General features: G+C 51.4%; 52 protein-coding genes and 1 tRNA gene (1 of these 53 running past the window's edge). 26 read left to right on the top strand and 27 right to left on the bottom strand.

Features of this window, described 5'->3' with window-relative positions:
* Both KU854_RS21295 and KU854_RS21290 read left to right on the top strand, forming a co-directional pair.
* On the top strand, positions 1 to 280 hold the 3' portion of the coding sequence (locus tag KU854_RS21295; protein WP_218360338.1) for a DUF2061 domain-containing protein. 125 nt of this gene lie to the left of the window's left edge; the window shows 280 of its 405 coding nt (coding positions 126–405); its start codon lies off the left edge, out of view; it ends in the stop codon at positions 278 to 280.
* A gap of 149 nt (positions 281 to 429) precedes the next feature.
* On the top strand, positions 430 to 1,338 hold the full coding sequence (locus tag KU854_RS21290; RefSeq protein ID WP_218360337.1) for a bifunctional helix-turn-helix transcriptional regulator/GNAT family N-acetyltransferase: 909 nt from the start codon (positions 430 to 432) through the stop codon (positions 1,336 to 1,338).
* Between the two features lie 86 nt (positions 1,339 to 1,424).
* Here the strand turns inward: KU854_RS21290 and rraB are convergent, their stop codons facing one another.
* Positions 1,425 to 1,823 (bottom strand): ribonuclease E inhibitor RraB, encoded by a 399-nt coding sequence (gene rraB / locus KU854_RS21285; RefSeq protein ID WP_218360336.1) that lies wholly within the window; start codon positions 1,821 to 1,823, stop codon positions 1,425 to 1,427.
* Positions 1,824 to 2,331: 508 nt separating this feature from the next.
* On the opposite strand from rraB, the gene arcA reads away from it, so the two are divergent.
* The 5 genes from arcA to KU854_RS21260 all read left to right on the top strand — a co-directional run bounded on the left by arcA (position 2,332) and on the right by KU854_RS21260 (position 7,019).
* Positions 2,332 to 3,552, top strand: coding sequence for an arginine deiminase (arcA, locus tag KU854_RS21280; protein WP_218360335.1), 1,221 nt, complete (start codon positions 2,332 to 2,334; stop codon positions 3,550 to 3,552).
* Positions 3,553 to 3,757: 205 nt separating this feature from the next.
* Positions 3,758 to 4,762, top strand: coding sequence for an ornithine carbamoyltransferase (gene argF / locus KU854_RS21275; protein WP_218360334.1), 1,005 nt, complete (start codon positions 3,758 to 3,760; stop codon positions 4,760 to 4,762).
* Between the two features lie 275 nt (positions 4,763 to 5,037).
* Positions 5,038 to 5,967: an aspartate carbamoyltransferase gene (gene pyrB / locus KU854_RS21270; protein WP_218360333.1), complete on the top strand. Its 930-nt coding sequence runs from the start codon at positions 5,038 to 5,040 to the stop codon at positions 5,965 to 5,967.
* Between the two features lie 15 nt (positions 5,968 to 5,982).
* A complete protein-coding gene (gene pyrI, locus KU854_RS21265) occupies positions 5,983 to 6,450 on the top strand; it encodes an aspartate carbamoyltransferase regulatory subunit (RefSeq protein ID WP_054780227.1) in 468 nt (155 codons plus the stop codon).
* A gap of 179 nt (positions 6,451 to 6,629) precedes the next feature.
* Positions 6,630 to 7,019: a RidA family protein gene (locus tag KU854_RS21260; protein ID WP_218360332.1), complete on the top strand. Its 390-nt coding sequence runs from the start codon at positions 6,630 to 6,632 to the stop codon at positions 7,017 to 7,019.
* A 63-nt stretch (positions 7,020 to 7,082) separates the two neighbouring features.
* Here the strand turns inward: KU854_RS21260 and idi are convergent, their stop codons facing one another.
* From idi to nudF, 8 genes are all read right to left on the bottom strand, one after another.
* Positions 7,083 to 7,619: an isopentenyl-diphosphate Delta-isomerase gene (gene idi / locus KU854_RS21255; protein ID WP_218360331.1), complete on the bottom strand. Its 537-nt coding sequence runs from the start codon at positions 7,617 to 7,619 to the stop codon at positions 7,083 to 7,085.
* Between the two features lie 94 nt (positions 7,620 to 7,713).
* Complete coding sequence (locus KU854_RS21250; protein WP_218360330.1) at positions 7,714 to 8,439, bottom strand: 1-acylglycerol-3-phosphate O-acyltransferase; 726 nt, start codon at positions 8,437 to 8,439, stop codon at positions 7,714 to 7,716.
* 195 nt (positions 8,440 to 8,634) lie between these two features.
* Positions 8,635 to 10,920, bottom strand: coding sequence for a DNA topoisomerase IV subunit A (gene parC, locus KU854_RS21245; RefSeq protein WP_218360329.1), 2,286 nt, complete (start codon positions 10,918 to 10,920; stop codon positions 8,635 to 8,637).
* A gap of 28 nt (positions 10,921 to 10,948) precedes the next feature.
* Positions 10,949 to 12,841, bottom strand: coding sequence for a DNA topoisomerase IV subunit B (parE, locus tag KU854_RS21240; RefSeq protein ID WP_218360328.1), 1,893 nt, complete (start codon positions 12,839 to 12,841; stop codon positions 10,949 to 10,951).
* A 97-nt stretch (positions 12,842 to 12,938) separates the two neighbouring features.
* Positions 12,939 to 13,517, bottom strand: coding sequence for an esterase YqiA (gene yqiA / locus KU854_RS21235; protein ID WP_218360327.1), 579 nt, complete (start codon positions 13,515 to 13,517; stop codon positions 12,939 to 12,941).
* 2 nt (positions 13,518 to 13,519) lie between these two features.
* Entirely contained in the window at positions 13,520 to 14,344 is an 825-nt protein-coding gene (cpdA, locus tag KU854_RS21230; RefSeq protein ID WP_218360326.1) for a 3',5'-cyclic-AMP phosphodiesterase, read from the bottom strand.
* A 45-nt stretch (positions 14,345 to 14,389) separates the two neighbouring features.
* Positions 14,390 to 14,818, bottom strand: a complete 429-nt coding sequence (locus KU854_RS21225; RefSeq protein WP_218360325.1) for a DUF1249 family protein — start codon at positions 14,816 to 14,818, stop codon at positions 14,390 to 14,392.
* Between the two features lie 17 nt (positions 14,819 to 14,835).
* Positions 14,836 to 15,456, bottom strand: a complete 621-nt coding sequence (nudF, locus tag KU854_RS21220) for an ADP-ribose diphosphatase (RefSeq protein ID WP_218360324.1) — start codon at positions 15,454 to 15,456, stop codon at positions 14,836 to 14,838.
* 266 nt (positions 15,457 to 15,722) lie between these two features.
* Between nudF and tolC the strand changes: the two genes are divergently transcribed.
* Positions 15,723 to 17,042, top strand: coding sequence for an outer membrane channel protein TolC (gene tolC / locus KU854_RS21215; RefSeq protein ID WP_054780219.1), 1,320 nt, complete (start codon positions 15,723 to 15,725; stop codon positions 17,040 to 17,042).
* 62 nt (positions 17,043 to 17,104) lie between these two features.
* Here the strand turns inward: tolC and hldE are convergent, their stop codons facing one another.
* Entirely contained in the window at positions 17,105 to 18,538 is a 1,434-nt protein-coding gene (hldE, locus tag KU854_RS21210; protein WP_218360323.1) for a bifunctional D-glycero-beta-D-manno-heptose-7-phosphate kinase/D-glycero-beta-D-manno-heptose 1-phosphate adenylyltransferase HldE, read from the bottom strand.
* Between the two features lie 201 nt (positions 18,539 to 18,739).
* Between hldE and lpxL the strand changes: the two genes are divergently transcribed.
* Entirely contained in the window at positions 18,740 to 19,669 is a 930-nt protein-coding gene (gene lpxL / locus KU854_RS21205) for an LpxL/LpxP family Kdo(2)-lipid IV(A) lauroyl/palmitoleoyl acyltransferase (protein WP_218360322.1), read from the top strand.
* Between the two features lie 181 nt (positions 19,670 to 19,850).
* Here the strand turns inward: lpxL and glnE are convergent, their stop codons facing one another.
* Positions 19,851 to 22,706 carry a bifunctional [glutamate--ammonia ligase]-adenylyl-L-tyrosine phosphorylase/[glutamate--ammonia-ligase] adenylyltransferase gene (glnE, locus tag KU854_RS21200; protein WP_218360321.1) on the bottom strand — a complete coding sequence of 952 codons (2,856 nt, stop codon included), beginning with the start codon at positions 22,704 to 22,706 and terminating at the stop codon, positions 19,851 to 19,853.
* A 93-nt stretch (positions 22,707 to 22,799) separates the two neighbouring features.
* Positions 22,800 to 24,398, bottom strand: a complete 1,599-nt coding sequence (locus KU854_RS21195; protein WP_218360320.1) for a methyl-accepting chemotaxis protein — start codon at positions 24,396 to 24,398, stop codon at positions 22,800 to 22,802.
* Positions 24,399 to 24,500: 102 nt separating this feature from the next.
* On the opposite strand from KU854_RS21195, the gene KU854_RS21190 reads away from it, so the two are divergent.
* Positions 24,501 to 24,749: a hypothetical protein gene (locus KU854_RS21190; RefSeq protein ID WP_218360319.1), complete on the top strand. Its 249-nt coding sequence runs from the start codon at positions 24,501 to 24,503 to the stop codon at positions 24,747 to 24,749.
* A gap of 20 nt (positions 24,750 to 24,769) precedes the next feature.
* On the opposite strand, the gene KU854_RS21185 is transcribed toward KU854_RS21190, so the two are convergent.
* Positions 24,770 to 26,296 (bottom strand): CYTH and CHAD domain-containing protein, encoded by a 1,527-nt coding sequence (locus KU854_RS21185; protein ID WP_218360318.1) that lies wholly within the window; start codon positions 26,294 to 26,296, stop codon positions 24,770 to 24,772.
* A gap of 210 nt (positions 26,297 to 26,506) precedes the next feature.
* On the opposite strand from KU854_RS21185, the gene KU854_RS21180 reads away from it, so the two are divergent.
* From KU854_RS21180 to KU854_RS21170, 3 genes are all read left to right on the top strand, one after another.
* A complete protein-coding gene (locus KU854_RS21180) occupies positions 26,507 to 27,187 on the top strand; it encodes a TIGR00153 family protein (protein ID WP_218360317.1) in 681 nt (226 codons plus the stop codon).
* Positions 27,188 to 27,222: 35 nt separating this feature from the next.
* The gene (locus tag KU854_RS21175) at positions 27,223 to 28,488 is read left to right on the top strand and encodes an inorganic phosphate transporter (protein ID WP_218360316.1); all 1,266 of its coding nucleotides are present in this window, start codon (positions 27,223 to 27,225) and stop codon (positions 28,486 to 28,488) included.
* A gap of 165 nt (positions 28,489 to 28,653) precedes the next feature.
* The gene (locus KU854_RS21170; RefSeq protein ID WP_218360315.1) at positions 28,654 to 29,268 is read left to right on the top strand and encodes a TIGR04211 family SH3 domain-containing protein; all 615 of its coding nucleotides are present in this window, start codon (positions 28,654 to 28,656) and stop codon (positions 29,266 to 29,268) included.
* Between the two features lie 157 nt (positions 29,269 to 29,425).
* On the opposite strand, the gene KU854_RS21165 is transcribed toward KU854_RS21170, so the two are convergent.
* The gene (locus KU854_RS21165) at positions 29,426 to 31,663 is read right to left on the bottom strand and encodes an AAA family ATPase (RefSeq protein ID WP_218360314.1); all 2,238 of its coding nucleotides are present in this window, start codon (positions 31,661 to 31,663) and stop codon (positions 29,426 to 29,428) included.
* Between the two features lie 216 nt (positions 31,664 to 31,879).
* On the opposite strand from KU854_RS21165, the gene KU854_RS21160 reads away from it, so the two are divergent.
* Positions 31,880 to 33,106, top strand: a complete 1,227-nt coding sequence (locus KU854_RS21160) for a multifunctional CCA addition/repair protein (RefSeq protein ID WP_218360313.1) — start codon at positions 31,880 to 31,882, stop codon at positions 33,104 to 33,106.
* 185 nt (positions 33,107 to 33,291) lie between these two features.
* On the opposite strand, the gene KU854_RS21155 is transcribed toward KU854_RS21160, so the two are convergent.
* From KU854_RS21155 to folB, 3 genes are read right to left on the bottom strand one after another with little or no spacing between them, the layout of a single operon-like run.
* Entirely contained in the window at positions 33,292 to 34,095 is an 804-nt protein-coding gene (locus tag KU854_RS21155) for an undecaprenyl-diphosphate phosphatase (protein ID WP_218360312.1), read from the bottom strand.
* Between the two features lie 22 nt (positions 34,096 to 34,117).
* Positions 34,118 to 34,603, bottom strand: coding sequence for a 2-amino-4-hydroxy-6-hydroxymethyldihydropteridine diphosphokinase (gene folK, locus KU854_RS21150; protein WP_218360311.1), 486 nt, complete (start codon positions 34,601 to 34,603; stop codon positions 34,118 to 34,120).
* Entirely contained in the window at positions 34,600 to 34,959 is a 360-nt protein-coding gene (gene folB, locus KU854_RS21145; RefSeq protein WP_218360310.1) for a bifunctional dihydroneopterin aldolase/7,8-dihydroneopterin epimerase, read from the bottom strand. Before folB ends, folK begins: the two co-directional genes overlap by 4 nt.
* Before the next feature lie 207 nt (positions 34,960 to 35,166).
* Between folB and plsY the strand changes: the two genes are divergently transcribed.
* Positions 35,167 to 35,808, top strand: a complete 642-nt coding sequence (plsY, locus tag KU854_RS21140) for a glycerol-3-phosphate 1-O-acyltransferase PlsY (protein ID WP_218360309.1) — start codon at positions 35,167 to 35,169, stop codon at positions 35,806 to 35,808.
* Positions 35,809 to 35,889: 81 nt separating this feature from the next.
* On the opposite strand, the gene tsaD is transcribed toward plsY, so the two are convergent.
* Positions 35,890 to 36,909: a tRNA (adenosine(37)-N6)-threonylcarbamoyltransferase complex transferase subunit TsaD gene (tsaD, locus tag KU854_RS21135; RefSeq protein ID WP_218360308.1), complete on the bottom strand. Its 1,020-nt coding sequence runs from the start codon at positions 36,907 to 36,909 to the stop codon at positions 35,890 to 35,892.
* A gap of 208 nt (positions 36,910 to 37,117) precedes the next feature.
* Between tsaD and rpsU the strand changes: the two genes are divergently transcribed.
* The 6 genes from rpsU (at position 37,118) to KU854_RS21105 (ending at position 42,858) form a co-directional block, all read left to right on the top strand.
* Positions 37,118 to 37,333 carry a 30S ribosomal protein S21 gene (gene rpsU, locus KU854_RS21130; protein WP_002537656.1) on the top strand — a complete coding sequence of 72 codons (216 nt, stop codon included), beginning with the start codon at positions 37,118 to 37,120 and terminating at the stop codon, positions 37,331 to 37,333.
* Between the two features lie 24 nt (positions 37,334 to 37,357).
* Positions 37,358 to 37,801 (top strand): GatB/YqeY domain-containing protein, encoded by a 444-nt coding sequence (locus tag KU854_RS21125; protein ID WP_054780214.1) that lies wholly within the window; start codon positions 37,358 to 37,360, stop codon positions 37,799 to 37,801.
* Positions 37,802 to 37,923: 122 nt separating this feature from the next.
* On the top strand, positions 37,924 to 39,675 hold the full coding sequence (gene dnaG / locus KU854_RS21120; RefSeq protein ID WP_218360307.1) for a DNA primase: 1,752 nt from the start codon (positions 37,924 to 37,926) through the stop codon (positions 39,673 to 39,675).
* A gap of 93 nt (positions 39,676 to 39,768) precedes the next feature.
* Positions 39,769 to 41,613: an RNA polymerase sigma factor RpoD gene (gene rpoD, locus KU854_RS21115; RefSeq protein ID WP_218360306.1), complete on the top strand. Its 1,845-nt coding sequence runs from the start codon at positions 39,769 to 39,771 to the stop codon at positions 41,611 to 41,613.
* A 152-nt stretch (positions 41,614 to 41,765) separates the two neighbouring features.
* Positions 41,766 to 41,841, top strand: a tRNA-Ile gene (locus tag KU854_RS21110).
* Positions 41,842 to 42,075: 234 nt separating this feature from the next.
* Positions 42,076 to 42,858 (top strand): restriction endonuclease, encoded by a 783-nt coding sequence (locus tag KU854_RS21105; RefSeq protein ID WP_218360305.1) that lies wholly within the window; start codon positions 42,076 to 42,078, stop codon positions 42,856 to 42,858.
* 57 nt (positions 42,859 to 42,915) lie between these two features.
* Here the strand turns inward: KU854_RS21105 and KU854_RS21100 are convergent, their stop codons facing one another.
* The gene (locus KU854_RS21100; protein ID WP_218360304.1) at positions 42,916 to 43,842 is read right to left on the bottom strand and encodes a sce7725 family protein; all 927 of its coding nucleotides are present in this window, start codon (positions 43,840 to 43,842) and stop codon (positions 42,916 to 42,918) included.
* Positions 43,808 to 44,695 carry a sce7726 family protein gene (locus KU854_RS21095; protein WP_218360303.1) on the bottom strand — a complete coding sequence of 296 codons (888 nt, stop codon included), beginning with the start codon at positions 44,693 to 44,695 and terminating at the stop codon, positions 43,808 to 43,810. The genes KU854_RS21100 and KU854_RS21095 overlap by 35 nt, the downstream gene beginning before the upstream one ends.
* A gap of 490 nt (positions 44,696 to 45,185) precedes the next feature.
* Between KU854_RS21095 and KU854_RS21090 the strand changes: the two genes are divergently transcribed.
* Both KU854_RS21090 and KU854_RS21085 read left to right on the top strand, forming a co-directional pair.
* Positions 45,186 to 46,811: a methyl-accepting chemotaxis protein gene (locus tag KU854_RS21090; protein WP_218360302.1), complete on the top strand. Its 1,626-nt coding sequence runs from the start codon at positions 45,186 to 45,188 to the stop codon at positions 46,809 to 46,811.
* A gap of 251 nt (positions 46,812 to 47,062) precedes the next feature.
* The gene (locus KU854_RS21085) at positions 47,063 to 47,410 is read left to right on the top strand and encodes a hypothetical protein (RefSeq protein ID WP_218360301.1); all 348 of its coding nucleotides are present in this window, start codon (positions 47,063 to 47,065) and stop codon (positions 47,408 to 47,410) included.
* Positions 47,411 to 47,478: 68 nt separating this feature from the next.
* Here the strand turns inward: KU854_RS21085 and KU854_RS21080 are convergent, their stop codons facing one another.
* The 3 genes from KU854_RS21080 to cspE form a co-directional block, all read right to left on the bottom strand.
* Positions 47,479 to 49,023, bottom strand: a complete 1,545-nt coding sequence (locus KU854_RS21080) for a glycosyl hydrolase family 18 protein (protein ID WP_218360342.1) — start codon at positions 49,021 to 49,023, stop codon at positions 47,479 to 47,481.
* Positions 49,024 to 49,501: 478 nt separating this feature from the next.
* A complete protein-coding gene (locus KU854_RS21075) occupies positions 49,502 to 49,708 on the bottom strand; it encodes a hypothetical protein (protein WP_255555671.1) in 207 nt (68 codons plus the stop codon).
* Between the two features lie 265 nt (positions 49,709 to 49,973).
* A complete protein-coding gene (gene cspE, locus KU854_RS21070; protein ID WP_054780207.1) occupies positions 49,974 to 50,186 on the bottom strand; it encodes a transcription antiterminator/RNA stability regulator CspE in 213 nt (70 codons plus the stop codon).
* A gap of 284 nt (positions 50,187 to 50,470) precedes the next feature.
* Between cspE and KU854_RS21065 the strand changes: the two genes are divergently transcribed.
* On the top strand, positions 50,471 to 51,091 hold the full coding sequence (locus tag KU854_RS21065; protein ID WP_218360300.1) for a 3'-5' exonuclease: 621 nt from the start codon (positions 50,471 to 50,473) through the stop codon (positions 51,089 to 51,091).
* A 33-nt stretch (positions 51,092 to 51,124) separates the two neighbouring features.
* Here KU854_RS21065 and KU854_RS21060 read toward each other — a convergent pair whose 3' ends face one another.
* From KU854_RS21060 to KU854_RS21045, 4 genes are all read right to left on the bottom strand, one after another.
* A complete protein-coding gene (locus tag KU854_RS21060; RefSeq protein WP_218360299.1) occupies positions 51,125 to 52,699 on the bottom strand; it encodes a GMC family oxidoreductase in 1,575 nt (524 codons plus the stop codon).
* Positions 52,696 to 53,238 carry a hypothetical protein gene (locus tag KU854_RS21055; protein WP_218360298.1) on the bottom strand — a complete coding sequence of 181 codons (543 nt, stop codon included), beginning with the start codon at positions 53,236 to 53,238 and terminating at the stop codon, positions 52,696 to 52,698. Before KU854_RS21055 ends, KU854_RS21060 begins: the two co-directional genes overlap by 4 nt.
* A 47-nt stretch (positions 53,239 to 53,285) precedes the next feature.
* Positions 53,286 to 53,681, bottom strand: coding sequence for a VOC family protein (locus KU854_RS21050; RefSeq protein WP_218360297.1), 396 nt, complete (start codon positions 53,679 to 53,681; stop codon positions 53,286 to 53,288).
* 110 nt (positions 53,682 to 53,791) lie between these two features.
* On the bottom strand, positions 53,792 to 54,121 hold the full coding sequence (locus tag KU854_RS21045; RefSeq protein WP_054779565.1) for a ribbon-helix-helix domain-containing protein: 330 nt from the start codon (positions 54,119 to 54,121) through the stop codon (positions 53,792 to 53,794).
* 299 nt (positions 54,122 to 54,420) lie between these two features.
* On the opposite strand from KU854_RS21045, the gene KU854_RS21040 reads away from it, so the two are divergent.
* Both KU854_RS21040 and pykF read left to right on the top strand, forming a co-directional pair.
* Positions 54,421 to 55,314 carry a sensor domain-containing diguanylate cyclase gene (locus KU854_RS21040; protein WP_218360296.1) on the top strand — a complete coding sequence of 298 codons (894 nt, stop codon included), beginning with the start codon at positions 54,421 to 54,423 and terminating at the stop codon, positions 55,312 to 55,314.
* 783 nt (positions 55,315 to 56,097) lie between these two features.
* On the top strand, positions 56,098 to 57,510 hold the full coding sequence (gene pykF / locus KU854_RS21035; protein WP_218360295.1) for a pyruvate kinase PykF: 1,413 nt from the start codon (positions 56,098 to 56,100) through the stop codon (positions 57,508 to 57,510).
* Positions 57,511 to 57,671 lie beyond the last annotated feature (161 nt).

Below are 57,671 nucleotides of genomic sequence, written 5' to 3'. Positions count from 1 at the left end.
GGCTTTCTACTTCCATGAAAAAGCTTGGCAAACACCATTACTGAAACGTTTGGGAATGAATCACCCGGGCCGTAAAACCGCCAGCTTTGCCACCGTGCACTTCTCAGTTGCCTTTGGTGTGGCTTACCTGCTGACCGGCGATATTCTGGTGGGTAGCGTAATGGCGATGATTGAACCAAGCATCAATACCATGGCGTATTACTTCCATGAACGCGTATGGCAGAACAAAGAGCGTTTCCAGTTAATGCAGTGCCACCATCATCATGCTGCAAAGGCATAAATCATCCGGCTTATTCAGCCGGGCATTCACCAGTGCCCGGCTTTAGTTTTCCCTCTTTACTTTCAATCTCCCTCAACTCCCCTTATATTTCCTTGAAAATCGACCTGATTTTTAGCGCCAGCAATTCTTTCCAAGCAAGGATGTAAACCATGAAGACGGGACCTGTAGAGATCCGGCAATTAGTCAGACAACTCCTCCGCCACCGCGGCCTGCTCGACAATATCTACGGCAATGCCGGGCTAACCACCGTGCAGTGCCATGTCCTGATTGAGCTGGAGCAGCAAACCATGGGCGCTGAAGAGCTGGCCAGAAAACTCAATATTGATGTCACCAATGCTAACCGGACCCTTGCTATCCTGATCAACAATGACAGCGTGATGTCGCAAATCGACCCGGCGACCAACCAACCTCGTTATGCCCTGTCAGAGGCAGGAAAAGCGCGCTTGAACGAACACCACTGCGGGATAAACCAACAGATCGCCCTGTATCTGGAACAGCTCGACACGGATGAAATTGAGCTACTAGCGACCTCCTTGCACCGTTATAACCGCGCTATGGAACAGAGCGACAAGCAAGAAGGCTTTACCCTGCGCAGGTTGGAACCGGCAGATAACGCCGCCATTGCCGCGGTGATTCGCAAAGTCTCTGCCGAATATGGCCTGACCGCAGACAAAGGGTTCAGTGTTGCAGACCCTACCCTCGATACCCTCAGCGAAAATTACAAAGCCAGCAATGCTGCGTACTGGGTAATAGAGCAGCATGGGAAAATTCTGGGCGGCGGCGGTGTTGCGCCTTTAGCGGGTGAAGAAGGTGTGTGTGAGCTTCAGAAAATGTATTTCCGCCCGGAACTGCGTGGCCGGGGATTTGCACGGAGGCTGGCAGCAAAGGCAATGAAGTTTGCCCGTGAGCAAGGATTTACCGCATGTTATCTCGAAACCACCGCCTGTTTGAAAGAGGCAATCCGGCTGTATGAATCCATCGGATTTGAACATATGGATAAACCACTTGGTGATACCGGCCACACGGATTGTGAAGTAGCCATGCTGAAAAGGCTCTGATTGTAAGCGACCCTGCGGCTTATCCAGATCCCGGGGTACAAAAAAGCCGGAGCATGCTCCGGCTTTCTCAATTCTGTAGACAACGATTAATCGTCTTCTTCCAGCTCACCTTCTTCTTCGGCGTCTTCTTCATCCGATTCAAAGTAGGTGCCCCAGCCGTCGTAATCGATCTTGTGCTTTTCAGCCAACGCGACCAGTTTTTCCACCTGCTCGTCGATGCGATCCGCATCCAGCGCAGATTCCATCACTGCATCAAAACAGATCACTGTGCCGCCATTTTCCAGCTCCAGCTCTTCTGCTTCCAGCACTTCAAAGCCCATTTTGAACGCATCAACCGCTGCGCCTTCCAGCTCCGCAAAGCTGTCCGCTGACAGGTGGTGTTCAATGGTGTAAAGCGCATCAGGATCGCTGCCGTCTTCCAGCAACGCAGCAATGATTTCACGGGTTTCCGCTTTTTGTTCTTCAATAATGTCGGCGTAAGACATCTGTAAGCTCCAGACTCGAATTAACGGGGGCACTATGGCACGGATTGCAGCGGTTTGCCATGCTAAATTCACCGCCACAGCACATGTTAATCAAAAGTAAAATTGACCTAAACGAACAAGGTTGTCATTATTTGAGAACAGGGATGTAACAACACATGATGCTGGATATAGTTTAAATCACCCAATCTTGCGCCATAAAAACCCTGAATTATGGAATAGTGTGCATTTATTTCGCATAGATACGCACTTATGGATGTGAGGACATACCGAAACAGCCGCTGTATACCTGCAGACAAGGCTTAGGTGTCCAAACAGGATAAATGGATTTACGACGGGTTTTCAGGCGTCTTTGCTATCAGGCGCCACAGTCACAGAATTCTGTCGCTTTATCTCCATTTCCCCCACCGTTTCTGCTGTGAACATGCATTAAGACATTGCATCTTTGTGCGTCCGCGCAGAGAGCAACAAACCGGTTGGGGATTAATAAAAATTCAAGAGAGAAACGATCATGAGTCAGTTATATGTGGGATCTGAAGTCGGCCAACTAAAACGGGTGATGCTGCATCGCCCTGAGCGTGCATTGAACCACCTTACGCCATCAAACTATAAGGATCTGTTGTTTGATGACGTGCTGGCCGTAGAGCGTGCCGGTGAAGAGCACGACCAATTCGTACAAACCCTGCGAGATCAGGATGTAGAAGTTCTGCTGCTGCACGATCTGCTGGCTGAAACGCTGGCCGTGCCCGAAGCCAAACAGTGGCTGCTCAATACCCAGGTTGGCGATTACCGCCTCGGCCACCAGTTTGCAGAAGATGTGCGGCATTATCTGAGCACCCTCAGTGATGATGAGTTAGCGCATATCCTGTTGGGAGGCCTGAGCTACATTGACTTCCCGCACCACTCAGCCTCAATGATGCAGGCAATGCATGAGCGCACAGACTTTATCATTGACCCCCTGCCCAACCACCTATTCACCCGCGATACCTCCTGCTGGGTCTACGGTGGCGTATCGCTAAACCCAATGGCGATGCCTGCACGTCAGCGCGAAACCAATCATCTGCGTGCAATTTACCGCTGGCACCCGCTGTTCGCAGGACAGGACTTCATTACCTATCTCGGCGCCGAGCAACGTGACTACGACAATGCCATGGTCGAAGGCGGTGATGTGCTGGTGATTGGCAATGGAGCAGTGTTGGTCGGAATGTCTGAACGCACCACCCCACAGGGCGTGGAAGCGCTGGCTCGCAGCCTGTTCGCCCACGGTCAGGCCAAAGAGGTGATAGCGATTAACCTGCCAAAACACCGCTCCTGCATGCATCTGGATACTGTCATGACCCACATGGATATCGACACCTTCTCAGTCTATCCGCAGGTGATGCGCAAAGATCTGCAAAGCTGGCGTCTGATCAATAAGGGCAATGGTGACGTTGAAGTCAAAGAAGCCGACTACTTCCTGAACGCCATTGAGAAGGCACTGGAACTGCCACAGCTCAATATCATCACGACCGGCGGTGACAGCTTTGAAGCTGAGCGTGAGCAGTGGAATGATGCCAATAACGTGCTTACCGTCCGTCCGGGTGTGGTCATTGGCTACGAAGGCAACGTTTACACCAATGAGAAATACGACAAAGCCGGCATTACCGTGCTCCCTATCCCCGGCGATCAGCTGGGCCGGGGACGCGGCGGTGCACGCTGCATGAGCTGTCCGATCGAGCGGGAAGGCCTCTAGGTTAACCCTCCTATACAACTACCATAGCAATAAGGCCACCGCTTCGGCGGTGGCCTTTTTATTGTGACGGACAAATCGCCAATAATAATTATTTATTCACAAGGGTTGCATTAATAGTCAAATATAGGTCAATATCGTGATTACTATCAAAGTGGTAGCCACATACCATAAAGAGATACATCAAGATGTTGAAAGGGACCTCACCATGGCATTTAATCTGCGTAACCGGAACTTTCTGAAACTGCTCGATTTCACCCCACAGGAAATTCAGCACCTGCTTGAGCTTTCTGCCGACCTGAAAAAAGCCAAGTACGGCGGCTATGAGCAGCAACGCCTGAAAGGGAAAAACATTGCACTGATCTTTGAGAAAGCCTCAACCCGTACCCGCTGCGCCTTTGAAGTGGCGGCATTTGATCAGGGTGCGCAGGTTTCTTACATCGGCCCTTCCGGTTCACAGATCGGTCATAAAGAGTCGATGAAAGACACTGCCCGTGTACTCGGCCGCATGTATGACGGTATCCAATACCGCGGTTTCGGCCAGTCCATCGTGGAAGAGCTGGGTCAGTATGCGGGGGTACCGGTCTGGAATGGCCTGACAGACGAGTTCCACCCTACCCAAATCCTGGCGGATTTCCTCACTATGCAGGAGCATGGCGGTGGCAAGGCGCTCAGTGACATCTCATTTGCATTCCTGGGGGATGCGCGCAACAACATGGGCAATTCCCTGATGGTCGGCGCAGCCAAAATGGGTATGGATATCCGCTTGGTCGCGCCAAAGCAGTTCTGGCCAGAAGAGTCACTGGTTGAGCAATGCCAAGCCATTGCCGCCCAAACCGGTGCACAAATCACCCTGACCGAGAATGTTCAGGAAGGCGTCCAAGGCTGTGATTTCCTGTATACCGACGTGTGGGTTTCCATGGGTGAAGCCAAAGATGCATGGGATGAGCGTGTTGCCATGATGAAGCCTTATCAGGTCAACATGGATGTGGTGAAAGCCACCGGCAACCCAAAGGTCAAATTCATGCATTGTCTACCGGCCTTCCACAATGATGAAACCACCATCGGTGCGGAAGTGGCAGAAAAATACGGCATGAAAGGTCTGGAAGTGACCGAAGAAGTGTTTGAGTCTGATTTTTCCATCGTTTTTGATGAAGCAGAAAACCGCATGCACACCATTAAAGCGGTGATGGTGGCAACGCTAGGCAACTGAGCGCACAAATTGCCGGGTTGCACCCCTGAAAAATGGGCGTATAATCCTTCGCAATTTGTCAAAAAAACGAACCGGAATGCCACATTTAGCGCCACAATCTGCTGCTAAAACCTGCCGAATCGCGGCATTGGCACCATTTTTCGTTTTTAAAGGAATTAGAAGAAAAGCCTCCTGATCGGGAGGCTTTTTTTTGGCCGAAATTCACCATTCACCACTGTCGCAACGTGGGCGAGCTACCACGACTGCACAGGGAATCTGTTAAGGGAAGAGAAGACATGGCGACCTCGCTGTACAACAAACACATTATCTCCATCCCGGAGTTGTCCCGCGAAGAACTGGAACTGATTGTCGACACCGCCGGCAAGCTGAAAGCCGAACCCAACCCCACTATCCTGAAAAACAAAGTGGTTGCGAGCTGCTTTTTTGAAGCATCTACCCGCACCCGACTATCGTTTGAAACCGCAGTGCAGCGTCTTGGCGGCACAGTGATCGGCTTCCCGGATGGCGGTAACACCTCTTCAGGTAAAAAGGGCGAAACCTTGTCTGACTCGGTGCAGGTGATCTCTTCCTACGTCGATGCCTTTGTGATGCGCCACCCGAAAGAAGGTGCTGCGCGTCTGGCATCTGAATTCTCTAAGGGCGTGCCTGTGATTAACGGCGGTGATGGTGCTAACCAACACCCATCCCAGACCTTGCTCGACCTGTTCAGCATCTTCGAAACCCAGGGCCGTCTGGACAACCTGAATATTGCCATGGTCGGCGACCTGAAATATGGCCGTACTGTACACTCCCTGACCCAGGCGCTGTCAAAATTCAACAACAACCGCTTCTACTTTATCGCGCCGGATGCACTGGCAATGCCGGACTACATCCTCGAAGAGCTGGAGCAACAGGGCATCAACTACAGTCTGCACAGCAGCATTGAAGAAGTGATCCCTGAGCTGGATATTCTTTACATGACCCGCGTACAGAAAGAGCGTCTGGACGAGTCAGAATACCAGCACATCAAATCAGCGTTCATCCTGGATACCCCGCAACTGGCGGAAGCACGCGACAACCTGAAAGTGCTGCACCCGCTGCCACGTGTGGATGAAATCACCGTTGCCGTCGATAAAACCCCGTACGCCTACTACTTCCAGCAGGCAGAAAACGGCGTCTATGCGCGTCAGGCACTACTGGCACTGGTTATCAACGGCAGCATTTAAGGCAGGAGCATTATCATGGTTAAAGAACACAAACTTCAGGTTGAAGCGATCAAAAACGGTACCGTTATCGACCACATCCCTGCCAATGTCGGTTTCAAGGTCATGAAGCTGTTCAAGCTGCATAAAACCAACGAGCGTGTGACAGTCGGCCTAAACCTGCCTTCTTCTGCGCTGGGCGCCAAGGATCTGATCAAAATCGAAAACATCTTCGTGACTGAAGAGCAGGCGCAACAACTGGCACTTTACGCGCCCAAAGCAACCGTCAACCAAATTGAAAACTACCAGGTTGTTGCCAAACTGCCGCTGACGCTGCCAAAAAGCATTCAGGGCGTATTCCGTTGCCCCAACACCAACTGCATCACCCACGATGAGAAAGCGGTAGAGAGCAGCTTCAACGTGATTGAAAAGGCAGACGATGTGCACCTCAAGTGCAAATACTGCGAGAAAGTCTTCTCTCGAGAGATCATGACTGAAAGTCACTGATAAACACTTTCGACGTGTTTCAAAGAGCCGGCTGAGATGCCGGCTTTTTCTTGCCCATGAAGCGCGGAAAGTACCAAAAGACGAGTAAAATGTGACGTCTTGGGTTTACGCTGGCGCCGACGCAGTGCAGACTAAGCGCCATCCCTTTTGTCGCTACTGTTTAGATTAAGGAAAGGTAAATGACTAAAGTGCTTCACACAGAACATGCTCCAGCAGCTATCGGCCCATACATTCAGGGCGTTGATCTGGGCAACATGGTACTGACTTCGGGCCAGATCCCAGTGAACCCGGTAACGGGCGAAGTGTCTGCTGATATCGCCGTGCAAGCGCGCCAGTCTCTGGAAAACGTAAAAGCGGTGGTTGAAGCTTCAGGCCTGACTGTCAGCGATATCGTGAAAATGACCGTATTCGTAAAAGATCTGAACGATTTCGGTACCGTAAACGAAGTTTATGGCAAGTTCTTCGACGAGCACAATGTAGAGCACTATCCAGCGCGCTCTTGTGTGGAAGTTGCCCGCCTGCCAAAAGATGTTGGCATCGAGATTGAAGCCATTGCTGTTCGCAAGTAATTGCTACAAAACGAAAAAAGCGACCTGATGGTCGCTTTTTTTATACCTGCGCATCACACTTTTTTATGCCGCAAGCTGGCGCTCAATACGGTTGACCACCATCCCAAACCAGGCCGTAAACAACTCCGGCGATTGCGCCATGGTTGATGACATTTCCTGCTCAGGCCACCAACGCCAGCCCATGACCTCTTCCGGGTTCGGTGTCATGGCAACGTCATCCACCTTACACACGATGATCTGATCCAGCTCATGCTCGGTCAGGTTATTGTCCAGCTCGGCACGGTAGCAAAATGTTTCGCCCATTTCGAACTGGAGTGGCGCAGCAATACCCAGCTCTTCATTCAGGCGGCGCGCCGCTGCAGTTTCAAAAGATTCTCCCTGCATGGGGTGCGAGCAGCAGGTATTGGTCCAGAGCCCGCCGCTGTGGTACTTACCCAACGCACGTTGCTGGAGCAGGTATTCACGCCCCTTTTCAGTTTCACGGTAGATCATCACAGAAAATGCCAGATGCAGCAGACCTTGTTGGTGCGCTGCCATCTTTTCAGCCAGACCGGTGGGCTCACCCTTCTCCGTGACCAGAACAACCTGATCTCTCAGCATACTTGTCTTACTTCTTTTACAAAAACAGGATTCCAGAAAACACAAAAGGATACGCTACAGCGTATCCTTCCGATTTCATTATGACTCTAGTTTATTATTTTTTGTTCAGTTCGACCACTTCAGCGTCAAGCTCAGCGAGTTTCGCCGCCATCACATCGTGGCAACGCTGCGCCAGCTCCCGTACCTGATCTTTACCCAGCCCTTCGGTGGAGATCGGATCCATCACTTCTACGATGATATGGCCATTGTCACCACGGGATGCACTCAAGTGACGGGTAGAACTACAAACGATAGGCACAATCGGTACACCGGCGCCAATTGCGGCGTGGAATGCCCCGGTTTTGAACGGCAGCAGACCGCGACCACGTGAACGGGTACCTTCAGGGAACAACCAGACAGAGACATTGCGCTCTTTGATTTTATCAATCACCTGACCAATGGTGCCCATGGCTTTACTGCGGTTGTTACGGTCAATCAGGATATTACCGGTCAGCCAGTACAAGGTGCCAAAAATCGGGATGTAGGCCAGGCTCTTTTTACCCACAGTCACTGCCCTCGGACGGATAGCATTGGAGACGGTGACCAAGTCCCAGTTGCTCTGGTGGTTGGCGATATAAACGCAGGTACCGACATCTTTGGATGCTTCAGACTGGCGCAGGTCGACTTTGATACCGAACAGGCGGGACAATTTGCCAAACAGGCGGCCGAATGTATAAACGTGCTTTGGGTTTCTCGGGCTGAACAGGCAGTAACCACAACCGAAAACGAGCATGACAATCGCAAACAGCGCGACAGCCAACAGTCGCAGTATAAAGTACATTCAAAATCTCCTAAAACCGGCAAACCGCTGCGAAATAATGGGCTATCTGCCTGGAGCGGTTGGGTAAATTTTACAGCGTACACATGTGCGCTAAAATCAGTTGCGACTAGTATACGCAAGCGTTACTAAAAATCATCAACCTTCTTTACACATTCTTGAGCTGACAGAAAAAAGCCCTCCGGAGAGGGCTGGATATCATTCTTCTACCGGGGTATCCGGTGAATCTGTTGCGCTGTCAGGCGTCGCAATCTCAAACGCAGTCACGCGCTGTAAGCCTCGCGGCAGCATGGAGCCACGGCGGCCACGTTCACCACGGAAATTGTCGATATCCGTTGGCTTCAGGGACAGCTTGCGCTTGCCGGCATGCAGGGTGAGCGTTGCCCCCTGTGGCACCACCAGCAATTGCGCCAGCAGCTCTTCACGGGCTTTAGCACGGGCTGACGGGATATTGATAATCTTATTACCCTTACCTTTACCCAGTTGCGGCAGCTCTTTGACCGGGAAGACCAGCATACGGCCTTCGTTAGTGATCGCCACGATGTCATCGCTTTCGATGTCGAATACGCGCTGTGGCGGCATAACCTCGGCAGCCTGAGGCAGGCTCAGCAAGGCTTTACCACTGCGGTTTTTCGACAGCAAATCGTCTTGCTTACACACGAAACCGTAACCGGCATCCGATGCCATCAGCACCAGATTTTCATTCTCTCCCATCATCACATGGCGTACAGAAGTGCCTGCTGTGATATTCAGGCGGCCGGTGATAGGCTCACCCTGGCTGCGTGCAGATGGCAATGAGTGGGATTCCAGCGCATAGCTGCGGCCATCGGTACCGATAAACACCGCAGGCTGGCTGCTCTTACCGCGGGCGGCGGCAAGGTAACCATCGCCAGATTTGTAACTCAGGGTCGTTGGATCCACATCATGGCCTTTGGCATGGCGAATCCAGCCTTTTTCAGACAGCACGACGGTGATCGGTTCACTTGGGATCAGATCACGCTCAGTCATGGCTTTCGCTTCCGCGCGCTCAACCAGTGGTGAACGGCGATCGTCGCCATACTTCTCGGCATCAGCTAGGATCTCTTTTTTCAGCAGGGTGTTCATGCGGCGCTCAGAGCCCAGCAGTTTTTCCAGCTGATCACGCTCTTTGCTCAACTCATCCTGCTCACCGCGGATCTTGATCTCTTCCAGCTTCGCCAACTGGCGCAGTTTGATTTCAAGGATCGCTTCAGCCTGTTTCTCGCTGAGGCCAAAACGGCTCATCAGCTCTTTTTTCGGCTCGTCTTCGGTGCGGATGATCTCAATCACTTCATCAATGTTGAGATACGCGGCCAACAAACCTTCCAGAATGTGCAGGCGGGCCAGAACTTTATCCAGGCGGTATTGCAGACGGCGGCGCACGGTCTCGCGGCGGAACTCCAGCCACTCAGACAGAATCTGTACCAGACCTTTCACCTGAGGACGGCCATCAAGGCCAATCATGTTCAGGTTAACGCGGTAGCTCTTTTCCAGATCCGTTGATGCAAACAGGTGGTTCATCAGCTGATCGCAATCCACGCGGTTGGAGCGCGGCACGATCACGATACGGGTCGGGTTCTCGTGATCCGATTCATCACGCAGATCGTCCACCATCGGCAACTTCTTCGCACGCATCTGGTTGGCAATCTGCTCCAGCAGTTTCGCACCAGACACCTGATGCGGCAGCGCAGTAATAACGATATCACCGTTGTCTTTGTGCCAGACAGCACGCATCTTGACCGAGCCACGGCCTTCACGGTACAGCTTTTTCAGCTCTACCTGCGGGGTAATGATTTCCGCTTCAGTCGGATAATCCGGACCTTTCACGTGCCCAAGCACGCCATCCAGATCCATCTTCGGCTCATCGATGAGTGCCACCAGCGCATTGGCCATTTCACGGGCGTTGTGCGGTGGAATGTCTGTCGCCATACCCACTGCGATACCGGTGACGCCGTTCAGCAGGATGTGTGGCAATCGTGCAGGCAGCGCTTTGGGCTCCTTCATGGTGCCGTCAAAGTTTGGCTGCCAGTCAACGGTGCCTTGTCCCAATTCTGCCAGCAGCACTTCCGAGAAGCGCGACAGGCGCGATTCGGTATAACGCATCGCCGCGAAGGATTTCGGATCGTCCGGCGCACCCCAGTTACCTTGACCGTCCACAAGCGGGTAGCGGTAAGAGAAAGGCTGCGCCATCAAGACCATGGCTTCGTAACACGCAGAGTCGCCGTGCGGGTGGTATTTACCCAGCACGTCACCCACGGTACGGGCTGATTTTTTGTATTTGGCTGTCGCCGACAGGCCCAGCTCCGACATTGCGTACACAATGCGGCGTTGTACCGGTTTCAGGCCGTCGCCGATAAATGGCAGCGCACGGTCCATGATGACGTACATCGAGTAGTTGAGGTATGCATCCTCGGTAAACTTCCTCAGCGGAAGCTGCTCGACACCGTCATAAGTGATATCAGTCATTGAAAACGTCCGATCTTAAAATTCTTGCTTAAACTTCGGTCAGCTCGGCCATGTCGCCTTTTTCCTGCAACCAGTGGCGGCGGTCTTCAGCACGTTTCTTGCCAAGGAGCATATCCATCATGCGATCGGTTTCTTCGTGATCATCGATGGTGAGCTGTACCAGACGGCGGGTGTTCGGATCCATGGTGGTTTCACGCAGCTGTAGCGGGTTCATCTCACCCAGACCTTTAAAGCGCTGCACGTCGATTTTCGCGCGTTTCTGGCTCAGGCGCTCTAGGACACCTTTCTTCTCTTCGTCATCCAGGGCGTAGAACACTTCCTTGCCACAGTCGATACGGTAGAGAGGAGGCATCGCTACATAGACGTGACCAGCTTTCACCAGCGCACGGAAATGTTTCACAAACAGGGCGCACAGCAGAGTTGCGATGTGCAGACCGTCCGAGTCCGCATCGGCGAGGATACATACCTTGCCGTAACGCAGGCCGCTGAGATCGTCGCTGTCCGGGTCGATACCGAGGGCAACAGAAATATCGTGCACTTCCTGCGATGCCAGCACCTGATCGGCTGAGACTTCCCAAGTATTCAGGATTTTACCACGCAGCGGCATGATAGCCTGGAATTCACGGTCACGCGCCTGCTTGGCAGAACCGCCCGCCGAGTCACCTTCCACCAGGAAGAGTTCAGTGCGCGCCAAATCCTGCATAGAACAGTCAGTCAGCTTGCCCGGCAGTGCTGGACCCGAAGCCACTTTCTTACGCACTACTTTTTTGGCCGCGCGCATACGGCGGTGAGCGTTGGCAATACAGACTTCTGCCAGTTGCTCCGCCAGTTGCGGACGTTCATTCAGCCAAAGGCTGAACGCATCTTTGACCACGCCGGAAACAAAAGCCGCACATTGGCGCGACGACAGACGCTCTTTGGTCTGTCCGGCAAATTGTGGATCCTGCATTTTCACCGAAAGCACGTAGGCGCAGCGATCCCAAATATCATCAGCGGTCAGCTTCACGCCACGCGGAAGGAGATTGCGGAATTCACAAAACTCACGCATCGCATCCAAAAGCCCCTGACGCAGACCGTTGACGTGGGTACCGCCCTGCGCGGTCGGGATCAAGTTAACGTAGCTTTCTGCAACCAGTTCACCGCCTTCTGGCAGCCAGATCACCGCCCAGTCTGCCGCTTCTTGTGGCGCTTTAAATTCGCCGACAAACGGCTCTTCCGGCAGCAACTCGTAACCTTTTACACCTTCAACCAGATAATCTTTCAGGCCGCTTTCGTAACACCAGGTGATGGTTTCGTTGTTGATTTTGTCGGTAAAGACAATCTCAAGCCCTGGGCACAGTACCGCTTTGGCCTTGAGGATATTCTTCAGACGGGAGACAGAGAATTTTGGCGAATCAAAGTATTTGGCATCAGGCCAGAAGTGCACACGTGTGCCTTTGGCGCGTCGGCCACAGGTACCGGTAACGGTCAACTCCTGTACTTTTTCACCGTGTTCAAAGGCAATTTCATACACCTGTCCATCACGTTTTACCGAGACTTCAACACGGTTAGAGAGGGCATTTACGACCGAAATACCCACACCGTGCAAACCACCACTGAACTGGTAGTTTTTATTGGAGAATTTACCACCGGCGTGAAGTTTGCACAGGATCAGCTCGACCCCCGAAACCCCCTCTTCCGGGTGGATATCCACCGGCATACCGCGGCCGTCATCAATAACTTCCAGCGACTGATCCGCGTGAAGGATGACTTCCACTTTGCGTGCATGACCCGCCAATGCCTCGTCGACACTGTTGTCGATAACTTCCTGACCGAGGTGATTTGGACGGGTGGTGTCTGTATACATGCCCGGGCGACGACGCACCGGCTCAAGACCATTGAGTACTTCAATGGATCCCGCGTTATAAACTTGCTCTGTCATAGATGAATGGCTTTCTAAAATTTGTCACATGGTCTGTGATGCCCCGTTGGCTTGTCAAATAATGTCACAGCAAACGAGGTTATTCTGTGAGTTGTGGTCACAGTCCCAGGAATTGAATAATTTCAGCGGGGTATCTGTCGAATCCGACAAAAGCATGATCGCCGCATGCTTCAACTGTTTGTTTGCATCCCAGATACTTAGCCACCGCCTGTCGGTAATCCAGCACTTCATCCCCTTCCTGCTGCAAAAGCCAAAGGGTATCGGGCTTTGAAATGGTACCAACATCCAGCGCCTTGAGCTCCGCCATATGATGTGGCTCTAACAGGTACTTTTCGCCTGTGTACGGGTTTTGCTGCGGGCCAAGATAATCCACTAATAGATCATAGGGCCTGACCGCGGGATTGACCAACACAGCGCGAAAGCCATACCGGGCATTGAGCCAGGTTGAAAAGTAGCCCCCGAGTGAGCTGCCCACCAGTCCAATACGATAGTCACGTCGGTATTTTTCAACCAGCGTCTCAAGCTGGACTGCGGCTTGGGCAGGGTAACAGGCGAGGCCGGGAACTTCCACTTTAATGTCAGGCCGGTGAGTTTCACACCAATCCCGCATCTGCTGCGCTTTTACCGATAATGGGGAGCTGTTAAAACCATGGATGTAGAGCAACATGGTTGGCATGTTCAATAGCCTTTTGAGTGCATATCCGGCTGAAATTCCGTGCCTTGGAGTCGTCCTACTTTTGTGGAAATGGTGCCGTCCTGGTGCAGGGAAAATTCGCGCCAGCCCGGGGTTGTGGTATCCAATGCGAAATCGTCGGAATCCGGTTTGAACTGGATGCAGGTTGACGGCGCTGCCATCACGCGGCATCCATTGTGCTCAGTATCCAGCGCCTGATGAATATGGCCACACACCACGGCTTTCACATTGGTATGTTTATCCAGCACCGCCCAGAACGCGTCGCGGTTATGCAATTGATGTTGATCCAGCCAAGCACTGCCCGCAGGCAGTGGGTGGTGGTGCAGTAACACCAAGGTATGTCTGCCAGCTTGCTTGGAAAGTGCCGCATCCAACACCGCAAGTTGCTCATCAGACAAGCGGCCATGTGGGACACCTTTTACCTGGCTGTCGAGCATCACCAGTTGCCAGTGTTCGCCAACCAAGACCACTTCACAGCGCTCAAGGGTGCTTTTCACCAGTACGCTTTGCATTTCAGGCTGGTAGTCATGATTGCCGGGCAGCCAATAACAAGTCTGCGGCCATTCAGCAATGCCGTCGACGAAACGCTGGTAAGACTCTGGGGTATGATCCTGAGAGATATCGCCAGTGGCGATGATGGCGTCAAACTTCACATCCTGCGACTGGATTTCACTGACAACGGCGCGAAAGCTATCGACCGTGTTGACACCCAGTAAACAACCATTGGGATCAGCAAAGAGGTGTGTATCTGTAATTTGCAACAACCGAACTGTCTGGCTGTTGTGACTTGATAGATGACTAATCCGCAACGTTTTGAAAATCCCGATTAAAAGTACACGTAACCACGCGCCAATTTAATAAATTATATTCTGTTTTGTAATGCCATTTCTAAGGCAATGCGCTAACCAGTCCGCGAGAAATGCGTTGACCTGATGTTTTTCATTACGCTGGTGCATGCGCGGATTCGGGTAATCATAACGCGGCCGAATCTGAGAAATCTGCTGTGTGGTACACACTTCAGCCACCCGTGCATCATGGTACATACGAACCGTGAGCCGTGGCCGCAAATATTGAGGCACATCGCCACGCTGCCAGATATCGAGCAAAGTGGTGTAACGGGTAGATTCTACAATCTCTACCTGGAATTCATGCCCCTGAATTTCATAGACGCAGGATTCCCCCACGTTGTCATCACGCGGCATCAGTCTGAGCAATTTGGCATAGTTGGTCTCATACATACGCATCAGCGCATTGAGATCCACTTTATACTCTTGCTTCAACATCCCCGTTCCACTTTCGCTTACGATTTATGCCAGCGGTGCTTATTCAGCGCCAACCATTGCAGCGCAATGATAGAGGCCGCGTTTTCGATTTTACCATCGGTGACCCACTGCATGGCCTGGTCAAATGACACCACGTGCACCAATATGTCTTCACCTTCATCGGCCAAGCCGTGAATGCCTTCAGCTTGCGCGGCGTCAACAATACCTAAATAAAGGTGAATACGCTCGGAACAACCGCCAGAGCTTGAAAGATAACTGGTCATCGGCGCCAGTTCATGCACCGTCAGACCCGCTTCTTCTTCCGCTTCGCGCACCGCCACCTTCTCGGGCGTTTCATCTTTGTCGATGATCCCGGCAACGATCTCAAGCTGCCAGGGAGAGTCACTGTCTACCATGGCACCGACACGGATTTGCTCGACCAGCACAACCTTGTCAGACACCGGATCATAAGGCAGCATCGCCACCGCATGACCGCGTTCAAACAGTTCACGATCAATCACTTCACTCCATCCACCTGCGAAAAGGCGGTGGCGGAAACGATATTTTATCATCTTGAAATAACCATTATAGACAACGTCTGTTGCCTCAATCTGGATGTCATCGCGACCGAATTGTGTGGGTTGTTTGTTATGTGGCACGCAATATCCCTTTTTGTCTGGGAGCGGGTGGCAAATGATAATTCCTCGCAAAGGCGGGCTGCAATGATAAACCTTTACTTTTTTGGTATGGATTGCAGAATTATTTGAATATCTTTACCGGCCAGTTGGTTTTACAATCAATTTTTCTCAATAAACCATCACATAGTCAGTTCCATGTAAGCAACCATGGTTTACACTAGGGCTAGCCCCTAAGGTCGGACACCTTTGGCACTGACATATAACGATACGTTCAGGGATTACCTACTATGAAAAAATTGCTCCCCCTTTTCATCGGGGTTGCGCTGGGCACTGCAGCTCCCCTGGCAACTGCTGATGATTTGATTCAGGTATACGAGCAGGCGAAACAAAGTGACCCGCAACTTCTGCAAGCAGCTGCAACACGTGATGCGGCATTCGCATCAGTGGGCACTACCCGCGGTACGCTGCTACCTCAAATTAACCTTTCTGCCGGTTACAACCTTTCCCGTAACAGCAATGAGCAGGCTATCGCTGACACAAATACGCTGACAGCAGGTGTGGCACTGAGCCAAGAACTGTTCAACCGTAACAGCTGGGTAAATCTCGACATCGCAGAAATCACAGCCCGCCAAGCAGACGCCGTGTATGCAACACAGCAACAGGGCCTGATCCTGCGTGTTGCCCAGGCATATTTCAATGTGCTGCGTGCTACCGATGACCTTATTTTTGTCCGCGCAGAGAAAGCCGCGGTTGGTCGTCAGTTGGAGCAAACCAAGCAGCGTTTTGAAGTGGGTCTGTCGGCCATTACCGACGTGTATGATGCACAAGCGCAGTATGACTCTGTACTGGCTCAGGAAATCCTGTCAGAAAACAACGTATCTAACAGCTACGAAGCACTGCGCGAAATCACAGGTCAAACCCATGATGACCTGTATGTGCTGAACACCAAATCATTTTCTGCCAGCCGCCCAGAACAAGCGGTTGATGCGCTGGTAAAACAAGCGGAAGAAAACAACCTGAGCCTGCTGGCCCAGCGTATTTCCCGTGATGCATCCAAAGAGCGTATCTCTCTGGCGGAATCAAACCACCTGCCTTCTCTGACGCTGAATGCAGGTTATGGTTACACTGACCAGAACAACAAAACCAACTCTGCCCGTGACTTTGACAACAACCAGCTTACAGGTGGTATCAACTTCGCGATGCCATTGTATTCTGGTGGTAGCATCAATGCCGGTGTGAAAGAAGCACAATACAACTATGTTGCTGCTTCTGAGCAGTTGGAAGGCACTTACCGCAGCACAGTGAAAGACGTCCGCGCTTTCTACAACAACATCAACGCCAGCATCGGCTCCTTGCGTGCTTATGAGCAAACCGTGGTTTCACAACGCTCAGCACTGGAAGCAACGGAAGCCGGTTTTGAAGTCGGTACCCGTACTATCGTTGACGTACTGGATGCGACCCGTCAGTTGTACGATGCAAACCGTAACCTGTCTGATGCCCGTTACGATTACATCCTGAACGTACTGCAACTGCGCCAGGCGGTGGGTTCGCTGAACGAACAGGATCTTGTGGATATCAACAACAGCCTGCTGCCACCGAAAAAATAAGGTGTGACAACAGAAACAAAAAAGGCACCGTGTCGGTGCCTTTTCTTTTCCTGCCAGAACAGTTACTTGTTGTGGCCACTCAGGATTGAATTGATAATTTCAGTGGTTGAGCAACCGTCTTCGAAGTTCAGTACCAGCACTTCACCGCCCGCTTCAACAACTTCCTTACCACCGGCAATCTCCTCCGGTTTGTAATCACCACCCTTCACCAGAAGATTTGGCAACACTTCGCTGATAAGACGCTGAGGGGTTTCTTCACCGAAAGGTACAACCCAGTCAACCGCGCCCAGACCCGCCAACACCGCCATGCGGCGATCAGTTGGGTTCACAGGACGGCCAGGGCCTTTCAGGCCGCGTACAGACTCGTCAGTGTTTACCGCCACAATCAGGCGATCGCCCAGCTTAGCCGCTTCATTCAAGTAAGCCACGTGACCGGCATGCAGGATGTCGAAACAACCGTTAGTCATCACCACTTTCTCACCGCGCGCCTGCGCCATCTGTACAGCAGCTTTCAGCTGCTCTTCAGTGACAACGCCATAACCTGACTGGTGACTGCCATGCACCGCTTCAGTCAGCTCAATGGTAGACAGGGTTGATGTACCCAGCTTGCCGACCACAACACCGGCGGCAGCATTTGCCAGCGCACACGCATCTTCAATCGGTTTGCCTGCAGCCAGAGAAGCCGCCAGCACGGAAATCACGGTATCACCGGCACCGGTCACATCGTAAACCTCTTTCGCCAGTGTTGGCAGGTTCAGAGGTTCATGATCCGGGCGCAGCAATGTCATGCCGTTTTCGCTGCGGGTTACCAGCAACGCATCGAATTCAAACTTGGCAATCAGTGCCAGACCACGTTCAACAATGTCTTCTTCAGAGTGACACGCACCCACAACCGCTTCAAATTCGGTCATGTTCGGGGTCAGCAGGGTTGCACCGCGGTAGCGCTCAAAGTCCGTACCTTTAGGGTCAACCAGGGTTGCGACACCGGCCTGACGTGCCAACTGGATCATTGGCTGCACGTTTTCCAGCGCACCCTTCGCGTAATCAGACAGGATCATCGCTTTGGTGTTTGGCAGTGCCGCTTCGATACGAGCAAGGATTGGCTGAGGATCCACATTGTGGAAGCCTTCTTCGAAGTCCAGACGGATCAGCTGCTGGTTACGGCTCATCACGCGCAGTTTGGTGATGGTCGGGTAATCCGCCAGGCCAACAAAATCGCAGTCCACTCGCAGTGAGCTCAGTTTGCTGTTCAGCACTGCCGCCTGCTCATCCTGACCTACCAAGCCGACCAGACGCGCCTTGCCGCCCAAAGCCGCAATGTTCATTGCCACGTTAGCCGCACCGCCAGGACGTTCTTCAGTCTGGTTGATTTGCACGACCGGCACCGGCGCTTCCGGTGAGATACGTCCGGTAGGGCCGTACCAGTAGCGGTCTAACATCACGTCACCAACAACCAGAACATCGGCTTGCTGATAGTCAGGCAAAGTCAGTTTCATTGTTTTCTCCACGGAAAAAGGAACGCGGCGATATTATCATAAACACCTGAGCACAACAGCCAAACACGCCACATCTCCCAAAGCCCTGCGCCGGATTTGACATTCATTGACAAACCACTCAAGCCAAATCTGACTATTTGCCCTGTTTTGGTTATACTCTGCCCTCATTTTGTCGCTTGATTCAGGAATCACAGATTAGCCATGAGCAGCAATTTCGACGCGCCGACTTTCCAATGGTCTTTCCTTCATCCCCGTTACTGGCATACCTGGATTGGCGTCGGAGTGATGTTTCTGATCAGTTGGCTGCCCTACCGCGTCCAGCGCTTCATTGGCAAAAAGCTTGGCCTGCTGATCATGCGGTTTTTCAAAAGCCGCCGCAAAATCGCTGAACGCAACCTTGAGCTTTGCTTTCCGGAAATGACCCGTGGTGAGCGCGATCGCCTGCTAAAAGAAAACTTTGAGCATATGGGTCTTGCGCTGATTGAAACCTGCATGGCCTGGTTTTGGCCACAATGGCGGGTGAAAAAGCACGTCAAATACGTCGGCTTTGAACAGATTGAAGAGTTTAAAGCCCGTAAAAAAGGCGTCCTGATCGTTGCCGTTCACTCCTTTAACCTTGAGTTCGGCGCACGTGCTTTTGGTTTACACACCACAGGTTATGGCGTTTACCGCCCCAATACCAACCCGGTTTATGACTGGTTCCAATACCGCGGCCGTAGCCGCGAGAACAAGCTGATTGACCGTCTGGACGTCAAGCAGATGATCAAACGCCTGCGCAAAGGCGAACTGGTCTGGTATGCACCGGATCATGACTATGGTCGTCACCGCTACGCATGGGCACCACTGTTTGCCGTGGATAAAGCCTGTACCACGACAGGTACCCATCTTCTGGCAGCTGCGAGCAAGTGTGATATAGCAACATTCACCATTACCCGTGACCGCGAAGGCACTGGCTACACCCTGACGCTTGACCCGCCTATGGACGCTTTCCCGTACGATGATGAAGTCGCCGCAGCGGCCTATACCAACAAGTTTATCGAGCGCTCCATCCTGCGTGCACCTGAGCAGTACATGTGGCTGCACCGCCGTTTCAAGAGCCGCCCGGAAGGTGAGCCGTCGTTGTACGATTGAGACGAGAGACGAGAGACGAGAGACGAGAGACGAGAGACGAGAGACGAGAGACGAGAGACGAGAGACGAGAGGAGTTTTGTCGTTTCTCTGAAGCAAGTCAAACCCTTGCAGCTCTTCTCGCTTTTTCTTTTCTCTGCTCTTTCTCGTGTCTCAATTCTCCAGTCTCAAGCCTCTGGTATGGCTAGGTAGCTGGCTCCATCCACTCCCCCCAAGCCGCTTTCACTACTTCGCGCTCCGCGGTAAACGCGCTGTCGTCCACCTCCACTGACGCATCAAGCAGGTTAAGGCGGTGGATTTCATCACGCATACTCACATAAGCATCGCGCAAGGAAAGCGCCTGAGGTGTCGAAAGGATCCCTGCCTGAGCCATGTCTTCAAGGATGCGGACATTGTCGCTCCAGCGGGTCAGCGCCGGTTCATCGTGGGCGTTGGCCAGCACGAAATACTGGGTCATAAACTCGATATCCGTGATCCCGCCCGGATCCTGTTTGATGTGGAATTTGCCCTTTTCCTTGCTGCCAAGGTGATCGCGCATTTTATGGCGCATATCCACCACCTCTTGGCGCAGCACTTCTTTGTCGCGCGCCTTGGTCAGCACCCGCTTACGCACATCGGCAAAACCTTTGCCCAACTGGCTGTCACCGTAGATCATACGGGTACGCACCAATGCCTGATGCTCCCAGGTCCAGGCCTCTTCGTTCTGGTACTCCTCAAAGGAATCCAGCGTTGTGACCAGCATGCCGGATGCACCGGAAGGACGCAGGCGGGTATCAATTTCATACAGCACGCCGGACGCGGTGCGGGTAGAAAACAGATGCACAATACGTTGGGCGAGGCGCAGGTAAAACTGGCGGCTGTCTATCTCTTTCGCACCGTCAGTGTAGGTATTGTCCGGACAGTCATGGACGAAGACCACATCCAGATCTGAGCCATAACCCAGCTCGATGCCACCGACTTTGCCGTAACCAATCACCGCAAAGCCCCGGCCATCACGTCCTGCTAGATGCGAAGGCTGGCCATATTTTTCGGTCATCTGGTACCAGGCCTGGTTCACTACCGCTTCCACAATAGCTTCTGCCAGATAGGTCAGGTGATCGCTGACTTTCATCACCGGCAGCACACCGGCTATGTCGGCAGCGGCAATGCGCAGGAGCTGACTTTGCTTGAACTGGCGGATGTTTTCCATCTGCTGCTCCATATCCTCTTCCGGAATACGGGCGAGGAAATCAAACAGCGCGTTGCGGTACTGGTCGATTGGCGTCGGATTGTAAAGGTGCTGCAGATCTAGCAGTTCATCCAACAGGATGGGATAACTGGCCAGTTGCTCTGCCACCATCGGGCTGGCGCTGCACAGGCGGATAAGCTGGGTAATGGCACCGTGGTGCTCGTCCAACAGTTCAAGATAGGTCGTGCGGGTGGCAATACGCACCAGAAGTTTCAATACTCTGTCGAGAACCGCGATGGCATCTTCACGGCACACCACCTGGCTTAAAATCACCGGCATCAGGCGGTTAATCACTTCGCGCCCGCGTGGCCCAAGGGTACGCTTGGCCAGCTCTTCCTTGAACCGCAGCAGGGCACTCGCCTGCGCCGATGCATCACCGGCCTGCATATCAGACAAGATTTTCTCGGTTAATTCCGGATCGCGCGCTGCATCCCAGATCTCGCTGAATTCAGCCGGGATCGTCTTCTCGTCCTGCTCGTCTTCATCACCAATCAGGCCATCAAATATCTGGCGTACGCCGTCCATGTGCACAGCCAGTTTTTGTGTAAAGCCAGCCCAGCTGTCCTCCCCCATCGCCAGCGCAAGGCGCAGCTGATCCCGCTCACAATCAGGCAGGGTCTGGGTTTGCTTGTCTCCGATTGCCTGCAACAGGTTCTCTGCACGGCGTAAAAAACGGTAGGAAGCTTCAAGGGTATCGGCATCTTCTGCCGGCAGCAGTGCCAGTTCCCGGATAGCATTTAAGGTGATAAACAGCCCACGTTTGCGCAGGATAGGATCACGCCCGCCACGGATAAGCTGGAAGGATTGCGCAATAAATTCAATTTCACGGATCCCCCCCGCCCCCAGTTTGATGTTGTTGGTCAAGCCACGGCGGCGCACTTCACTGCGGATCAGCGCCTTCATGCGGCGCAGCGCCTGAATAGCGCTGAAGTCGATATAGCGGCGGAACACGAACGGACGCAACATCTGGCGCAGAGTCTGGTAACAGGCAAACTGCTCTTTACCCATCACCCGCGCTTTGATCATGGCGTAGCGTTCCCAGTCGCGCCCCTGCTCCTGATAGTAATCTTCCAGCGCCGCAAAGCTCATCACCAGCGGGCCACTGTCGCCAAACGGGCGAAGTCGCATATCGACGCGATAGCAAAAGCCGTCGTAGGTTTGTTGATCCAATGCTTTGATTAGACGCTGCCCAAGGCGGGTAAAGAACTGCGCATTGGCAATACTGCGCCGTGCGCCCTGGGTTTCGCCGTTTTCCGGGTAGGTAAAAATCAGGTCGATATCGGAAGAGAAATTCAGTTCGCCACCACCGAGTTTACCCATACCGAGGATAAGCATGGGCTGTGGGTGACCGTCGGCATCGCAGGGTGTGCCCCACTCTTGACAGCAGAAGCGGTAAAGCCAGCCATAGGCTTCCATGATGATGGCTTCAGCGAGCTTGGAGAGGTGCGAAAGACCATCATCCAGTGACAAGGTGTTGTTGAAGTCATGCCATGCCAGCCACACCATTTCCCGGCGGCGGAAACGGCGCAGCTCACGCAGCAGGCCATTTTCATCAGAGTGGGTATCCAGTAATGCTTTCAGATTGCTGCGGTAATGGGGCGCGCGGATACCGCTGTCGAGGTTGTCCAAAAGCCATGGCAACAGAGTTTCATCATGCAGGACAGATTCGGTGATAAAGTCGCTCATCGCCACTGAGCGGGTCAATGACTCACGGGCATCGCCCTGCCATTGGGCAAGATTTTCAGGCTGTTTCTCAGCCAGTAATTCCAGTGCGCGGGTGGCGCAGCGTTCCAGTTCCTTGGGCAGCGACATTCGTGTTCTTTCCTTTGGGCGTTTCCATTTGGCTTAAAATACCACAAAAAAAGCCCGCACAAGGATGCGGGCTTAGTGATTACGCGATGGCGGTTAGACCGCAAATTCTTTGATCTTGAGATCCAGTTGTTCGGCATTGCTTTGCATGCTGCCAGAGGTTTCAGCAAGCTCAGTCACCACCACCACAGACGCTTCCACGATCTCGCGCACATTGGTCAGGTTCACATTCATTTCATCCGCCACCGATGCCTGTTGCTCTGCTGCCGTGGCGATATGGAAGTTCATGTCATTGATTTGGGCAATCTGCTCTACGATCAAGTTCAGCTCTTCACCGGCTTTACTGACCGACTCAACGCTATCAACCGCTTCCACCACACTTTGCTCCATCAGGCCCACTGCCTGCTGCGCTGATGATTGTAACTGGGTGATCATTTCCTGGATTTCCACTGTCGCTTTTTGGGTATTCTGCGCCAGGTTTCGCACCTCGTCTGCCACCACCGCAAAACCGCGGCCTGCTTCACCGGCACGCGCGGCTTCAATTGCGGCATTCAATGCCAAAAGGTTCGTTTGCTCTGAAATGCCCTGAATGGTAACCACCACAGAACTGATTTTCTCAACGCGCTCTTCCACCTGGTTCACCACCCCCGCGGACTGGCGGATATCGTCCGACAATTTATGGATGGTGTTGATGGTGTTGGTGACATAGCTCTGGCCACGAACAGCCTGCTCACGGGAGCTTTCGGTTGCCTGTGAAGCAGCGCGGGCGTGCGCAGCCACATCCTGCACGGTTGAGGTCATTTCACTCATGGCCGATGCCAGTTGGTCAATTTCCCCGAATTGCTCTTTGGCTGACTCTCGGGTTTCGTCCATGCTGATGGTCATCACTTCCGCGATAGAATACAGCTCTTCGGAGGAGTTGCGCTGGGTGCGCAGTACACTTGCCAGTTGGATACGGGCTTTTTCCAGCTCCCTGGCCAGCTCACCGAATTCATCCTTACAGTCCATCTCCACCGGCTGGCTGAGATTCTTGCTCGCCATCAGGCGCATGCCGTCGATTAGGTAGTTGATTTGGCGCAGCATCAGTCTTGAGCCGCCTAGCAATATCACCATAAAGGCAATGATCATAATGCCGGTCTGCCATGCAACCTGCACCAGGTAGGCGTTGTAATACTGCCCTGCGGCAGAGTCTGGCTGAGAGGCAATTGCTAGCCAATCTGTGCCTTTGACGGGTACAGCAATACCGTGACGCGCTTCCTGCGCCAGATGGTAGCTAAAACCGCCGGAATTGCGGCCGAAAAGGTCTGTCAGTGTACCGCCATTTTCCAGTGGCAGCGCCAACCCTCGAAACCTATTGATGTTCGGGTGTCCCAGGATTTCTTTCGTCGCAGGATTGGCAAAGAAAATGTACTGACCAAGTTCACTGGTGGCATTCTCACCCGCCACTATCTGCTCAAGCAGCGCTTCGCCATTATCTTGTGCCAGTAAAGTTCTGGCCATTTCGGCACTGCGCAGCGCGATGCTGTGGCTCTGGTTTTCCGTCACTTCCAGTACAGATTCGCGGAAAGTGTTGGCATCCCATAGCTGCTTGGCCAGCAGCAACACCGTGCTGAAAGCCATCAGCAGGATCAGTTTAGGGACGAGTTTGATATTGGCGATAACCTTTTCCCAAGGTCTCAGAACCATCTGTGACATTGTCGTAGACTCCTTGACATACGCACCTTGCGTGCGGAAATAACTCCATGAAAAGCATGAGCTTGACTGCTTTTTCGTGTTATCGGCATGACAGGTGAATTATTGAGCAACAAGACGCAAAATTTCGGGCTTGCTCATTGTGGTGGGCATCACAGCGCTCAGGCAGTGCTCCCTTGTTGGGAGACGTTATACCTTAATATCAGTATGGAAAGCGCGGGGAAGGTGAGGATTTTTGTTAAATCAATGAAACACAATCTTAAAATTGATAGTGATGTCACTAATTTTGCGAGCAACATCACCCCAAAGATAATCGCGCCAAATAAAAAATCGCGCCGTTACAGCGCGATTTAAAGGCATCTATCCGGGTGACTTTACTCGTCCCAGTAAGGCTCCAGGTTCAGCCCCATCTGACGTGACTGCATCATGGCGTGGAGCAGAGACTCTTCTTTGCGTCCCAGCCATTTGGCGATTTGCTGACGCTCTTCTTCGTCAAACTCTTCGTCTTCCGCCAGTTGGCGAACCGGTTCAAGCAACTGGATATCTTCTATGCCCTGCTGCAAATCCAGCCAAGGCAGGCGGAAAGACTCCCGCTCTTCCACATCATACAGCGCAGCGACACAGCAGCCTGACATCAGGTTGCGGATCAGGCGCGGCTGCTGATCAAGATAACCGAAGCGATCCAGCTCATTACCCAGCGCAAACACAGACAGCAACTCTTCCCAGGATTGTGCCAGTGAACGGTTAGCAAACTGGCGCAAAGGCTCAGCCAGCTTTTCACGGGCTTTGTCATCCAGAAACGGCTGCCAGCCACGAGTCAATATCCAACGGCTCAAATCCAGCAGCAGGTTGCAATAGCGGCTTGCATGCAGCAACTCCAGCACTTCCGCCCGCTCAGGCAGCGCCTCGTAACGTGCTTTCAGTTTCGCCATCAACGGCTTCTGGGTGCTGAGTTTACGCAGGAAATAGCCTTTGTCATCCAGCAGGCGCTCAATGGCACGGGCTTCATAAACCCAGCTCAGCTCACCTTCCAACCACTGGAGTTCTTGGCGCAGCAATGCACTTGCGCGGCGCGGGATTAACCCACCGAACAATACCAGCGCCTGGCGGATCAGGCTGACTGCATTGCAAATCTCAAAAATGGCTTCCTGCTCAGGGCGTTCAACATAGATTTGCTCATGGTAGTGCCAGTGCTCCAGCGCATGTTCCAGTGCGTGGACAAAAGACTGCTCGACAGAAAGCCTGTCGTTGACGTCCACCATGGTCAGCGGTTTGACCGGATCACCTTCGTAACCCGTCGCCAGGCGATAGCCACGCGCTGCCTTACTCAGGTTACCCAGACGAAGACCACCGTTTTCCGCCAACTCACGCGCCAGTACAAACAGGGCGTCAGTCTGGCCGGATTTCAGCTCCAGCTCGACTTCACAAATCGGGTCATAACCGCCTGCGTCAGTGGTCACTTCACCACTGTCAAACGCCAGTTCTACCTGACTACTGTCCGGCATGGCCAGCAGCCATTGCTGACGTTCAAAATCTGTAGAGAACAAAGGATTTATGCGCTGGGAAAGCGCGTTAACGTCCAGTCCGTCCGGCCATGCACCGGCTGGGATCAGGGACAAGTCCGGCACCGGGGAATCTAACTCAGCGTTGTATTCCGGCCGTTGATGCAGCCCGGCAACCACGCGGCCGGCTGTTTTCAGAGTCTGGACATAAACGTCATCATATCGTCTTACCCGAAGGCCGATATCATGGCGTCGAAGCAGGAAATCCGGGGTGTCATAGTAGATATTGCCCAGGTTCTTCTGACGCTGCTGCAACACTTTCAGATCGGTGATTTTGTCTCGAATTTGGCGTGAAAAATCGGAAGAGACAAAAAACTTTAACTCTATCTCAGTTTCCATAAAGGGACCTATAACCTAACGCCGAACAAGGATATTGGGAATCACACAGCCGGGCAAGGAACTTTCATTGATCTGAAACGGTATCAATACAAATGTGATTGCGTTAACATTCGCCGCCTAAAATACCATCGTGTAAGTTTTAGCCTAATCTTGGGATACGTCATACTGTTTGATGTCCCCCTGAGCGGGTTTTTTTAGGTAGATACGGCTATGCCTGTAAATACAATTGTTGGGCTGTTTGCAAAGAGCCCTCTAAAACCTTTGCAACGTCACGTGAGCCGCGTCAATGACTGCTGCTCTGTGCTGATCCCCTTCTTCGAAGCATGCGAAAAAGGCGATTGGGAGCGCGCAGAACAACTGCGCCATGAGATTTCTACGCTGGAAAAAGAGGCTGATGTCCTCAAGCGTGAAATCCGTCTCAAGCTGCCTCGCGGTCTGTTCCTCCCGGTTGACCGCACTGACATGCTCGATCTGGTTATCCAACAGGATAAACTCGCCAATCTTGCCAAAGACATTGCTGGCCGCGTTATTGGCCGCAAGCTACAGGTCCCTTCTGCGCTTTACCCTGATTTCGTTGCCTACGTACAGCGTTGTTTAGATGCTGCCGATCAGGCCCGTCGCGTGATCAGTGAATTGGATGAACTGCTCGAGTCCGGCTTCAAAGGACGTGAAGTTACCCTGGTCGAAGAAATGATCCACCAGCTGGATACCATTGAGGGCGACACTGACTCAATGCAAATCAAGCTTCGCCAGCAACTGATGTTAGTCGAGGGTGAATACAACCCGGTTGACGTCATGTTCCTTTACAAGATTCTGGAATGGGTCGGCGCGATTGCCGATCAGGCACAGCGTGTCGGCTCGCGTCTTGAGCTGATGCTTTCGCGCTCATAGTGCGCCGTTCATCGAACATTTAACAAGGTAAAACAATGGAAATCCTAGCGAATTACGGCACCATGATTATTCTGGTGGCCGCAGTTTTTGGTTTCATGATGGCTATTGGTATCGGCGCAAACGACGTTGCTAACGCCATGGGTACGTCAGTGGGCTCTAAAGCGCTGACCGTAAAACAGGCGATCATCATCGCGATGATCTTTGAATTTGCCGGTGCGTACCTGGCAGGCGGTGAAGTGACCGACACTATCCGCAAAGGGGTGATTGAAACGTCGCTGTATGCCCACCAGCCGGAAATTCTGGTTTACGGCATGATGTCGGCACTGCTTGCTGCAGGTAGCTGGCTGCTGCTGGCGTCCTACATGGGCTGGCCGGTATCCACGACTCACTCCATCATCGGTGCCATCATCGGTTTTGCGTGTGTGTCTGTCGGTACCAATGCGGTTGACTGGAGCTCAGTGCAAGGCATCGTGGGTAGCTGGATTGTCACGCCGCTTATTTCTGGTGTGTTCGCCTACGCGATTTTTGTCAGTGCCCAGAAGCTGATTTTCGACACCGACAAGCCACTGATCAACGCCAAGCGTTTCGTGCCTGTTTACATGTTCCTGACTGCGATGATTATCGCGCTAGTGACCATCAAGAAAGGCCTGAAACACGTTGGCCTGCACCTGTCCACATCGGAAGCTGTGATGGTTTCTCTGGTGGTGTCTGCGCTGGTTATGGCATTCGGTTACGTTTATATCAGCCGTAAATACAAAGACGATACTGCCAGCGCCAATGGCTATCAGGGCGTTGAGCGCGTGTTCAGCCTGCTGATGGTCGTGACCGCATGTGCGATGGCTTTTGCCCACGGCTCTAACGACGTAGCAAACGCGATTGGCCCTCTGTCTGCGATCGTCTCTACCGTTGAGCACATGGGTCAAATCACAGAGAAAAGCGCCATCGCATGGTGGATCCTGCCGTTGGGCGGTATCGGTATCGTGGTTGGTCTGGCTACCCTGGGTCACAAGGTAATGGCAACTGTGGGGACGGGTATCACTGAACTGACGCCTAGCCGTGGTTTTGCTGCGCAGCTGGCAACCGCTTCTACCGTGGTTCTGGCCTCAGGTACTGGCCTGCCAATCTCTACCACACAAACCCTGGTGGGTGCTGTGTTGGGTGTAGGTTTTGCCCGTGGTATCGGCGCATTGAACCTGAACGTAGTGCGTAACATCGTTGCAAGCTGGGTGATCACCCTGCCTGCCGGTGCACTGCTGGCAGTGATTTTCTTCTACATCATGCGAGCGGTATTTGGCGCGTAATTAGCACGGCAAGAAAGGCATTTCAGTCACGTTTTTGTGCAGTGATGTCAGTCTTCGGTTAAAAAAGGGAGGTTATGCCTCCCTTTTGTTGTACCTGAACCTCAAAATTTTTTAGTATCTGATACCAATCAAACAGAAACTCACGACCAACCAAAGGAATACCCCGTGAAGCAACTTTTCTCTGCCCTGGCTGTGCTGATGATGCTGGCTGTCCCTGCTGCACACGCGAAGGATAACTACATCTCTGATGAGCTTTTCACCTACATGCATTCTGGCCCGGGCACCCAATACCGCATCATTGGCAGTGTGGATGCGGGCACTAAAGTAACAGTTGTGGACACTAACCGTAACGAAGGCTACAGCCAGGTGATCGACGATCGCGGCCGTAAGGGTTGGGTAGAGTCTAAATACGTGACCAACCAGCCAGGCCTGAAGGTGCGCGTTCCTGCACTCGAAGAAGAGCTGACGCAGGTGAAAGAAGCACTGGCAAGCGCACAGGGTGACACGGAAGCCAAAACCAAGGGATTGATTGAGTCTCTGGCACAGCGCAACGCGCAAGTGAAAGAGCTGGAACAGCACACCAGCGAATTGAATCAGAAGCTGATTGATGCGCAAACTGAAATCCGCGAACTGCGTGCACGTATCGATACCCAGAAAGACGACCTGCTGATGCGTTACTTCGCGTATGGTGGCATGGTTGCAGGTGGTGGCTTGCTGTTTGGTCTTATCCTGCCACACCTGATCCCACGCCGTAAAAAGCGCAGCAACGGTTGGGCGTAAGCGATATCCGAACGACATCAAAAAAGCCGCGGAAGCGGCTTTTTTAATGTCTGAATTAGCAGAAAAGGCGAGAAAGATGGGCTATTACTGCTTTTCCCTGGACCCAGGTCCTGGGTCCAGGGTCCAGGGAAGAAAAGGGGCTGGATTTTCGCTTGTATCACCACTTCGTCAACGCCGGAATGGCTATCAATTCATTTTCAAACTGCACCACAACCTGCTGGGGTTCAATGCCCCTCAGCAACACACCCTCTGCCACAAACTCCCCTTCACGGGCATCTTTGCCGTTGACCTTTACCCGTCTTGAGTTTTCATTGGACGCATAGACGTGAGACTGAAAATCCATGGCAGGAAGGCGATCCAGCATATCTGCGGATAACTGGGAAATCGGTATCACATTACTGGCCGGTTGCGCGCGTTCCAACTTAGCATCAAGCGTGCGGGACTTATCACCGCTCATTGCCGCTTCCACCTTCTGGGCAAGCTCCGGTGACAACTCAGACAAATCGAGATCGTCCAATGTCAGTTCATCAGAACTGTTCAGTGGCGTCTGATTGGGCGCGGTCACATTGGTACGGCCGTACTGTTCTACTTTGGGTTCCGGCTCGGCCACTTCAACCAACTCCACTTGCGGTAACGGCGTCAGTGCCAGCGTGAATACGTCAGAGGACGGAACTTCCACCACTTCGCCATCTTCCAGCGCTTTCTGTTCTGCCGGTGTCGCAGTAATGCTATCGATCAGCATTGGCCCTGGCATCTGCAATACCGTATCCAGCACCATAAAGGTCATCGCGCCCGGAATACCGTCAGCATCCAATCCTTTGCTGCGCTGGAAATCGCGTACCTTGTTACGCTGCGCCTGCCCAAACTGGTTGGAAACCGGTGAGTTGTCGCCGAGCACCAGGTTGAGCCGCTGATCCAGCCACTGCACGCGCTCACCGCGCTGACCAAATTTGATGAAGTTCGGGTTGCCTAACGGCGGACGCCAGAGGATTAACGCCTCACCACTCCAAAACTGATTCACAAACTGTTCGCTGACCAAAACACGCCTGTCTGCGGCGAGAAGTTCAAACTGTCCGTCACCTTTGCCATAAAGCACAGCAAACCAGCTTTGCCCCTGTGGCCCATTCATCTGCAGCACTGCAGGACGGTCAATCGTCAGCAGTTGCGAAAGCGGCAATTCACCTTTGTAACAGGCCAGCTCGCCACGTACCTGCGCCGAGCAACTTGCTGCCAGTACATCTGCATCAAATCCCCAGAGCTTATACAGGGACTGCATCGCCGCCCCCGCACTCAGGCTTTCCCGCACCAGGGTATTAAACGGCAAGGTGTCAACGTTTGGCTCAGGCTTGGACGCTTCCACCACAACCACGGGCGCCACGGTTTCAGGTGCCGCGGCAGAAGGTTGCGGCGACGGCGCAACAACGACGGCATTTGCCACTGGTTCGCTAATCTGGGGAGCGACAGGCACATCATCACCGCCGAGCCCGATACGGATAGCAATCGCCAGCAGCGCTGCCCCGCCCACAGCACCGGCATACACCGGCCAGTAGCGCTTGTAATCAAACGAAGGTTTCGGCTTGGCAGCCCCCTGCCACTCCAGCACATCCTGACAGGCACGCTCAGCAAGTTCTTTGTTGACCTTGTGACGGGATTCTTTGAACGCCATCTTGAGCGATTTGTCGCAAACCAGGTTGACCAGCCGCGGCACGCCGCCGGTTTCTTTGGCAATCAGCTTGATGGCGGCGCCGTCAAACAAAGGATCCAGCCCACCGGCACAGCTGATGCGGTGGGTGATGTACTGGTGAACTTCATCGGCAGAAAGCGGCATCAGGTGATAACGCGCCGTAATACGCTGGGCAAGCTGACGCAGATTTGGCTGGCGCAGCATTTCCTGCAGTTCAGGCTGGCCAATCAGGATCACCTTGAGCAGCTTGCGGTATGACGTCTCAATGTTGGTCAGAAGACGCAATTGCTCAAGCACATCCGGCATCAGGTGCTGGGCTTCATCTACCAACAACACCGTCTGGATGCCTTTCGATTCATTGTTGAAGAGCTTATCGGCAATCAAATCGTACAGACGCTTGAAGCTGTCTTCGTCTTTATAGGTCACGCCCAGCTCGTCGCATAGGGTCTGCATTAGCTCCAGCGTGGAAACGCTCGGGTTGAGAATGGTCGCAACCTGCGTTTTTTCCGGCAGGCGATCCAGCAAGGCTTTCATGGTGGTGGTCTTACCCGTTCCCACCTCACCGGTTAACAATGCCAGACCGCCACCGTCTTCAATACCGTTCAGCACATGGCTTAACGCTTCGCGGTGGCGTTCACTCAAAAAGTAAAACTTAGGGTTTGGCACGATCGCAAACGGCGACTCTGACAACCGGAAAAAGTCCTGATACATGAAAGGCTCTCTGTTTCCTTAACCTGTGATACCCGCAGGCACGGTATCGCGCCCCTAATACGTTGTAAAGAAAGACACTCGTTGAGACCGCGGATTCAGGGACAGGTTCGCAGCTTCAGCACACCTTGCACCTGGTTGCACCCTTTGTGCCCACCTGCATCTTGGCGATGTTTCGATTAAGATAATCCTATTATTGCTTAGACTCCGGATATTAATGTGAAAACCTACCTTGTCGGTGGCGCAGTACGAGACAATTTGCTGGGCCTCAAAGTGACAGACAGAGACTGGGTTGTTGTCGGTGCAGACATCAACACCATGCTGAATGCGGGCTACCAGCAAGTCGGCGCAGACTTTCCGGTCTTCCTTCACCCTAAAACCCACGAAGAATATGCGCTTGCCCGCACCGAACGGAAATCCGGCCAGGGCTACACCGGCTTTGTGTGTGATTTCACTCCGGACGTGACGCTGGAAGAGGATCTGCTGCGTCGTGACCTCACCATCAATGCGATTGCGCAGGCGGAAGACGGAACCCTGGTTGACCCTTACGGTGGTCAGCAGGATCTGGAAGCACGCCTGCTTCGCCATGTTTCGCCAGCGTTTGTCGAAGACCCGCTTCGAGTGCTGCGGGTTGCCCGCTTTGCCGCAAGGTTCCATCATCTAGGATTTAAGGTAGCAGACGAAACCCTTTCCCTGATGCGCGAGATTGTTGAAAGCAGCGAGCTGGAAGCACTGACGGCAGAACGTGTCTGGAAAGAGTGGGAGAAGTCGCTTTCTTGCGCGCACCCTGAAGTGTTCTTGAGTGTGCTTCGTGACTGCGGTGCCCTGGCCGTGGTGCTACCGGAAATCGACGCGCTGTTCGGCGTACCACAGCCCGAGCAGTGGCACCCGGAAATTGATACCGGCATCCACACCTTGATGGTCGCCAAACAGGCAGCAGCCCTGACTGATGATGATGTGATCCGATTTGCCGCCCAGGTGCATGATTTGGGCAAAGGGCTGACACCGAAAGAAGAGTGGCCAAGCCACAAGCTACATACCAAGCTAGGGTTAAAGCCTATCAAAGCCCTGTGTGAGCGTATCCGCGTCCCCAATGCATACCGTGATGCCGCGCTGCTGGTCTGCGCTGAACACACCAATGTGCACAATGCCGGAGAGTTGAAAGCAGCCACCTTCGTTAAAATTTTTGACCGTAACGATTGCTGGCGGAAACCGGAAAAGATCCCGCAACTGGCGATTGCCAGTCAGGCCGATCATCAGGGCCGCACAGGTTTCGAAAACCGCGACTACCCGCAGGCCACCCTGCTGACCGGTGCTTTTGAAGCAGCAAGCCAAGTGGATGTAAAACCGATTGTGGCATCAGGCCTGAAGGGCCCTGCAATTAGGGATGAGCTGACAAGGCAGAGAATTGAAGCGGTGAAGGGCTTTCTCGCTAACGCAAGGTAGATAAGAGATAAGAGATAAGAGATAAGAGATAAGAGATAAGAGATAAGAGATAAGAGATAAGAGATAAGAGATAAGAGATAAGAGATAAGAGCAGGATTTTGAACAAACTCCCCAGACCGCAAAACGCGCTGAGGAGTTAGCTCTTTCTTATATCTGCTCTTATCTCGCGTCTCACAACTACGTTGTTAACGCGTCGCCAAAAACACCGCCAAGCCGAGGCCTAGCGCGATACGGTAAATCACGAAGGGCAGCATGCCCACACGGGTCAGCAGTTTCAGGAACCAGTGAATACACGCATACGCACTCACAAAAGAAACCACCACGCCAGTCAGGATTGGCGCCCACATTACCGGGGTGTCACTTTGAACCAGACCCAGACCCAGATAAGAGCCCGCCAGCACGATGATAGGAATCGACATCAGGAAAGAGAAACGCGCCGCGGCTTCACGGGTGTAACCCAGGTACAACGCCATGGTCATGGTTGCGCCTGAGCGTGATGTGCCCGGGATCATTGCCAGCGCCTGTGCAATACCAATCCACAACGCCATTTTCGGCGTGGTCTTGTATTCATCAAACTCGCACTTGGCTTTTACATCCACCCACCACAGCAGCAGGCCGAAGATAATACAGGTTGCAGCAATGACCCATGCTGAACGCAGGTACACCTCGATGATGTCTTTCATGAACAAGCCAAACAGACACGCAGGAATGGTCGCCAGGGCAATCATCCATGCCAGAGAGGCATCAGCAGAGCGCTCGCCTTTGAAAATAGAGCGGAAGAACGCACCCAGCAGATCTGTCACTTCTTTGCGGAAATAACCGACGACTGCCATCAAGGTACCAACGTGAACGGCCACATCAAAGGCCAGCCCCTGATCCTGCCAGCCCAGGATTTCAGACGGGAGAATCAGGTGCGCAGAGCTTGAGACCGGAAGGAATTCCGTCAATCCCTGAATCAAAGCCAGCGCAAAGGCTTCAAACATACTCATAGTTATCAATCACTTTTAGTTATTAAACGGGGAGATCGGCGATAGGCCAAAGGGGTTGTGGTTCAGTGAATGCATCCCATGCCTGCTGATAGGTTTGCGTATCACCCGGAATCACCTGATCAGGGCAAAGCTCTGCCAGCGGCCAAAGGGTAAAAGCAAACTTATAGACATCCTTGCGCGGCAGGGTCGGGCCCGACGCCTGCGCCAAATCACCAAAGGTGAGCAAATCGATATCCAGCGTGCGATCGCGGTATTTTACCGCATTCCGTTCGCGGCCCCAGCGGGATTCAATCTCCCTCAGCGCCGCCATGATGCCTTCAAGGCTCAGTTCGGTGTGCAGTTCGACCACAAGGTTATAAAAATTCGGGCCTTCAAAGCCAACAGGTTCAGCTTCAAATATGCGGGAGCAACGGCAATTGGGATCGAGTTCTCTTAGCGCAGCAATTCCTTCTGCAATGTGGCGCTCACGCTCGATGTTTGAGCCCACACTTACCAGTACCTGTGTCACTTTGCGCCCCGCTCGATCACCACACCCACAGTGCGTGCTTGCGGCACTGCACCCGGTTTGCTCACTTTCACGCGAACCCAAGGCACAGAGAATTGGGACTGGATAAGCGCGGCAATCTCTTCCGCTACCCGCTCAACCAAAAGGAATCGGCCATTTTCGACCAGATTGATAATCGCACCACTTACCGCAGCATAATCCAGCGCATAAGCCACATCATCGCTTGTCGCTGCAGGCTTGTTGTCATGCGCCATTTCGATATCAAACACCAGCTTTTGTTTGATCTGCTGTTCCCAGTCATAGACACCGATGGTGGTCACGACTTCAAGCTGCTCAATAAATACTAAATCCATGTTCACTCAAAAAATTCAGAGGTCGGATACCCATTATGCGCAAAAGCACGTAACATCGTTCAATCAGCACCGTGTCCCTTGAGTCCCGCTTTTGCGGCCATCGACACGCGCTGTATCTACACAATATCCCTAAAAAAATGGATACTTTGTGTCTGGTGCGCGAACTATAGCAAGTTCTCGCCGCCCTAGCGAATGTTCAACGTGGATGACGACATGACGGCACTTGGCCTCCTGATGATTGTGCTTGCCTACCTACTGGGTTCTATTTCCAGTGCGGTGCTGATCTGTCGTCTCTATGGCCTGCCAGACCCACGCGAACAAGGCTCTGGCAACCCGGGCGCCACCAATGTGTTCCGCCTTGGCGGACGCCTCGCTGCCGCTCTAGTCCTGCTGTGCGACATGCTAAAAGGCACCATTCCCGTTTGGGCAAGCTACCTGATGGGCATCAACCCTTTTATGCTCGGCCTGATTGGTATTGCGGCCTGCCTGGGACATATTTACCCAATATTCTTTCATTTTCGTGGCGGTAAAGGCGTTGCTACCGCATTGGGTGCGATTGCGCCTATCGGATTAGACCTTACGGGAATGATGTTAGGCACATGGATCGCCACGGTCATGCTGACCGGCTACTCCTCAGTGGGTGCCATTCTCGCATCCCTGTTCGCTCCGCTTTTCACCTGGCTGGTCAAACCCCAGTTCACCATGCCTGTTGCCATGCTCTCCTGTCTTATCATTTTCCGTCATCAGGAAAACATTAAGCGCCTTATCAAAGGCGATGAGCAAAAGATCTGGAATAAAAAGAAGAAACTGACGGAAAGGGAAGAGCAAGAAGGAAGAGCAGGACCTAGGTCCTAGGGTCCTAGGGTCCTTGAAGACAATACTCCCAACATAGAAAAACAAAAAGCGGCGCTGAAAATCAGTCCCCGCTTTTCGCCCTTACCCCTCAACAGGCTTGAGCGTATCAATCGGCCAACGCGGGAAAGCTTTCACACCCAAGTCGTTATGCTCACCGTTTTTCAGGCGCTGCATACCAGCGAATGCGATCATGGCACCGTTATCGGTACAAAATTCAGTGCGTGGGTAGTAAACCTCGCCGCCAATGTTTTTCGCCAGCTCTTCCAGCTTGGCACGCAGATGACGGTTGGCACTTACGCCCCCCGCGATAACAATACGCTTCATACCGCACTGTTTCAGAGCGCGCTTACACTTGATCACCAGCGTGTCCACCACCGCATCTTCAAATGCGCGGGCAATGTCTGCACGGGTTTGTTCATCGTTGCCATGCGCCGCAATGGTATTGGCTGTGAAGGTTTTCAGGCCAGAGAAGCTCATATCAAGGCCTGGCACTGTGGTCATCGGGCGCGGGAAGGTAAAGCGGGAGCTGTCACCTTTTTCTGCCAGTCTAGACAACAGTGGGCCGCCCGGGTAGTCGAGCCCCATCAGCTTAGCGGTTTTATCAAACGCCTCACCGGCAGCATCGTCAATCGACTCACCAAGGATCTGGTATTCACCGATACCTTTGACTTCCACCAGCATGGTGTGACCACCGGAAACCAGCACCGCAATAAATGGAAATGGTGGCGGGTTATCTTCCAGCATCGGCGCCAGCAGGTGACCTTCCATATGGTGAACGGCGACAGCTGGAATATTCCAGGCATACGCCAGACTGCGGCCAATCGTTGCGCCGACCAACAGCGCGCCCACCAGACCTGGGCCTGCGGTATATGCCACGCCATCCAAATCTTTCGGAGTCAGACCCGCTTCTTCCAGTGCAGCTTTAACCAGCGGAATCGTCTTCTTTACGTGATCACGAGAAGCCAGTTCAGGGACAACGCCACCGTAATCGGCATGCAGCTTCACCTGACTGTATAACTGATGTGCCAACAGACCTTTTTCATCATCATAAATCGCAACGCCAGTCTCGTCGCACGACGTCTCGATGCCCAGAATTCGCATAACACCTCAGCTCTCTTGGATCCCAGATCGATCCGCTATCGATCTGCCAATTTCTAAAACAGGCGGCAATATTACATGGGCGTGATCAAATTCACCAGTTATGCTTTACAAGCACCCCTGTATCGGATTAGAATTCCGCACCATTTTTAATCAAAGCTGGTCATTTTGTCACCAGCGTTAACTAGATAACCCCTGAGGTGAAAGGCACATGCCAGTAGTTAAAGTACGTGAAAACGAACCATTCGACGTAGCACTGCGTCGCTTCAAGCGCTCTTGTGAAAAAGCAGGTATCCTTTCTGAAGTTCGCCGTCGTGAGCACTTCGAAAAGCCGACTACCGTTCGCAAACGCGCTAAAGCAGCTGCAGTTAAACGCCACCTGAAAAAGCTGGCTCGCGAAAACGCACGTCGCGTTCGCCTGTACTAATTACGATTAATACAGGATTGCGAGATGGAATTGCTTGAACGTCTTAAAGGCGAACAGATAGCGGCGATGAAGGCGAAGGACAAACCTCGTCTTGGTGCCATCCGTTTGATCATGGCTGCAGTTAAACAGCAAGAAGTTGACGGTCAGAAAACTCTGAACGATGACGAAGTGCTGGCAGTGATGACAAAAATGGTTAAACAGCGTCGTGATTCCGTCGCGCAATATCAAGCAGCAGGCCGTGATGACCTGGCTGACGTGGAACTGGCTGAAATCGCCGTTTTGGAAGAGTTCATGCCAAAGCCACTCAGCGACGAGGAAGTTGATGCTCTGGTTAAAGAAGCCATCGCAACTTCTGGAGCAGGCTCCATGCAAGACATGGGTAAAGTCATGGCCGTCCTGAAACCTCTGGTTCAGGGCCGTGCTGACATGGGTAAAATCGGCCAGTTGGTTAAGGCCAACCTGTCCTAAATTTTATCCAACCTGCAAACAAGCCGTGCTTTCCATTTTTGGAGTGCGCGGCTTGTTCGTATTTGTGCGCTAGCAAATACTTATTCATATCGCTTCACCCAATTACCAGATAAATAAAGGTTATGGCAGGAAAAATCCCACGCTCATTCATTGATGACCTACTGGCCCGACTGGACATTGTCGAGCTGATAGACGCGCGGGTGAAACTTAAGAAGCAAGGCAAAAATTACGGTGCTTGCTGCCCTTTCCATAACGAAAAAACCCCCTCTTTCTCCGTCAGTCAGGAAAAGCAGTTCTATCACTGTTTCGGTTGTGGTGCCCACGGCAACGCCATCGACTTTGTGATGGAGTTTGATCGCCTCGAGTTTGTCGAAGCGATTGAAGAGCTAGCCTCCCAGCTGGGTCTTGATGTACCGCGAGAGCAAAGTGGCGGCGCCCCGAAAGGGCCCTATGCCCGCAGCGATCAAAAGCGCGACCTGTATCAGATGATGGGGCAAATCGCCCAGTTTTATCAGTCAGGGCTTCGCAGCGACGCAGGGAAAGTCGCGATTGACTACCTCAAAGGCCGCGGCCTTTCCGGTGAAATCGTGCAGAAATTTGGTATTGGTTACGTCGCTGACGAATGGGATCAGGTGCGTACACGTTTCGGACGTGATAACGCCAGCCAGCAGGCGCTGGTATCAACCGGCATGCTGATTGAAAACGACAACGGACGCCGTTACGACCGCTTCCGTGGCCGTGTCATGTTCCCCATTCGTGACCGTCGTGGTCGTGTGATTGGCTTTGGTGGCCGTGTCCTTGGCGACGGCACCCCAAAATACCTCAACTCACCGGAAACCCCCATATTCCATAAAGGGCGTGAGCTTTATGCCCTGTATGAAGTGCTCCAGGCACACCGGGAACCCAAACAACTTCTGGTGGTTGAAGGCTATATGGACGTCGTGGCGCTGGCGCAATTTGGTGTTGACTACGCCGTTGCATCACTTGGCACCTCGACCACCGCCGATCATATCCAGACATTGTTCCGCCAGACATCCAGTGTCATTTGCTGTTACGACGGCGACCGCGCTGGACGCGACGCGGCATGGCGCGCAATGGAGCAAGCTCTGCCACACTTAGTGGATGGCCGTCAGCTGAAATTTATGTTCCTGCCAGACGGAGAAGACCCAGATTCCATGGTGCGCAAAGAAGGCAAAGAAGGCTTTGAGGCCCGCCTTGCCAGCGCCATGTCCCTGTCAGAGTTTTTATTTAACACTTTGATGGAACAGGTCGACACCAGCAGCCATGAAGGCAAAGCCAAGCTGACCACACTCGCCGTGCCACTTATCGACAAAGTGCCCGGCGGCACACTTCGCCTCTACCTGCGTAACATTTTGGGGCAGAAGCTCGGTCTACCTGATGAACAGCAGCTCGAAAAGCTCATCAGCAAGCAAGGACAGACGCAATCGCGCCAGCCCCTGCCTGAAATGAAACGCACACCCATGCGTGAAGTGATCACCCTGCTGTTGCAAAACCCGGGATTTGTCGAAAATGTGCCCCCGCTCGATGGCATGGAAGAGCTGGGTATTCCCGGCTTAAAATTATTCACCACCATGCTTGAAATTTGCCGTAGCCGTCCCAATATCACGACAGGACAACTGCTCGAACATTGGCGAGGCACCGAGCAAGAAGCATTGTTAGCCAAATTGGCCGGATGGGAACTCCCCATCAATGAAGACAATGCGTTAGATGTATTTTTAGACTCACTGGACAAGATTCTGGGCCAGTGCGTCCAACAACAAATAGCCAAGTTGCAAGCTAAATCAAATACCGTCGGCTTATCAGCCGAAGAGAAGCGGGAATTGCAGTTGTTAATCCTCAACCGCCCCGATTAGAAACTAGCCAGCATACTTGCAATTTGCTAAAATTGGCAGTTTGCGTTTCCGCATACTAAATTCTTCACTCAGACCCGAAGTTGGATATCGTCTATGGATCAAAATCCGCAGTCACAGCTAAAGTTGCTTGTCGCAAAAGGTAAGGAACAAGGCTATCTAACCTATGCAGAAGTAAATGACCACCTACCGGAAGACATTGTCGATTCTGATCAGATAGAAGACATTATTCAGATGATCAACGACATGGGTATTCAGGTAGTGGAAACCGCGCCTGATGCCGATGAGCTCATGATGTCTGAAACTGTGGCTGACGAAGATGCCGTCGAAGCCGCAGCAGCAGCGCTTTCCAGTGTCGAATCTGAAATAGGTCGTACAACTGACCCAGTGCGTATGTACATGCGCGAAATGGGTACAGTAGAACTGCTTACCCGCGAAGGCGAAATCGATATCGCCAAACGCATCGAAGATGGTATCAACCAGGTACAGGTTTCCGTAGCGGAATACCCGGGTTCAATCTCCTACCTGCTGGACCAATTCGACAAAGTTGAAGCCGAAGAGCTTCGCCTGACTGACATCATTTCTGGCTTTGTAGACCCAAGCCAGGACGACATCGCACCTACCGCCACTCACATCGGCTCAGAGCTTAGCGAAGAGCAGCTGGACGATGAAGACGACATGGATGACGATGATGACGATGACGAAGACGGTGATAGCGACGACGACGCAGGTATCGACCCAGAGCTAGCGCGTGAGAAATTCACCGAGCTGCGTTTGGCTTATGAAGGCATGCAAGCTTGCATCCAGAAAAACGGTCGCTTCCACGAAGAAACCGCCACTGCAGTTGGCGAGTTGTCTGAAGTGTTCAAGCAATTCCGTCTGGTACCAAAACAGTTTGACCGCTTGGTTAACGAAATGCGCGACACCATGGATCGCGTTCGTACCCAAGAGCGTCTGGTAATGCGCCTTTGCGTAGACCAAGCGAAAATGCCGAAGAAAACCTTCGTACAGCTGTTCAGTGGCAATGAGTCTTCTGACAACTGGCTGGATGCTGCGCTGGCAACTGAAAAGCCATACGTAGATCGCCTGAAGCAATATGAAGAAGATCTGCGCCGCTGCGTACAGAAGCTGAAAATCATCGAAGATGAAACCGGCCTGTCTGTAGAGCGTATCAAAGACATCAGCCGTCGCATGTCAATCGGTGAAGCGAAAGCACGCCGTGCGAAGAAAGAAATGGTTGAAGCGAACTTGCGTCTGGTTATTTCTATCGCGAAGAAATACACCAACCGTGGCCTTCAATTCCTGGACCTGATCCAGGAAGGTAACATCGGTCTGATGAAAGCGGTAGACAAGTTCGAATACCGTCGCGGTTACAAGTTCTCGACTTACGCAACATGGTGGATCCGTCAGGCAATCACCCGTTCAATCGCAGACCAGGCGCGTACAATCCGTATCCCTGTTCACATGATTGAAACCATCAACAAACTGAACCGTATCTCTCGTCAGATGCTTCAGGAGATGGGTCGTGAGCCACTGCCAGAAGAATTGGCAGAGCGCATGCAAATGCCAGAAGACAAGATCCGCAAAGTGCTGAAGATCGCCAAAGAGCCAATCTCCATGGAAACCCCAATCGGTGACGATGAAGATTCACATCTGGGCGACTTTATCGAGGATACCACCCTCGAGCTGCCAATGGATTCCGCGACCATGAACAACCTCAAGATGGCAACCAGCGAAGTATTGGCTGGTCTGACGCCACGTGAGGCAAAAGTTCTGCGTATGCGTTTCGGTATCGACATGAACACCGACCACACGCTGGAAGAAGTAGGCAAACAGTTTGACGTTACCCGTGAACGTATTCGTCAGATTGAAGCGAAAGCACTGCGTAAACTGCGTCACCCAAGCCGCTCAGAAGTTCTGCGCAGCTTCCTGGACGAATAATCCTGACGTAAGTTGGCGAAAAATGAGAAGGCGAGCACAGCTCGCCTTTTTCATATCCAAGAATTGGTTTAAGTGATTAAAAACCATACCGTTCGCACTGCCCTTGTGTCTGGACACCCCCGCCCTCAACCCTTATAATCAACCGCCTACACGGCCCCTTAGCTCAGTGGTTAGAGCAGTCGACTCATAATCGATTGGTCCCCAGTTCAAGTCTGGGAGGGGCCACCAGATTTAAAGGCCTGAGAGGTTCATAACCACTCAGGCTTTTTACTTTTCTGCTTCTGTGTAGCATATATGTAGCAAATTTTTGCCACATCGGACACACGTTATAGCAGTTCCCAAGAAATCCCTTCTCCGTTTCACCGCTTTCTGAAACCCACATCGAATACACCGCACATCAATATACCGAACATCTGCAAGCTGTGATTAATTAGCCATATCGCGTATCGATGAGCTGATGAGATGCAAAAGCAAAACGAACACCTGCTTACGCAGCTAACAGATGCCCCATGGTGGGTGAGTGTTGTGCTATCAGGCGTTATCTATACAACGCTTACGTATTTAGTCCCTTACTTCCTTAGTGACGCCTCTATCGTCTTTCAAGGGCTCGCGAACGGCTTGAATAACGCCGCCATTTATCTCGCCCTCATTTTTCTAATCCCTGCACCGCTTTCACTGTTGAAGCGCCAAATCGCTAAAAAGCGCCTCTCCCAAACGGCCACGTTTGAGCACTTACAGAAATTGCACTGGTTGGATTTTGAGGCGTTAGTAGGTGAGTACTACAGACAAAAGGGATTCAACGTTTCCCAATGCCTGAATCATGCGCCCGATGGCGGCGTAGATATTGCGCTTCGCAAAAACGGTGAGTTGCACCTTGTCCAATGTAAGCACTGGAAAGCGAGAAAGGTTGGCGTGAAGGTATTGCGAGAACTCTACGGCGTCATGCTAGATCGCCAAGCCGATAGGATGATTGTTGTCACCTCTGGTGACTTTACCGCGGACGCCATCAATTTTGCTGACGCCAAACAGTTCGAACTCATCAACGGTGATCAACTACTCGCCATCGTTGGCGAAATCAAACCGAAAACACAAAGCAAAACGGCACAAGACATTCAACCGCCTACCTGCCCCCGTTGCAAATCCGCACTGGTGCTGCGAACCGCCAAGCAAGGCATTCACATCGGCAAATCATTCTATGGGTGCTCTAACTTTCCCAAGTGCAGACATATAGAAAATACCTTTTAGACAGGCACTTACCAGTTCGTGCTTGATAAAGTGCCTATGGCTACTTTTAAGTGGCTACTAAGGCAGTTTTGACAACGTTTCGAGATGATGCATTATTGAGTTCTCCTTCACTGGTCCCAAATTTGGGAAGTGTCGACGTGAATGCAAATCTAGGAATGCCTGAAAACCAACAGTGCCTTGATCAATCGCTGGCGTTTTAGTGGCATAAGTAACCAATGTATCAAGTGCTTCCAAAAACTTCTTAGCAGTATTAGTCGTAGTACCACTATCTACTTTAGAAACACAATGCTTTATAAGCATCTTGTGACCACTATTTGGCTCGATGTACGTTATATGCAGTGCTACAGCGCGTGCCGGGCCTCCATTTTCTGAAAACTCTTCACCAACAATCAGGAAATCACCAAATCCAATAGAGTTCGATTGCGTTGAATAGGTTAAGTGGGCGTCAGAAAAGTTATAGGGAAGCTCGGAAAAGTCTGCGTTTCTCGCAGCGGGTTCAAATGAGTCTGCTACTTTCACTAACCTTTGAGTTTGGGTCTGGAATTGCTGGCTTAAATTTGGAGTAGACCGAACTACATTGACATCTGCTTTAGAGGTAATGGGTAAGACATTGCTTGTTGGCTCATCTCTGAAATAGGTGGCAAAAGCAGTTCCTCCCTCTGTAAATTGTCCGGTAAGCGCTGATGCAGTATGGAAGTTCTTTTGGCTAAAAGCTATGCACGGAAGGAAGTCAATTTCCTTGCCTTTTAGTTCCAAAAACAAATCGAGATTGTCACTACCGCTGAAGTCGCCGACTAGCGGGTTTATTATCACAAGGGGAGTGACTGATATCGCATTCAGAGTTTTTATTGCTGTAACCAATTCACCATGATTTACTTTTACTGGTTCGATAATTGGTCTGATCTTTAGATTGTTTAGCTTAGGGGAAGTTTTGCGGAGAGCAGCAAGCTCATGGCGCTTGCCTCTCAAAAACGGGAAATACATGCTCGTCTCCTTTACCTGCTGATGCATTATGCATAACCGAGCATAAAAGACGATTTTTCTCGTGTCTGCTAAGTTGGTAACTAATGCCAACATTTTTCAGAGACTTAGGCAATAACTCAACAAAAGTGCGATCGTTGCCACGATATTTTTTCAGGCTGTCCTTGAATAACTCTCTAGCAACACTAGCGGATAAAGACCTGTAAGCGTTCTTGCAAAAGTCATAAACCTCTGTGTTTGGCATGTCAGGGATCTCGCCTCTGACCTGCTTAGCAATGTATAAGTATTCAGCTTTTCTCAGTGTTTCGAACGTCGCTGCGAAGTCAAATGTAGAACTAATTGGTGCTTCTACTAGTGTCTTAAGTTGCCGTCTTTTTGTGAACTCAATCACACCAAATCCCCCGATTTCTTTCTGTATACTCAATACATTATCAAGGTGGGATTCATGCGTAACTACATACGTTTTATCGTAGGCATTTAAGTACGATGATAATTGCTCTCTAAACCTCGAAAGAGTATCATATTCGGTTTTTATCTCGTAGCAAGTCGAATAACCATTTATAACGACACAATCAGCAATATTATTACCTGTCCTGAGCTCACTCATCATTGCGGTAGTATTTAACGAATGCCGTCCAAGCAGAATTTTGTTTGCTATCTCGTTCTTAAACACATACTCGTTTCTGTAATGGCGCAGAAGGAGACGGTAAGCCTCATCGTAGAAATCGCTTACGTGCGTCAATGAAGAGAGCTCCTTGAATTCAGTCGCAACTCGACGGAATAACTCAAGGTCACCCGCTACAGATTTTTTTATCTCTGAGCTATTAAATAGCTTCGCTAACAATCGATAATTCATAATATTTTTATAACACAGCTTTTAAAATCCAGCTCAGAAGTCCATCACAGCGGGAAGAATCCTAGGTGCTAATTTGAATCGTTTCAACAGTAAACCAGCAAAATACAGTTATTCACAGAACTCCAAGTAAAAGAACATCTGTCCCTAGGACAGATGCCACTCGTTGGTTCGGGTGATAATGGTTTTGCCACCCGAAGAGATGCCTTTCTGTACCTTTAAAAGCTCCTCTTCGCTATACATAGACGTTTTCACAACGCCTGTTGCCGTATCAACGGCGAGTTCAAAGTGCGGCACGATGGCTGTTCAGTGCGTTTACATAACATGCCGCCCACGCATCTACACTCACCGCCGCGCATTTTGGGTCTTCACCATCCCCCTCAAAAAGCTCTTCCAAATCCACAGCTAAAAACCTCTCATAATTTAGGCATGTCTTATGTTTGGTACCTACACTTAGAGAGAACCCACAGATAACTGAAGCGGCAGATTTTTAATGAAAAACTTGAGTATTAAAGGTGCCGTAATTGGCATTCTTACTGCAGCTATTGCAATCCTTACGTTGATTTCGGTCACTACCATTTTGTCTTTGCGAAACGATCTGCAGGAATACGACTTTGTCGTGAACACAGAAATTCGTTCCGCACAGATCGCAGACAAAATGAACATTGAGTTCAAGCGACAAGTACAAGAGTGGAAAAACGTGCTGATCCGCGGGAGCGATGACAAACAAAGAGAAAAGTACTGGGGCAAGTTCCAGGGACAAGAAGGGAAAATCCAAGCCCTGGGCCAAGAACTGTTGCCACTTTTGGAAGGTCGGCCACAGCTTAAATCCCAAGCCACGGAGTTTTTAGCCTCCCACAAACAAATGGGCACAGCCTATCGAGCCGGTTTTAACGACTTTGTTGACGCAAACTACAGCCATACCGCAGGTGACAAAGCGGTCAGTGGAATTGACCGCGAGCCATCCTCGCGCCTTGACGAACTGTCTAATGAGTTGACCGAATCTGCTGCTGCGCACGGAAAAATCCTTCAGGCTACCGCTCGTGATTTGGTGCAGATATCCATACTATCTGTGGTAGGGATCAGCATCATTTTACTGGCGCTCGCTTATGTACTTATCGTTAAGTTCATTACCCGGCCGCTGGAGGCCACAAGTAAAGAGTTGGATATTATTGCAAGTGGTGACCTTACCAGTACGCCCTCTGCAGTTGGCTTGGGTGAAATAGGCACAATCAATGCGTCCGCAGCCAAGCTTCATAAGCAATTGGCGATACTCATTGGCGGCCTGCAACAATCCGCCAATGAACTCTCCAATGCTTCGAATCAGTTGAACCAGAACTCTCAGCAACAGTCGAATTCTGCAAACACCCAGAAACAACAGACGGAGCAGGCATCCACGGCGGTTGAGGAGCTTTCAAGTTCGGCGGCAGAAATTGCACGCAGTGCCAATGAAACCTCAGACAGCACCCAGCAGACGACCGAGTCTGCTGCAACGGGCGCCAGCCAAATGGAGGCGGTGAATGGTCTGATGAATCAACTTCGCAGTGATATAGAATCGGCCAGCACCGCTGTAGGGGATCTGTCTAAGCGTGTTGGGCGTGTTGATGAAGTGATGACGGTAATCAGCGGTATTGCCGAACAAACGAACCTGCTCGCACTGAATGCTGCGATTGAAGCTGCCCGCGCAGGTGAACAAGGCCGTGGTTTTGCGGTGGTGGCAGATGAAGTCAGGGCGTTGGCACAAAAAACCCAGGAATCAACGTCTGAGATAGCAGAGGTTCTGACCGGTTTACGCCAGGGCTCTGAATCCACCGTTCAGGCGATGCAGAACGGGCAAAACAAAACGGATGAGGTGGTAAGTAACATCAGTGAAGTGGCAGAGCGATGGCAGCAACTTGCCAGTGCCATTAATGATATCGCTACCCTGAATGCAACCGTAGCGGCGACGGCGAATGAACAGACTTCTGTCTCTCAGGAGATCGCTTCATTGATTTCCAATCTACACACTGCCGCGCAATCCCTTCAGGAACAGGCGGCAGACAGCGCTCAATCAAGCTCAACGCTCGATTCACTCGCCAAACAGCTGCGCGACCAGATAATTGTTTTCAAACTCGCCTAGCCAGACCGGGGCAGTTGCTAGCGGTGTTCACCGTTCGCAGCTTGCCCCTGTTCAAGCTTTAAGTGGTTTAACTGAAGGCCATCCCCCTTTGGCTGAAAAATGCTCCGCGTCATCACGCATTTAAATCCCGCCCCTTTCATAACTCACATTATGACTTTCGATCACATCGACAATAGCCAACCCTCGCTATACTCGGATAGTGGAAAAGCCCTAGTATGACTAAAGGCTTATTAAAATTATGGGTATTGACTATGTTAGACAGGCTCGACTATCTACAAAACTTGCTTCCCAGTGATGAGCGGAACAGGGTGGTTCCTATCTATATGTTTGTCACTGATGATGGACTGCCGGTGATCCTGCGGGTAAACATGGGGTATGCAAATCCGGATCTTCCGGTTTGTTTGGTGTCGTTTGATATCGACCCACTCGCCACGTCCATTCATTGTACGTTTCAGTACCCGACGGAAGATGTCACGAAAAAAATATATGGCACCCTGACGGGCAACAGTTTCTTGGTGGGCACAACAGAAATTAATAGTTGGTCAACGCTGGAAGATATCGTTGCCTGCTGGCTGAAAGAGCCAGAAATGGTGTTTTAAGAAACAAAGATTACCGTTAAAGAACCAATCACAACAAAGGGGCATTCAGCCCCTTTGTTCTGTCTGGGTTATATCGCGACCCAAGGCCCGTATTTCCCCCCAGGCTCATTATTTTGCGTCCACCATTGCGCCTCGTACAGCACACCATTAAAAGTGGCACGATCTCCTGCGTGGTAAATTTTATCGGCTGACCAACTGCCATTGGGGGATAAATCGACTTTCATCCATGGGCCGTACATCGAGCCGGGAACGTTGTTTTGTGTCCACCATTTGGCTTGATAAAGGTCACCGTTAAAAACCACTTTGTCGCCTGTCAGATAGACAGTATCGGCCTGCCACACCTCTGCATCTGGCAGGGCATTCATGTCAGTATTGCCGACCCCAATGTTCATCGCATTGAGTAAGTCACCGTTATCCTGCCCATATTCCCACGAGAATAACCCGGCAAGACCCCGGCTCAAGGCAAGCTCACCTTTTGCGACCACATCTGCTGGGTGATCAAAGCCGATAAATGCGGCATCTGTTGCGCGCCACGCATAGTGACACTGGCAATCCTTGTCATAGACGATCTCAAACCCGTTGATGCCTTTACCGTCCGGACCTAAGACTTCATTCACCAGACGGGAGTAAACCGCTATCCCCGCTTCATCCCATACATTGACAGGTTTGGGAAACAAGCCGCTGGCATTGCCACCAATAGGGGAACCACCTGGGCTGAGCACCACACCGTCCCAGCCTTTGGCATATTTTGCGACGCCCAGTACCAGTTTGTCGGCGGGTAGCCCGGCTGCCAACGCATTTTCAATACCGTTCTCTGCACCATAGCCATAACCGTTAGCCAGGTTTTCGCTGTGGGCACTGATGGCAGTGTGATGGCCGATATTGGTACTCGACCAACCGCCAAAGAAGTCATAGGTCATAAGAAAAACAAGATCTATCGCTGACTCAGCCCGTTTGTAATTCACCTTGTTGATATAGTAAGCCGTGCTGGGAATCGCGGTGGTCACCAGATATTCACGCCCAGTTTCCTGACCCAACTTTTTGAGCGCGACATCCAGATCAATCATCAAATCAACATAGGCTTCCCCTTCTACCGGGTCTTTTGGGAATTCCCAGTCAATATCCACGCCATCAAATGCCGGGTTTGCTTTCAGGTAGGTCACCATGTTTTCAACAAAGAACTGCCGGTTTGTGCTGTCCATAGCCATGGGCGCGAAAGGGCCATCACCGTTCCAGCCACCAACAGAAGGCAGAATTTTCAAGTGCGGATACTGGGCTTTCAGCGCCGAGAATGATGCAGCAAAAGCTTTGTCTACAGTGCGTTCATTTTCAGCCAGTGAAAAATCTGGCTTATCTGCACAGGTGGCTTCGTGACCTGCCCGTTGTCCCGGGCCACAGATATCCAAAAAGGCATAAAGGATGTGGGTTAAGTTGTTGCCATTAATATTCTTCACCGCACTGGGCTCTGACCAGTTAGCGACATACGTGGCGACAACTTTGCCACTGCTTTGTTGATATTCACCATGTTTTCCAGTGAATAAATCTGTTTCTCCTGCGTTTGCCGCAGAGGCAACAAGCCCGGCGGACAACAGCAATCCCATTGTCGTTTTCATTTTAGCTCCCTGTAATCGAAAAACGTCTGTGTTCTGGGTGTTTATCAAAACCCACAGAGCCACGCAGTAAGGCGATTCGGTTTATGGGGGAGCACGTTGACTATCAATGCACAATAGATTTATCACTTACGTGATTAGGCGATCTGGTGCATTTTTGTACAGCCCATGTCAACCATGTCCGTAACAAATGCAGTGACGTTCTCTTGGGACGAACAGGTATCGATACGTGGGGGGAAAATGACGGAAAGTAAAGAGGGTTCGCTGTCTAAAAGACGCAGATTGAGGAGTGTGACAGGTTACAAATCAAACTGCCTGGTAAGTGCTTGCTCTTGAAGTATATCTTCGATGCGTCGGCGGATGTGGTGTGGTGAGGTTTTACCCGGTTTAGTCTTAACGATTTTACGGTAATCTTTTAACTGGCGGGGAGAAAGGTATTCTATAGTTTTCACTCCTATCAAGGGCTTATCACAGGAAATGGTTAATAAACGGTAAAGTCACCCACAAGCTTTCCTGTTGATTCCAGTATTTTTCCTGATCCGGTTTTATCACAATATTCGAAATCAAGGAGATAACTGGTTGATGTAATTCTTGGTAATATATGCCTTTTTAATACATCGCTATTCAATTGATGTATTTCGGCTCGCCAGCCAATATTTTCTTGCTCAAGGTGAAAGTCAATTCTCATTATTATTACTCTTTATTATTATTTTCTTATCGCGACATAGTTGATACCAATGTCGTTGTCGACCAGTTCTACGGGACATGGTTTTCCTTATTGTTTTTAATAAACTCCAGGGCTATTTAAATTAGCTTAATTCTGAGCGTTTATTTTTTATGGGCACAGAAACACCTGCACTGTGATAGCGCATTCATTGTATTTTTGGGTATAAGAGTATTTCCGAAGGGAAGTATCAGCGCGATCAGGCAGTAACCGCGCTGCTGCGATGCAATTAGATCGCAGTTACATTCGTTGCTTGTAGACCTTTTTGGCCTTCTTCAACATCGTAACGAACTTTTTGACCTTCAGCCAAAGTTTTGAAACCTTCAGAAACGATTGCACGGAAATGCACGAATACATCTTTACCGCCGTTATCTTGAGTAATAAAGCCAAAACCTTTAGTTTCGTCAAACCATTTTACCAGACCAGTCATTTTACCAGACATAGAGACCTCTATTTTGAGTTTTAAATTAAATATATTAAGGCTGTTACGGAAAGCTATTGAATGGTAGATGAAGCAGAAGTTGGCGCAGGGGTTTAACGAAGAATTTCGAGAAGTCGCTGAGATGGAACTTAAACTAAATGTAGCATTAACAACTCTTTCTTAAGAGCCGTGCTTTACTATACAGGGGATTAATTAAATAGCGAGGTTTTTTTCGTTTTTCGGCAATTTCATTTTGATCGTATACTCCCACTCCTCTACTTTTATCTCGCTTTGGAAGCCTACCTATGTCATCAACATCTGCCAATACCGTCGTCGTGCTCGACTTCGAAACCACAGGTTTGTCCCCTAACATGGGCGACAGGGCGATTGAGATTGGCGCTGTCAAACTGGTTGACGGCGTGGTGGTAGATACCTTTCAGGCATTGATGAATCCCGGCTTTCGCGTCAGCAGCTTTATTGAAGGCTACACAGGCATTACCAACAACATGCTTCGCACCGCGCCAAATTGTGAAACGGTAATGGCTGAATTTGCTGACTTTATCAGTGGCTTCAATCTGGTCGCGCACAACGCCTCATTCGATAAGCGTTTTCTGGATGCCGAACTTGAATTTGCCGGTGCCGGTTATCACGGCCAGTTTGCCTGTTCGATGCTGATTGCCCGTCGCCTGATCCAGGATGCACCGACCCACAAGCTCGGCGATCTGGTGCGGTATAAACAGATAGAGAATGACGGCGTATTCCACCGTGCTCTGGCAGATGCGGAAATGACCGCAAAGCTCTGGCTGTTGATGATCTCTGAACTGGCCGGGCAGCGAGGCATTCAGCCAAGCTTTACCCTGATGCAGAAAATCAGCAAAGCCAACAAACATGCGTTAGATAAAGTGTTGAGCGGTATTCATCGGTAAAAAAGAACCCGGCCAGCGCCGGATTCAATGCCTTTAAATTGCCCGCTTATTCATCTGATCGGCAATGTAATCAGCCTGTCGGATCGCCAGGGCGACAATGGTCAGAGTCGGGTTTTCCGCCGCACCGGTGGTAAACACACTGCCATCTGAGACAAACAGGTTGTCGATATCATGGCTTTGTCCCCAGCGGTTCACCACCCCATCCTGCGCCTTGGCACTCATGCGGTTGGTACCCAGGTTGTGGGTTGAAGGGTATGGCACCACTTCATGGGTTTTCACCGCACCCACGGCCTCATAAATCGCCTTACCCTGTTGATAGGCGTGGTTACGCATGGCGATATCGTTGGGATGATCATCGTAATGCACATTCGGCACCGGTAAGCCGTACTGGTCTTTCACATTGGTATTTAGGGTAATGCGGTTGCTATCACGGGGCATATCCTCGCCCACAATCCACATACCGGCCATATTTTCATAGCCTTCCATATCTTTGGCGAAATCCTCTCCCCACGCGCCGGGGCGCAGGAATGCAGCCATAAATGGCAAGCCAAGCGATAGGGTTTCCAGCTCATAGCCGCCAACAAATCCACGCGAGGGATCGTGGCGCGCTTCATCCTGCACAATGCCTGCCATGGTCGTGCCCCGGTACATGTTTACCGGTTTTTCAAATTCACCATAGACGGAGCCGGTGACGTGGCGCATGTAGTTACGCCCGACCTGACCGGAGCTGTTGGCAAGGCCATCCGGGTACATGTTCGATGCAGAGTTCAGCAAAATACGGGGGCTTTCAATGGAGTTTCCTGCCACACAGACAATGCGTGCCTTTTGATGTTGCTGGTTGCCATCACCGTCGACATAGAGCACACCGTCTACTTTCCCTGATGCGTCATGGGTGATTTTCAGCACATGGCTGTTTGGCCGAAGCTCGAAATGGCCAGTGGCTTCAGCTTTGGGGATTTCTGTGTACAGTGTCGACCACTTTGCCCCCATACGGCAGCCCTGAAAGCAAAATCCGAGCTGCTGACAGGCAGCGCGTCCATCCCGGGGCTGGGAGTTAATCGCCATCCGGCCGGTATGCACTTTCTGGTAACCCAACTTGCCCGCCCCAGCCTGCAACACTTTAAAGTTGTTGTTACCGGGCAGGCCGGGAATGTCGTGAGTGCGGGTAACCCCCATTTTGTCTTCCGCTTTATCGTAGTAAGGCGCAAGCTCAACCAAGGTGATTGGCCAATCTAACAGTTGAGCGTCTTTCACATCGCCGTACTCGGATTTGGCGCGAAACTCATGATCCTGAATACGAAGACTTGCCCCTGCCCAATGCAGCGTTGAGCCTCCTACCGTTTTACAAATCCAAGCCGGCAAGCCGGGGAAATCCCTGGCCACTTCCCAGCTTCCGGATGTCGTGCGGGGATCCAGCCAGGCTTCTTTGCCAAACATCTTCCACTCGTTGTTGACGAAATCCGTGCGAAAATCGAGACGGGAACCGGCTTCAAGACAAACCACATCCACGCCTTTTTGTGCCAGCTCGTTACTCAAGGTGCCGCCGCCTGCGCCGGACCCAATCACCACCACAACACTGTTGTCGTTCAAGTCATACTGCTTTGTCATGACGCTTCTCCCTTCCCTGTCTCCGGTAACCAGTCAATGTCGTTGAAACCGCGGTTGATGTAGCCCCCCTTGGGGAACGACGGGCCTTCATAACCAAATTGCGGCCAAAGACCGGGGTTGTCATACAAGGAGACCACCATGTCGCCACGCACCGCCTGAAAAAAAGGTTCTGTAGCCACCGCCTGAAGCAAGGCGGCCTGTTTTTCGGCTGGAGCACTTGCCCAGTCACCACCGGCTTGTTGGGTAAGCGTGGCCACGCCTTCAGTGATCGCCGCTTTCAGCGCCGGATCCTGCCCGGCTTTGGCGTCGATACTCTCTACGCAGCGGGCATAAAACAGGTCATCCAACATAGGATGCGGGTAAATGCTCCGGCTGATTTGAAGCAGCGCATTGGCCGTGTTGTCATCCAGCGTATTGACCGTCATCGCCCAGGTTTTTCCTGACAGGGAGATCCCTGCCGCCACATAGGCGTAGGCTGCCGTCGCTGTGATCGCGCCCATTTTCAGAATGGTTCGTCGGGTGTAGGTAGAGTTGTTCATCACGCATTCCTCGCTTTCCGGTATGTTCCGGCTTATTGATTTATTGCTTACTGAAAGCGTCCAAACCGCTCCAGAAACTCAATCTTGTATCCGTCGGGATCTGTCAGGAAAAAGAATCTCGCCATGGGCTTATCCTGATAGGTCATGGTTTTAAGATCTGTCGGGGAAAGCCCTGCATCTGTCAGCGACTGGTGTTTGGCAGCAATGTCATCGACACACACGGCAAGGTGCCCATAGCCGGTGCCATGGGTATACGGGGTTTGCTGGTCGTGGTTGTGGGTCAGTTCCAGCTCAAAGTCATTGGCAGGATTTCGCAGGTAAATAAGCGAAAAACCATTGAGATCAAACCGCTCGGCAATATCGAGATCCAATGCCGTTTTATAGAATGGAATAGAAACATCAGGGTCAAGTACCCGGATCATGGAGTGGATAAGCTTAGTCATGGCTCTCTCCGAAATAATGAATCATGACATTCACTATAACGGGGAAGAAAAACGGCAGGTGGTATCATGCTACCGCATGTAAATTATTTGTTAATCCAGCTTTTGCAGGCTTAACGCAGTGACGCTTTCTGTTTGGCTTCACGCTCACAAAGCTCGGCGTTAGCCAAATCCAGCACGCCGTGCGGCTCACTGAGATATAGAATGCAGCTACACCGGAGCAGTGAAGCAAAATTGTTGACGTCCCCGTTAATATCAAGGGCTTCGTCATACAGCGTAGTCAGGAACTTGCCGGTGTTCATACCTTGGCTGGATGCAATATGATCAATAATCTGCCAGAACTTTCGTTCCAGCCTGACACTGGTAGAGTGTCCGCCGAGGCGGATAGAGCGGGATTGCATTTCATAGTTTGTACAATCCTGGCCTGCGAAGATGGTACACATGACATCTTAACCTTTGCGCAACATTCTTTCTGAGCTTATCGCACTCGGTATCACGGATATGTCCCGACAATGAGAAGGTTTCTGTCACCTCCAGGATTGCAGCCATGCGTTGTCTACAATTCCGTCCATTCATTCATCAAACCGATAAAGCTTCGCTGCGTTACTTTTACAAATGTAATACTGAGAGCCAATTAGACAAATTTTCACCGACTCAGTCACAAAAGATTGAAATGAATCGCAGTTTCCACCGCTGTAAGTGATAAATTTCACAATTATTTGACCAGACTCTTCCCCAGTTAATGCCGAATTTTAAAGACATACTTGATGTCCACCCTAACCCGTGCGTTATTCACATCAATTTTGTCCCTAAGTATGCCAATAACGCTTTTGCACGGTTTAGCGGTATGAACAGCGCAGAAGAAGTGTTGAGTCTGGAAACAATCAAGGTGCTGTTTGAGGAAGATCACTGGCCTGAAGCGCAACGCCGCTATGACTACGCCATTCAGACCGAATTACCAACACCCCCTCAGGTGATCAATCACATGGATCTTAAAGGCAATCCCATGATCGCAGAGATCACTGACAGGGTCATTGACTGGGAAGGCGAGAAAGCCATGTGCACTTTCGTCAGTGTGGTGACGGATCAGGTTCGCCGCGAACAGACCCTGAAAGACATCGCCAACCGCGACGATCTGACCAACCTCTACAACCGCCGTTATCTGATGGAGTTGTTCACTCAACGTCCCGCACATGAAACCCGTACCCGCTATCTGGCCATGGTCGATATCGACCACTTTAAGCGTATCAATGACACATTTGGTCATGCTGTGGGCGACCTTGTTCTGCGCCAATTCGCACGGGTGATTGAAGATGCCACTCACCCCGACGAGCAGGCTTTTCGCTTAGGCGGCGAAGAATTTGCGCTGCTGCTGTGGTCTGACGATCCGGCCATCCTGCACCAAAGAATGGAAGCACTGCGCGAGGCGGTTGAAAAGTGCCAAGTCAACGTCAGCTACGGTAACGGACAACCCAGGAAAGTACACTGCACCGTATCGATTGGCGCCACCCCCGTCGATGCCGGCGAAGATTTCCTTTCCGCCAGCCTCCGTGCAGATGAATCACTCTACACAGCAAAACGCAGCGGCAGAAATCAGGTAGTCCATTACGACATGGATACGCTTGGCATCAATTGAACTGCACCGCGGGTTTTGCTCGGTTCATCCATTCAGGTTTTACTTACACCCTAGAAAAGGGCCCGTGATTTCAAACCGGGGAAAACACCCCCAACAGCGCAGCGAAAGTCTTAGATAGTCGCGCCTTTTGAACCTAAAAATGGCTCAGCCATCAGCCTCGCCCACTCCCGAATTTCGCCACATTCTCACCAACCCGTTCCAACAAGCAGCGCAGCGGAAAAACCTGCATTGCACATTTCGAGACATAGCTCGACGAACGGGTGAAAACTTTTACAACTTTCACAAGACCTGTTTCGCCATGTCATTTTATTTCATGAAAAACCTTCGCCAAATGCGGGTATTTCGGCGCAAAACCCCCGCGCCAAACGGGAAGTTATCAAGGTTCAAGACTCTTTATCCTTTCGTTGCTGATTAGTGATCTGCTGCATTTTATGTGGTAAATTTACAGCCCTCTTGAGTGGGCATGCGATGTATCATTTGAGTGGAAGTTGGCATGAAGCTGGGAATAACCCTTTATCCATTGCCTGCGATCAAATTTCCGCCACTTAAAGTATGTATACTGTGTCCGCTTTCATGGATGAGTTGTGTTGTCCAAGCAATCCGCTGTTTGGACAACGCAATTAAGTTGTCATGAACCTGTATTAACGCTGTAAACGCAATCGGCAAAAATGCCATGTCATCACGCAGTAGCTTGTTGTTTTATTACATACATCAAGAACCTGGACATCGTGACTGCAGCGACAATTATCCCTTGGGTAAAAGTTCGACCGGAGAGAACCCTACATGAAAAAGACCAAAATCGTTTGTACGATTGGACCAAAAACTGAATCTGTTGAGATGCTGACCAAGCTGGCTGACGCTGGCATGAACGTAATGCGTCTGAACTTCTCACACGGTGACTTCGCTGAGCACGGTACGCGTATCGCAAACTGGCGTGAAGTGATGAAAAACACCGGCAAACAACTGGCTATCCTGCTGGATACCAAAGGTCCTGAAATCCGCACCATCAAACTGGAAGGCGGCAACGATGTGGCTCTGGTTGCTGGTCAAACTTTCACTTTCACTACCGACGCAACGGTTGTTGGTAACGCTGAGCGCGTAGCAGTAACTTACCCTGGTTTCGCGAAAGACCTGTCTGCAGGTAACACTATCCTGGTTGACGACGGTCTGATCGAGATGGAAGTTCTTGAGACAACTGAAACTGACGTTATCTGTAAGGTTCTGAACAACGGCGATCTGGGCGAAAACAAAGGTGTTAACCTGCCAGGCGTTTCTGTAAACCTGCCAGCACTGTCTGAAAAAGACAAAAAAGACCTGGTATTCGGTTGTGAGCAAGGCGTTGACTTCATCGCTGCATCTTTCATCCGTAAAGGTTCAGACGTTAAAGAAATCCGTGCTCTTCTGGCTGCAAACGGCGGCGAGAACATCCAAATCATCTCTAAAATTGAGAACCAGGAAGGCGTTGACAACTTCGACGAGATCCTTGACCTGTCTGACGGCATCATGGTTGCGCGTGGCGACCTAGGTGTTGAAATCCCAGCAGAAGAAGTTATCTTCGCTCAGAAGATGATGATCGAGAAATGTAACCGTGCACGTAAAGTTGTAATCACTGCAACTCAAATGCTGGATTCAATGATCAAAAACCCACGTCCAACTCGCGCAGAAGCGGGTGACGTTGCGAACGCAATCATGGACGGTACTGACGCAGTTATGCTGTCTGGTGAAACTGCGAAGGGTAAATACCCAGTAGAAGCAGTGACCATCATGGCACAAATCGCGAAGCGTACTGACTCTGTACTGAAAGCTGAGCTGGGTTCACGTCTGGACAGCCCACGTCTGCGTATCACTGAAGCAGTATGTAAAGGCGCGGTAGACACTGCAGAGAAACTGGGTGCTCCACTGATCGTTGTTGCGACTGAAGCAGGTAAATCTGCGCGTTCAGTACGTAAGTACTTCCCAACTGCAAACATCATCGCAGTTACCACCAACGAGAAAACTGCTGCGCAACTGTGCCTGAGCAAAGGTATCACGCCAGTGGTTGTTAACCAGTTCGAAAACACTGACGAGTTCTACCGTCGTGGTAAAGAAATCGCACTGGAATCTGGTCTGGGCGCGAAAGGCGACATCGTTGTTATGGTTTCAGGCGCACTGGTTGCTTCTGGTACTACTAACACTGCTTCTGTACACGTTCTGTAATCGACGTATAGCAAGCATGAAAAAAGGAGCCGATTGGCTAATGCCAGTCAGTTAAGCTGACTGGCTTTCTTTTTATTGGGGTATTTCTTTGCCTTAGGCTTCACGGCTCTCGGGTATATTCGATCTTCTCGCTTAATGGGCAACACATGATGTATCGCCTC

It is taken from the genome of Enterovibrio paralichthyis (genome assembly GCF_019209835.1).
Taxonomy (GTDB): domain Bacteria; phylum Pseudomonadota; class Gammaproteobacteria; order Enterobacterales; family Vibrionaceae; genus Enterovibrio; species Enterovibrio paralichthyis.
Note: the sequence above shows the minus strand (reverse complement) of the source record. Positions and strands in the feature narration are given on the sequence as shown.

What these genes read in the sequence shown, in the direction of transcription:
- KU854_RS21290 (WP_218360337.1), top strand. Translation starts at nt 430, where the DNA reads ATGAAGACGGGACCTGTAGAGATCCGGCAATTAGTCAGACAACTCCTC.
- rraB (WP_218360336.1), bottom strand. Translation starts at nt 1,823, where the DNA reads ATGTCTTACGCCGACATTATTGAAGAACAAAAAGCGGAAACCCGTGAA.
- arcA (WP_218360335.1), top strand. Translation starts at nt 2,332, where the DNA reads ATGAGTCAGTTATATGTGGGATCTGAAGTCGGCCAACTAAAACGGGTG.
- argF (WP_218360334.1), top strand. Translation starts at nt 3,758, where the DNA reads ATGGCATTTAATCTGCGTAACCGGAACTTTCTGAAACTGCTCGATTTC.
- pyrB (WP_218360333.1), top strand. Translation starts at nt 5,038, where the DNA reads ATGGCGACCTCGCTGTACAACAAACACATTATCTCCATCCCGGAGTTG.
- pyrI (WP_054780227.1), top strand. Translation starts at nt 5,983, where the DNA reads ATGGTTAAAGAACACAAACTTCAGGTTGAAGCGATCAAAAACGGTACC.
- KU854_RS21260 (WP_218360332.1), top strand. Translation starts at nt 6,630, where the DNA reads ATGACTAAAGTGCTTCACACAGAACATGCTCCAGCAGCTATCGGCCCA.
- idi (WP_218360331.1), bottom strand. Translation starts at nt 7,619, where the DNA reads ATGCTGAGAGATCAGGTTGTTCTGGTCACGGAGAAGGGTGAGCCCACC.
- KU854_RS21250 (WP_218360330.1), bottom strand. Translation starts at nt 8,439, where the DNA reads ATGTACTTTATACTGCGACTGTTGGCTGTCGCGCTGTTTGCGATTGTC.
- parC (WP_218360329.1), bottom strand. Translation starts at nt 10,920, where the DNA reads ATGACTGATATCACTTATGACGGTGTCGAGCAGCTTCCGCTGAGGAAG.
- parE (WP_218360328.1), bottom strand. Translation starts at nt 12,841, where the DNA reads ATGACAGAGCAAGTTTATAACGCGGGATCCATTGAAGTACTCAATGGT.
- yqiA (WP_218360327.1), bottom strand. Translation starts at nt 13,517, where the DNA reads ATGCCAACCATGTTGCTCTACATCCATGGTTTTAACAGCTCCCCATTA.
- KU854_RS21225 (WP_218360325.1), bottom strand. Translation starts at nt 14,818, where the DNA reads ATGTTGAAGCAAGAGTATAAAGTGGATCTCAATGCGCTGATGCGTATG.
- tolC (WP_054780219.1), top strand. Translation starts at nt 15,723, where the DNA reads ATGAAAAAATTGCTCCCCCTTTTCATCGGGGTTGCGCTGGGCACTGCA.
- hldE (WP_218360323.1), bottom strand. Translation starts at nt 18,538, where the DNA reads ATGAAACTGACTTTGCCTGACTATCAGCAAGCCGATGTTCTGGTTGTT.
- lpxL (WP_218360322.1), top strand. Translation starts at nt 18,740, where the DNA reads ATGAGCAGCAATTTCGACGCGCCGACTTTCCAATGGTCTTTCCTTCAT.
- glnE (WP_218360321.1), bottom strand. Translation starts at nt 22,706, where the DNA reads ATGTCGCTGCCCAAGGAACTGGAACGCTGCGCCACCCGCGCACTGGAA.
- KU854_RS21195 (WP_218360320.1), bottom strand. Translation starts at nt 24,398, where the DNA reads ATGTCACAGATGGTTCTGAGACCTTGGGAAAAGGTTATCGCCAATATC.
- KU854_RS21185 (WP_218360318.1), bottom strand. Translation starts at nt 26,296, where the DNA reads ATGGAAACTGAGATAGAGTTAAAGTTTTTTGTCTCTTCCGATTTTTCA.
- KU854_RS21180 (WP_218360317.1), top strand. Translation starts at nt 26,507, where the DNA reads ATGCCTGTAAATACAATTGTTGGGCTGTTTGCAAAGAGCCCTCTAAAA.
- KU854_RS21175 (WP_218360316.1), top strand. Translation starts at nt 27,223, where the DNA reads ATGGAAATCCTAGCGAATTACGGCACCATGATTATTCTGGTGGCCGCA.
- KU854_RS21165 (WP_218360314.1), bottom strand. Translation starts at nt 31,663, where the DNA reads ATGTATCAGGACTTTTTCCGGTTGTCAGAGTCGCCGTTTGCGATCGTG.
- KU854_RS21155 (WP_218360312.1), bottom strand. Translation starts at nt 34,095, where the DNA reads ATGAGTATGTTTGAAGCCTTTGCGCTGGCTTTGATTCAGGGATTGACG.
- plsY (WP_218360309.1), top strand. Translation starts at nt 35,167, where the DNA reads ATGACGGCACTTGGCCTCCTGATGATTGTGCTTGCCTACCTACTGGGT.
- tsaD (WP_218360308.1), bottom strand. Translation starts at nt 36,909, where the DNA reads ATGCGAATTCTGGGCATCGAGACGTCGTGCGACGAGACTGGCGTTGCG.
- rpsU (WP_002537656.1), top strand. Translation starts at nt 37,118, where the DNA reads ATGCCAGTAGTTAAAGTACGTGAAAACGAACCATTCGACGTAGCACTG.
- KU854_RS21125 (WP_054780214.1), top strand. Translation starts at nt 37,358, where the DNA reads ATGGAATTGCTTGAACGTCTTAAAGGCGAACAGATAGCGGCGATGAAG.
- dnaG (WP_218360307.1), top strand. Translation starts at nt 37,924, where the DNA reads ATGGCAGGAAAAATCCCACGCTCATTCATTGATGACCTACTGGCCCGA.
- rpoD (WP_218360306.1), top strand. Translation starts at nt 39,769, where the DNA reads ATGGATCAAAATCCGCAGTCACAGCTAAAGTTGCTTGTCGCAAAAGGT.
- KU854_RS21105 (WP_218360305.1), top strand. Translation starts at nt 42,076, where the DNA reads ATGCAAAAGCAAAACGAACACCTGCTTACGCAGCTAACAGATGCCCCA.
- KU854_RS21100 (WP_218360304.1), bottom strand. Translation starts at nt 43,842, where the DNA reads ATGTATTTCCCGTTTTTGAGAGGCAAGCGCCATGAGCTTGCTGCTCTC.
- KU854_RS21095 (WP_218360303.1), bottom strand. Translation starts at nt 44,695, where the DNA reads ATGAATTATCGATTGTTAGCGAAGCTATTTAATAGCTCAGAGATAAAA.
- KU854_RS21090 (WP_218360302.1), top strand. Translation starts at nt 45,186, where the DNA reads ATGAAAAACTTGAGTATTAAAGGTGCCGTAATTGGCATTCTTACTGCA.
- KU854_RS21085 (WP_218360301.1), top strand. Translation starts at nt 47,063, where the DNA reads ATGTTAGACAGGCTCGACTATCTACAAAACTTGCTTCCCAGTGATGAG.
- KU854_RS21080 (WP_218360342.1), bottom strand. Translation starts at nt 49,023, where the DNA reads ATGAAAACGACAATGGGATTGCTGTTGTCCGCCGGGCTTGTTGCCTCT.
- KU854_RS21075 (WP_255555671.1), bottom strand. Translation starts at nt 49,708, where the DNA reads ATGAGAATTGACTTTCACCTTGAGCAAGAAAATATTGGCTGGCGAGCC.
- cspE (WP_054780207.1), bottom strand. Translation starts at nt 50,186, where the DNA reads ATGTCTGGTAAAATGACTGGTCTGGTAAAATGGTTTGACGAAACTAAA.
- KU854_RS21065 (WP_218360300.1), top strand. Translation starts at nt 50,471, where the DNA reads ATGTCATCAACATCTGCCAATACCGTCGTCGTGCTCGACTTCGAAACC.
- KU854_RS21060 (WP_218360299.1), bottom strand. Translation starts at nt 52,699, where the DNA reads ATGACAAAGCAGTATGACTTGAACGACAACAGTGTTGTGGTGGTGATT.
- KU854_RS21055 (WP_218360298.1), bottom strand. Translation starts at nt 53,238, where the DNA reads ATGAACAACTCTACCTACACCCGACGAACCATTCTGAAAATGGGCGCG.
- KU854_RS21050 (WP_218360297.1), bottom strand. Translation starts at nt 53,681, where the DNA reads ATGACTAAGCTTATCCACTCCATGATCCGGGTACTTGACCCTGATGTT.
- KU854_RS21045 (WP_054779565.1), bottom strand. Translation starts at nt 54,121, where the DNA reads ATGTGTACCATCTTCGCAGGCCAGGATTGTACAAACTATGAAATGCAA.
- KU854_RS21040 (WP_218360296.1), top strand. Translation starts at nt 54,421, where the DNA reads ATGCCGAATTTTAAAGACATACTTGATGTCCACCCTAACCCGTGCGTT.
- pykF (WP_218360295.1), top strand. Translation starts at nt 56,098, where the DNA reads ATGAAAAAGACCAAAATCGTTTGTACGATTGGACCAAAAACTGAATCT.